Origin of the sequence: Agromyces sp. Root1464 (assembly GCF_001427265.1) — a bacterium.
Taxonomy (GTDB): Bacteria; Actinomycetota; Actinomycetes; order Actinomycetales; family Microbacteriaceae; genus Agromyces; species Agromyces fucosus.
Genome location: NZ_LMFU01000002.1, coordinates 740871 through 797964, shown reverse-complemented (window position 1 = coordinate 797964; position 57094 = coordinate 740871). Strand labels below are relative to the sequence as shown.

Below are 57094 nucleotides of genomic sequence, written 5' to 3'. Positions count from 1 at the left end.
CACCGTGCCGGTGCTCGAGAACGACTACCACCCCGATGCCGCGCCGCTCACGCTCGATTCCGAGCTCGTGGACGTCGGTGGGGCCGGCGGACTCGTCTTCACCGCCGACGACACCGTGCGCTATCAGGCGCCGAGTGAACCCGGCGTCTACACGGCCACCTACAAGATCTTCGACGACTACGAGCAGTCCGCCTCCGCCGTCGTGCGCTTCACGGTCGTCGGTCCCGACGCGAAGGGCAACCGCGCGCCGTTGCCGCTGCCACTGACCTCCCGCACGTTCGAGGGCACCGCGGTCAAGATCGACGTGCCGCTCGACGGCATCGATCCCGATGGCGACTCGGTGACGCTCGTCGGCATCACGACGCCGCCGTCGCTCGGCAAGATCGTCGACATCGGCAGCACCCACATCAGCTACGAGGCCTACGCGGGGTCGGCGGGCACCGAATCCTTCACGTACGAGGTGGCCGACACCGCCGGCAAGTCGGCGACGGGCACCATCCGCATCGGCGTGATCCCGCGGCCCACCGAGGCGCTTCCGCCCAACGCGGTCGACGACGTCGTCGAGCTGCGGCCGGGTCGCCGGGCCGCGATCGACGTGCTCGCGAACGACTCCGACCCGAGTGGCTACCCGATCAAGGTGCAGAAGAAGCTGCCCGAGGTGGGCGAAGGGCTCACGGCGAGCGTGAAGAACAACCGCGTGCTCGTCGAGGCACCCGACGCCGAGGGCGGCAACTCGGTGCGCTACGAGATCACGAACGGCCACGGCGGCGCCGATGGCGCATTCATCCAGGTGCTCGTGACCGAAGACGCGAAGATCGAGCCGCCGACCGCGCACGACCAGGTGATCGAGCCCAAGCAAGTGGCCGACAAGAGCACCGTGACGGTCGACCCGCTGAAGGACGCCCAGAACCCCGGTGGGCTCGTCGAGGACCTCGTGGTCACGGTCGAGGGGCCGAACTCCGAGAACGCCGAGGTCATGACCGACGGCACCGTCAAGGTCAAGCCGACCTCGAAGCGACAGGCGATCGCCTACCGGCTCACGAACGAGGTCGACGAGCTCACGGCGATGGCGTTCGTCATCGTGCCGCCGAGTACCGATCCCGACGATACGGAGAAGAAGGAGGAGGAAGAGACCTTCCCCCCGCCCTATCTCGCCGAGCTCGGTCCGCAGATCGTCCGGATGAACGGCACGATCTCGTGGAGCGTGGGCGACATCGTGATCGTGCCGTCGGGCAAGCCCGCACGCATCCTCTCCGCGACGTCGACGAACGGCGACGGCTCGTCGCCGATGACCGACGCCTCCACGCTGACCTACAAGCCGGCCAAGGACTTCCGCGGCCAATCCGCGGTGACCTTCGAGGTCACCGACGGCGAGAGCGCGAGCGATCCGAAGGGCCGCAAGGCGTTCCTGACGATCCCCGTCACCGTCGGCGACCCGAACTTCGAGGACGTGCCGCCGACCTTCACTCCTCGCACGATGAAGATCGAGGCAGGCGAGGCTCCCCAGGAGATCGACCTGCGGCAGTCGAGCGGGCACCCGAGTGACAAGGTGCTGCAGGAGCTCTCGTACAACGGGCTCAGCGGTCAGAGCGCTGACTTCTCCGCCGGCATCAGCGGTTCGATGCTCACAGTGAGCTCGCCGCTCGGCGTGCAGCCCGGCACGAAGACCACGTTGACCTTCACCGTCGACTACAAGGAGTTCTCGGTGCCCGGCTCGATCGACGTCGAGGTCGTGAGCTCCTCCCGGCCCAAGGCCGTGCCGCGGGACGACGGGCCGATCGAGATGCTGCGCAGCCAGTCGAAGACGATCGACGTGCTCGCCAACGACCTCAACCCCTTCGAGGCCGAGGGAACCCCGCTCCGAGTCATCGACGCGCAGATCGATCAGGCCTCGGTCGGCAGTTCGGCGAGCGTGACGTTCACCTCGACGGGCATCACTGCGAAGACCGGCCCGACGTTCACCGGCACGCTGAGTATCGTCTATCGCGTGCAGGACGGCACCAAGGACCCGGCTCGCGAGGTGCAGGGCCGCGTGACGGTGATCGTGCGCGCCGCGCCGGACGCGCCCGCCGCGCCGTCGGCATCCGCCGGGGATGCCTCAGCCGTGGTGACCTGGCGGGCTCCAGCGTCGAACAATTCCCCGATCACCGGGTACTTGGTGAAGTGGGCCGGGGGTGAGAAGCCCTTCGGCGCAGGCGCAGCAGGAACGCCCCAGACGATCACCGGCCTGACCAACGGCCAGGGATACGCCTTCACCGTGATCGCGACGAACGACATCGGCAGCACCTCGTCGGCACCGAGCCCGACCGTTACGCCCTACGGCACGCCGAGCGCGCCCAGGAACGTCACGATCCGAGCGGGCGGGGATGCACCGACGACCCTCTCGATCGACTGGAACGCACCATCCGTCACGGGCGGCGGCGCCATCCACTATGAATGGCGACTGAACAACGGCAACTGGCAGAACACGAACGCGACGTCTGCCTCGTCAGGCGGCGCCGGTGCCGGCACCTGGACCGTCGACGTGAGGGCGGTCAACAACGGCAGCGGCAAGCCCGGCCCGATCGCGAGCGATTCCGTGGTCGTGAACGACCCGCCGCCCCCGCAGCCCTCGGGCTCGATCGGCAAGGGTGCGAGCATGGGATGCCAGTCGGGCGGCGGCGGATGCGCCGAGGTGCGCATCACGTGGGCCAACATGGACCCGGGAACCTACAGGGTCTTCGCGACCATCAGCGGCGGTGCCTGCTGCGGCTACCAGCAGACCATCGACATCGGTGCGAGCGGCCGACTGCAGCTCCAGAACCACCTCGGCATCCGACAGGCAGGCGAGACGATCGCCGTGCGATTCGAGAACGTCAGCGGCGGCACGTCGCGAACGCTGGGCGGAATCAGCGGAAGCCAGTGGAACAACATCAGGTACGACACGTGGTGACCGCAAGCACCCGGCAGAGCCCGCAATCATCAGAGGAGCAGACATGGCAGTGACACAGGAACAGGCGGACTGGTTCTCCGACGCCTTCGCGAAGCTCGTCGACAACGTCGACCAGGCGATCCTCGGCAAGCGCGAGGTGATCAGGCTCGTCGTGACCGCGCTCCTCAGCGACGGCCACGTGCTGCTCGAAGACGTTCCGGGAACCGGTAAGACGGTGCTCGCCAAGGCGCTCGCGAACACGCTCGACGGCTCGAACTCGCGCATCCAGTTCACCCCCGACCTGCTGCCGTCGGATGTCACGGGCGTGACGATCTACGACCAGGGCAAGGGCGTCTTCGAGTTCCACAAGGGCCCGATCTTCGCCTCGATCGTGCTGGCCGACGAGATCAACCGTGCGAGCCCGAAGACGCAGTCCGCGCTCCTCGAGGTCATGGAGGAAGGCCGCGTCACCGTCGACGGCGTGAGCCACGACGTCGGTCGTCCGTTCATGGTCATCGCGACGCAGAACCCCGTCGAGCAGGCGGGCACTTACACTCTGCCTGAGGCGCAGCTCGACCGCTTCCTCATCAAGACGTCGCTCGGCTACCCCGACCACAACACCGCGGTCGCGCTGCTCCTCGACTCCTCGAACCGCGCCCGTGCGTCGAAGGTCTCGCCGATCATCGCCCCCGGCTCGGTGGCGGCGATGGCCCAGCTGGCCTCCGAGGTGTTCGTCGATGCATCCGTGCTCGCGTACCTCAACCACATCGTGACCGCGACCCGCTCGCACAAGGACTCGACCCTCGGCGTCAGCATGCGCGGTGCGCTCGCACTCGCGCGTGCCGTCAAGACGTGGGCGCTGTCGCAGGGCCGCACCTACGTGACGCCCGACGACGTGCGCGAGCTGGCCGTGCCGGTGCTCGCGCACCGCATCATCGTCGACCCCGAGTCGGACTTCGCCGGCGTCACCGCCGAAGACATCGTGAGCCGAGTGCTGGTCGACATCGAACCGCCCGCGTACCGCGCGGCATGACCAGGTCCACGGCACCCGAACGCCCGGCAGCGCCCTCGCGCGACGGCATGACGAGCACCGCCACGCCCGAACGCCCTGAGACCGCCCCGCGCGTGCCCTCGCAGACCGCCATCGCGCTGCGGGGCCTCTGGCGATCCATCGTGGGCGGCCTGAGGAACGCAGTGCGACTGTCGGGGCAGGCCCTCGGCCGCGTCTTCGGGTTCGCAGCGCCGGTGACGAGCGTCATCTCGCCGCTCGGCTGGATCGTGCTCGCGGGCGCGGTGGTGGCCTTCGCGCTGAGCCGCGTCTTCGGCTGGATCGAGTTCGGTTTCGTCGGCGCGACGCTCGCCGCCGCGCTCCTCGTGGCGCTCGCGTTCGTGTTCGGCCGGGCCAACTTCAGCGTGCACATCGAGCTGAACCCGCACCGCGTCGTAGCCGGTGAGCGCGCGCTCGGGCGCATGCTCGTGACGAACATCGCCGCGAAGTCGTCGATCCCGTCTCGCATGGAACTGCCGGTCGGCGGTGCCGTCGCGGAGTTCGTGGTTCCGGTGCTCACGCCTGGCGCCGAGCACGACGAGCTCTTCGCCGTCCCGACGCATCGACGCGCCGTCATCGTGGCAGGGCCCGCGATCACGGTCCGCGGCGACCAGCTCGGGCTGCTGCGCCGCACCGTGAAGTGGACCGATGAGGTCGAGCTCTTCGTGCATCCCGTGACGGCCCGACTGGCCCCGAGCGCGTCCGGCCTCGTGCGCGACCTCGAGGGCGAGGTCACGAAGACGATCACGAACGACGACATCTCCTTCCACGCCCTGCGCTCCTACGAGCCGGGCGACGCGCTCCGGAACGTGCACTGGCGCACGTCGGCGCGCACCGGCCAGCTCATGGTGCGCCAGTTCGAGGAGACCCGCCGTTCGCAGCTCACGATCGTGCACACGACCGACCGCGACGCCTACGCCTCCGAAGACGAGTTCGAGCTCGCCATCTCCATCACGGCCTCGATCGGCGTGCAGGTCGTGCGCGACGGCACGAGGATGAGCATCGTGAGCGAGCGGATGCCGCTCTCCACCGCCACTGCGACGTCGCTGCTCGACGACACCTCGCGCCTGGTCGAGACATCCGGCGATCACGCGAACCTGCGCGACTTCGCGAGGGACGCGACCAAGCGACTGCCTCCGCCGAGCGTCGTGATGATCGTCGGGGGATCGCAGGTGCCACTGGCGGACTTCCGCGCCGCCGAGACCGTCTTCGGCCTCGACACCCAGACCATCGGCTTCCGCGCCGAGTTCGGTGCGGCCTCGCGCATCGCGAAGGTGTCCGGCCTCACGGTCGTGACGATCGGTGCGATCGGCGACCTCCCACGTGTGATGCGGCGGGTGCGACCGTGACCGAGACCTCCACTCCGATGCAGCCCGTTCCCGCGGAACCCGCTGCCCCCTCCGCCTTCCGTCCCTTCCCTGCGCGGGCATGGCCCGACGTCGCGATCATCTCGGTGCTCTCGCTCCTCGGCGTGATCGGCTACGAGACCTCCTTCGGCGACTACAACTTCCTGGTCGCGGGCATCGGCGGCCTCGTCGTCGGCACCGGATTCGGCGTGCTCGGCTACGTGCTGCGGCTCGGCGTCGTCACGAACGTGCTCGCAGCGCTCCTCGGCTACTTCCTCTTCGGCAGCGCGCTCACGATGCCCGCCCAATCGATCTTCGGCGTGATTCCGAGCCTCGAGACGCTCGCAGGGCTCGCCCTCGGCGCCGTCTGGGGCTGGACCGACATCGTGACCCTCCAGACCCCGGTGGAGGCCCCGTACTACATCCCCGTGGTGCCCTATTTCGCAACGTGGCTGGTCGCGCTCGTCGGAACGATGCTCGCAAGCCGCTGGCTCGTCGTGCGCCGCTCGCCCCTGCGGTCGAGCGTGCTGCTCATCGGCCCGGTGCTGCTCTTCCTCTCCGGGATCCTGCTCGGCACCGACGAGACCTACTTCGCGGGCGTTCGCGGTGTCGCGTTCGCCGCGATCGCGCTCATCTGGCTCGGGTGGCGACGCAACGCCGCGCCCGCGGCGAGCGATTCGGGTGCGAGTCGGCTGCAGCGGCGCAAGCTCGCCGGCACGGGGATGCTGGTCACCGGCGCGGTCCTCGTGGGTGCGCTCGCGGGCACGGCGCTCGCTCCGACGCAGCCCGATCGCTTCGTGCTGCGCGAGGAGATCACGCCGCCGTTCGACCCGCTCGCGTTCCCGAGCCCGTTGGCCGGATTCCGCTCCTACACGAAGGACCTCTCCGAGACGACGCTCTTCACGGCGACCGGCCTGGAGCCGGGCGATGTGATCCGGCTCGCGAGCATGGACTCCTATGACGGGCGCCTCTGGAACGTCGCGGGCCCCGACGACATGGCGTCGTCCGACGGCGGCTTCGAACTCGTCGGCGAGACCTTGCCGCTGCCGGGCCTCATGCGCCCGGGCGGCGAGCGCACCGCGGAGATCGAGATCGCGGGATACGACGACGTCTGGCTTCCGGGCGTCGGGTACCCGACGCGGCTCCGCTTCGACGACGCAGAGAGCGTGGCGAGCGCGGGCGACCTGCGATACAACTCGTCGACCGGCACCGCCGTGCTGACGAGCGGTGTCGAAGAGGAGTACCGGTACACGATCGACGCGACCCTGCAGAAGGGCGTCGACGACGACGATCTCATCGACACCCCGGCGGCGCAGATCGACCTCGCTCCCGTGGAGAACACGCCAGACGTCGTCGTCGCGAAGGCGCAGGAGTTCGCCGGCGGCGCCGAGAGCCCCATCGAGCAGTTGCGCGCGATCGAGACGGCGCTGAAGACGCAGGGGTTCCTGAGTCACGGGCTCGCGTCCGATTCCGTCCCGTCGCGTGCCGGCCACGGCGCCGACCGCATGATCGAGTTGTTCACGCGGAGCCAGATGGTCGGCGACGAGGAGCAGTACGCCTCGGCGATGGCGCTCATGGCGAGGTACCTCGGATACCCGGCGCGAGTCGTCATGGGCTTCGCACCGGAGGTCGGGGAGGATGCCGACTCCGTCGAGGTCGTCGGCGACGACGTCACGGCATGGGTCGAGGTCGCCTTCGAGGACGTCGGCTGGGTCGCCTTCCACCCGACTCCGGATGAGACCGACATCCCCCAGGACCAGACCCCGAAGCCGAAGTCGGAGCCGCAGCCCCAGGTGCGCCAGCCGCCGCGCAGCGACAACGAGGACGAAGACCTGCTCACCGCGGTCGAGATCGACGACAGCGACGACGAGAAGAAGAACCAGCCGTTCGCCATCCCGCTGTGGGCATGGGTCACGGCGGGCGTGATCGGCATTCCGCTGCTCCTCGTCTTCGGAGCGATGCTCGTGGTCGCCGCGATCAAGGCGCGCCGCCGCAATCGGCGTCGGAACCGTGGATCCGGGGACCGCCGCGTCGCCGGGGCCTGGGACGAGATGACCGACGAGTTCGCAGAGCTCGGCTTCGACGTGCCGAGGGTCGGAAGTCGCCGTCAGGTGGCGGCGGTGATCGAACGGCAGCTGCATCAGCAGGGTCTCGGAGATGCCCGCGGAGGCCGCACGGACACCGGTCCGGTACGGATCGTCCGCGCCGACGGGCCGGCGAGCGGGATCCGTGTGATGCCGTTGGCCGATGCCACCGACCGGGCGGTCTTCGGCGGACAGGAGATCGAGCAGTCCGTCGTCGACGAGAGCTGGGACACGGCGCTCGAATCCGTCGGGCTCGCGCGCGCGGCATCCGGTCGACTTCGACGTCTCTTCAGCCGTTTCCGCATCCGTTCGAAGCGGGACTGGGGCCAGGTGGACATCTCCGGCGCCAAGTCGTCCAAGTCGGCGAAGCCCGCCAAGCCGGCGAAGCCCCCCAAGCCCTCCAGGCCGTCGAAACCGACCGAACCCGGCGGTGCCGAGGCCGCAGCCCCCGCAGCAGGATGACGCGGGGGCTGCGACCCCGTCGCAAGCTCGCCTAGAGTGGAGCCGTGGAGCACGAGGGGTTCATCGTTCCGCCTCCGGGGTTGATCCCAGACACCGTCGAGGCGCCGCCGCGGCCCGCGCCCGCCGTGGCGCCGGCCGCCTTCCCGACATTCACGCCGGTCACGGCTCCCTCCCCTCCACCGGCGCCGGTCGTGCCCGAGGCCGAGGCGGCGCCGCACGGACCCTGGATCCTCTCGCTCGATGACGGGCAGCGGTTCCAGGTCGGCGGGTCGCTCGTGATCGGCCGCGACCCCGCACCGGTGCCGGTTCGCCCGCACGCGGTGCTCGTGCCCGTCGTCGACGCTGCGAAGTCGGTGTCGAAGACCCACGCGATCATCGATCTCGAGGGCGCCGAACTCTCGATCACCGACCTGCACTCGACGAACGGCGTGCTCGTGACCGACGCGCAGGGCGCCGAGCACGACCTCGCTCCGGGCGAGCGCGTCGTGCTCTCGCCGGGCGACCGGGTCGAGCTCGGCACCTTCGCGATGCGCGTCGAGCGGGCCTGAACGCCCGGTGTCATCTGGCCGGGTCGACGTTTCCGAGGTGTTAGCCTGAAGTTGTGCGCGCACGACGACGTCTTCTCCTTCGTTGCCGCGGCGGGGCTTCGTTCTGAGGCCTTCCCCGCCGCGGAGTCTGTCGTCGGCTGACCCCTGGACCTGAGGAAGACGAACGCATGAACGCAACATCCACGAACGCCGCGCCCGCCGAAGACGCCGTCCCGGCGACTGAACGCCCGCGCACACTGGCCGAGAAGGTGTGGAACGCCCACCTGGTGGCGAAGGGCGAAGACGGCACTCCCGACCTGATCTACATCGACCTGCACCTCGTGCACGAGGTGACGAGTCCGCAGGCCTTCGACGGCCTTCGCATGGCAGGTCGCCCGGTGCGCCGGCCCGACCTGACGATCGCGACCGAAGACCACAACACGCCGACCCTCGACATCGACAAGCCCATCGCCGACCTGACGAGCCGCACGCAGATCGAGACGCTGCGTCGCAACGCCGCCGAGTTCGGCATCCGGTTGCACTCGCTCGGCGACAAGGAGCAGGGCATCGTGCACGTCGTCGGCCCGCAGCTCGGCCTGACGCAGCCCGGCATCACGGTGGTCTGCGGCGATTCGCACACCTCGACGCACGGCGCATTCGGCGCGATGGCCTTCGGCATCGGCACGAGCGAGGTCGAGCACGTGCTCGCCACGCAGACCCTGCCGCTGAAGCCCTTCAAGACCATGGCGATCAGCGTCGAGGGGACGCTCCGTCCCGGTGTCACCGCGAAGGACATCATCCTCGCGGTGATCGCGAAGATCGGCACCGGCGGTGGCCAGGGCTACGTGCTCGAGTACCGCGGCAGCGCGATCCGGGCCCTGTCGATGGACGGTCGCATGACGATCTGCAACATGTCCATCGAGGCCGGCGCACGCGCCGGCATGGTGGCACCGGATGCCACGACGTACGCCTACCTCGAGGGCCGCGACCACGCGCCATCCGGTGCCGACTGGGACGCCGCCGTCGCCTACTGGAAGACCCTCGCGACCGACGAGGGCGCCGAGTTCGACGCCGAGGTCTTCATCGACGCCGACACGCTCGAACCCTTCGTCACGTGGGGCACGAATCCGGGGCAGGGCGTCTCGCTCTCCGACACGGTGCCCGACCCCGCATCGATCGACGACCAGCACGAGCGCGCCGCGGCCGAGCGTGCGCTCGAGTACATGGCGCTCGAGCCCGGCACGCCGCTGAAGGACATCGCGGTCGACGCCGTCTTCATGGGCTCCTGCACCAACAGCCGCATCGAAGACCTGCGGGCCTTCGCTTCGATCATCAAGGGCAAGCAGAAGGCCGACGGCGTGCGCGTCATGGTCGTGCCGGGGTCGGCTCGAGTGCGGCTCGAGGCCGAGGCCGAGGGCCTCGACAAGGTCTTCACCGACTTCGGCGCCGAGTGGCGCTTCGCCGGCTGCTCGATGTGCCTCGGCATGAACCCCGACCAGCTGGCGCCGGGCGAGCGCTGCGCGTCGACCTCGAACCGCAACTTCGAGGGACGCCAGGGCAAGGGCGGCCGCACGCACCTCGTGTCACCGCTGGTGGCCGCCGCGACCGCGATCCGCGGCACGCTGTCGAGCCCGTGGGATCTGCAGGCCGAAGGGGAGGAGCGCTGACCATGGAGAAGATCACCACCGTCACGGGCACCGCGGCGCCGCTGCGCCGTTCGAACGTCGACACCGACCAGATCATCCCCGCCGTCTTCCTGAAGCGCGTCACGAAGACCGGATTCGACGACGCGCTCTTCTACGCCTGGCGCCAGGACCCCGACTTCGTCCTGAACCGCCCCGAGTACCAGGGCGTGAAGGTGCTGATCGCCGGACCCGATTTCGGCACCGGTTCGAGCCGTGAACACGCCGTCTGGGCGCTGCGCGACTTCGGCTTCGACGTCGTCATCAGCTCGCGCTTCGGCGACATCTTCCGCGGCAACTCGGGCAAGCAGGGACTCCTCGCAGCACAGGTCGCCTACGAAGACGTCGAGCGGCTCTGGGAGGTCGTCGAGGCCGACCCGGGAATAGCGGTGACGGTCGATCTGGTTGAGCGAACAGTGACCGTAGGGTCGCTGAAGGTGCCGTTCGAGATCGATGACTACACTCGGTGGAGGCTTCTGGAGGGACTCGATGACATCGGGCTCACCCTCAGAGATGAAGCAGCAATTGCCGAGTTCGAGTCTCATCGAGAGTCGTGGCGGCCGAAGACGCTCCCCATCAGGGAGCCGGCGGAATCAGGGAGTCTGTGAACACACTCGGGCAGGATGCCAAGAACCATGGAACGGCAGTCGGGTTGAACGTCGACAAGATCACGATCAACGGTGGCAAGCCGCTCCGCGGTCGCATCGAGTTGAAGGGCGCGAAGAACCTCGTCACGAAGGCGATGGTCGCGGCCATCCTCGGTGACACTCCGAGCGTGCTGAAGGACGTCCCGAACATCAGCGACGTCCGGATCGTCCGAGGCCTCCTCGAGGTGCACGGCGTGAGCGTGACGCAGGGCATCGAGGGCGAGCTCATCCTCGACCCGTCGGCGGTCGAGACGGCGCACATGGCCGACATCGACGCGCACGCGGGCTCCAGCCGGATCCCGATCCTCTTCTGCGGCCCGCTGCTGCACCGCCTCGGCGAGGCGTTCATCCCCGACCTCGGCGGCTGCCGCATCGGCGACCGTCCGATCGACTACCACCTCGAGGTGCTGCGCAACTTCGGTGCGATCGTCGAGAAGCTGCCGAGCGGCATCCGCATGTCGGCACCCGGCGGCCTGCACGGCGCGAAGGTGTCGCTGCCCTACCCGAGCGTCGGCGCCACCGAGCAGGTACTCCTGACGGCTGTGCTCGCCGACGGCATCACCGAGCTCTCGGGCGCGGCGATCGAGCCCGAGATCATGGATCTCATCAACATCCTGCAGAAGATGGGCGCCATCATCACGGTCGACACCGACCGGGTCATCCGCATCGAGGGCGTCGAGAAGCTCGACGGCTACACCCACCGGGCGCTCTTCGACCGCAACGAGGCCGCGAGCTGGGCCGCTGCGGCCCTCGCGACCGACGGCGACATCTTCGTCGGCGGAGCGCGCCAGGCCGAGATGCTCACGTTCCTCAACGTCTTCCGCAAGGTCGGCGGCGACTTCGAGATCCAGGAAGACGGCATCCGGTTCTTCCACCCGGGCGGCGAGCTCTCGCCCGTCATCATCGAGACCGACGTGCACCCCGGCTTCATGACCGACTGGCAGCAGCCGCTCGTGATCGCGCTCACGAAGGCGAAGGGCGTCTCGATCGTGCATGAGACGGTCTACGAGCAGCGCTTCGGGTTCGTCGACGCCCTCGTCGAGATGGGCGCGTCGATCGAGGTACACAAGGAGTGCCTCGGCGGTCGCGCGTGCCGGTTCGGCCAGCGCAACTTCAAGCACTCCGCGGTGATCTCGGGGCCCACGAAGCTCACGGGCGCCGACATCGAGGTTCCCGACCTGCGGGGCGGCTTCAGCCACCTCATCGCGGCGCTCTCGGCCGACGGCCGCTCGACCGTCTCGAACGTCGGCATCATCGCTCGCGGATACGAGAACTTCATCACGAAGCTGGAGCTCCTCGGGGCGGACTTCGAACTCGAAGGATAATGGGGGAGTGCCACACGACGACACACCCTCGACGAGCTCCATGAAGCCGCGTTCGGAGACCCGCCGACCGTCGTTCTTCTGGCTCCTCGCCGCCATCGCGCTTCCGCCGCTCGGCCTCGCGGTCCGCTACCGGTTCCACCATCGTGAGCGCATGCCCCAGGCGGGTGCCTTCGTGCTCGCGCCGAACCACTACAGCGAGATCGATCCGCTCGTGATCGGCGCGGCCGTGTGGAAGCTCGGTCGCGCCCCTCGATTCCTTGCGAAGGCCTCGCTCTTCAAGAACCCCGTGCTGGGGTGGCTGCTGCGCACCTCAGGCCAGATCCCGGTCGAGCGCGCGGGCAGCAAGAGCCACCGGGCGCTGCGCGCAGCGGAGGAGCTCGTCGAGAAGGGGCGCATGGTCGTCGTGTACCCCGAAGGGTCGCTGACCCGCGATCCCGACCTCTGGCCGATGCGGGGCAAGACGGGCGCCGTGCGCATCGCGCTCGAGCGGGACATCCCGATCATCCCCTCGGCGCACTGGGGCACGCAGGAGCTCATGCCGCGTTACGGCAAGAAGATCCACCCCTTCCCGCGCAAGACCATCGACGTCATCGTGGGCGAGCCGCTCGACCTCAGCGAGTATCGGGGCAAGCCGCTCACCCAGAGCAGCCTGCTCGAGGCGACCGATCAGCTCATGAAGGCGATCGCAGAGCTGCTCGCGGAACTGCGCGACGAGCCGGCACCGGCCGAGCGCTGGGACCCGACGCAGCACGGCCAGAAGGAGACGGGGCGCCTTGAAGACTAGAACCCCTGCCAAGAAGGGCCCGGGCAAGCGCGTCGCCGTGCTCGGCGCCGGCAGCTGGGGCACCACGTTCGCGAAGATCCTCGCCGACGGCGGCGCCGATGTCGTGCTGTGGGCCCGTCGCCCCGAGCTGGCCCGCGAGATCCAGGAGGCCAAGCGCAACAGCGACTACCTCCCGGGCGTGAACCTGCCGCTCGGCCTCAGGGCCACGAGCCGACTCGATCTCGCCCTCGCCGGCGCCGAGCAGGTCTACATCTCGGTGCCGAGCCAGTCGCTCCGCGACAATCTCGCGATCATCGCGCCGCACCTGCACGCACAGGCATCAGTGGTCTCGCTCATGAAGGGCGTCGAGAAGTCGACGGGCAAGCGCATGAGCGAGGTCATCGCCGAGGTGCTGCGCATCGACCCGGCGCAGATCGCCGTGATCTCCGGGCCGAACCTCGCGCTCGAGATCGCCAAGGAGCAGCCGACGGCCGCCGTCGTGTCGTCGACGAGCCTCGAGACGGCCCAGGCCGTGGCATCCGTCGCCCGCAACCGCTACTTCCGCTCGTTCGTGAACACCGACGTGATCGGCACCGAGTTCGGCGGCGTGCTGAAGAACCTCATCGCCGTGGCGATCGGCATCGTCGACGGCGTGGGCTACGGCGAGAACACGAAGGCCTCGATCATCACGCGCGGCCTCGTCGAGATGACCGACTTCGCGGTCGCCTACGGCGCGCATCCCGAGACCCTCGCCGGCCTCGCGGGGCTCGGCGACCTCATCGCGACGAGCCAGTCGCCCCTCTCGCGCAACAACACCGCGGGCCGGCTGCTCGGCCAGGGCTATCACCTGAACGACGTCGTCAATCAGATGCAGCAGACCACAGAGGGGCTCGCATCGGTCGGGCCGATCCTCGAACTGGCGCGAGCGATGGGCGTCGACATGCCTATCGTCGAACAGGTTCGGCAGGTGCTCGCGGGCACCCTCGATCCGAAGGACATCGCGCCCCACCTCACGACAGACGACGAGCCTCAGGGCGAAAGGACGATCGATGGACAAGCTCAGAGTGGTTCTGCTGTTCGGAGGGCGTTCCAGCGAGCATTCGATCAGCTGCGCAACGGCGGGCGGGGTGCTCCGGGCGATCGACCGTAGCCGCTACGAGGTGATCCCCGTCGGGATCACTCGCGACGGCGCGTTCGTGCTCGAGTCCGACGACGCCGACCGCTTCGCCCTCGACCCTGCGCACCTGCCCGAGGTCGTCGACAACGGCAGCCGGGTGCGCTGGCCCGAGAGCGCGTCGTCGCGCGAGCTTCGAGTCACGGATGCATCGGGCGAGCGCTCGCTCGGCGACGTCGACGTGGTCTTCCCGATCCTGCACGGCCGCTTCGGAGAAGACGGCACGATCCAGGGACTGCTCGAGCTCATCGGCCTGCCCTACGTCGGCAACGGCGTGCTCGCCTCGTCGATCGGCATGGACAAGCACTTCACGAAGACGGTGCTCGAGGGCGCCGGCATCGCCGTGGCACCGTGGGTGACCCTGACGCGAGCCTCGCTCGACGAGAACCGCGAGCTCTGGGAGCGCCGCACCAAGGCGCTCGGACTGCCGGTGTTCGTCAAGCCCGCGCGCGCGGGCTCCTCGGTCGGCGTCACGAGGGTCGCCGACTGGTCGGAGCTCGACGCGGCCCTCGACACCGCGTTCGCCGAAGACGGCAGCGTGCTCGTCGAGGCGGCGGTCACGGGCCGCGAGATCGAGTGCGGAGTGCTCGGCGGCGCCGGGTCATCCGTTCGCGTGAGCGTCGCCGGCGAGGTCGTCGTCACCGGCCGCGACTTCTACGACTTCGAGGCGAAGTACCTCGACGCCCCCGGCGTCGAGCTGATCTGCCCGGCCGATCTCGGCGACGGCGAACTCTTCGAGCTGCAGCGCGTCGCACGCCACGCGTTCGAGGCGATCGGCGGCGAGGGGCTCGCGCGTGTCGACGTGTTCCTGACCGACGAGGGCTTCGTCGTCAACGAGATCAACACGATGCCGGGCTTCACGCCCATCTCGATGTTCCCGACGTGCTGGCAGCAGTCGGGCCTCGCCTACCCCGACCTGATCGCCGAGCTCATCGACGGCGGGTACGCGCGCGGCAGTCGCTGACACGCCTGCGAGTTGAGCCTGCCTCTGTCGGTCGAGCCGGTCGAGACCGGGGTTCGGCAGGCTGAGGTCTCGGCAGGCTCAACCAGCAGGATGCTCAGCCCGACGTCTCGCCGAAGGACTCGTCGATCGTCGTGCAGCCGCCATCGGCGGGGATGACCGAGACCGCCGAGGAGAGTTCGCTGATGACGGTGGTGCCCGAGACGACGTCGTTGTCGACGAGCACCTCGACGGCGGGCGTGCGCCCGTATGTGGTGAAGAGGTAGTTCGGGGCTTCCGATTCGTCGATGACCCAGTCGACGCCGTTGACGCTGACGCAGCGATCGGTCGTCGGGCCGGGCGCCTCGGCCCCGCAGCGCAGGACCACGGATGCCGGTTCGCCCCATGCACCGGTGCCCTGCGCGTTGGTCTCGCGCTGCTGCTGCTCGGCCTCGGTGTCCTTCGCGAGCGCGTCGGGCAGGCGCACGACGACGGCCGCGCAGTCGGGATCGCTCGCGAGCGGCGCCGATTCGATCGGCACGGCCTGGCTGCAACCGGTGAGCACGAGCATGGCGGCGGCGACGACGGCGGTCACGGCGAACCGGCGGAGCGCGGTGCCGCGCGAAGGAGCTGAGGGGGATGATTCGGACATCCCGTTCAGGCTATCGCGAGCCGGGCGCGTCGAGCTGGGCGTCGGCTGCTCGGCTGCGCGGTTCCCTTCGCCGGCTGCGAGCGGGGGAGCGGGAGTGCAATCGGCGCCGCTGAATGTAATGATTGCTTACCAATGCACGCGGTGCCCCCGCCGTCGTACCCCGAGACGAGCATCGCTGCAAGCACCCGAGCGCTGATCGAGGCCGCTCACCGCCGAGCAATGGAGCACGATGAGTCGTCGAAGCGAACGCGAGCAGAGTCGGAAACGCCGTCGTCGGACGAGCTCGATCATCGCGGCCGCGATCGTCACGGCGGTGCTCGTCGGCAGTGCCGGTGCCGTCGGCACGGCCTGGGCGACGGGCGGTCTCGACGACTGGATCGACCCGGTTCCGGAGTGCACCGTGCCCGTCGAGTTGACGGTCGTCGCCGATCGGGCGATCGCGGCGACGGTGCAGGCCGTGGCGACCGAGTACGACGCCGGCGAGTCGGCGTGCTCGCACACCGAGGTGTTCGCCCAGGAGTCGGCGGACACGGCCGCAGTACTGGCCTCGGGCAACGCGACGGAGGTCGACGCCTGGATCCCCGACTCCCCGGTCTGGCTCGTGCGCATGTCGAGCATGGCGCGATCCCTCGGCCGCCCGGTGCCCGACATCGCCCTCGAACGCTCGATCGCGACGAGCCCGGTCGTCTTCGCGGCGCCCGTGAGCCGGGCCGAGGAGTTCGCCGGTCGTGAACTGAGCTGGAAGGGGCTGCTGGGTGCCGAGTTCCCCGCGCTGCTGCCCGACCCCGAAGCCTCCTCGGCCAGCCTGAACGCGCTCCAGTCGCTCGAGAGCCGCGTCGAGATCACCCAGCCGAGGCAGTTCCAGAACGCGATGGTCCGGTTGAACGGCGAGGTGCCGGCGAATGCGGATGCCGCGTTCGCCGCGCTCAGCGTGAGCGCCCCGGGCACCGTGGCGATCGCGAGCGAGCAGCAGCTGGCGCTGCACAACCGGAAGGCGGGCGCCGAGCCGCTGCTCGCCCTCTACCCGAGCGACGGCAGCCTCGCCCTCAGTTATCCGTTCCTGCGCCTGCTCGACGAGAGCGAGCTCGCGAAGCACCTGCGCGACGGCGAGCAGGCGGACGAGTCCGACCCCGAGGCGATCGAGCTCGCGCGTCGGGCCCACGAGCTCGACGCACTGAAGATCGCCCTCTGGAACGCGAAGGACCGCTTCGCCACCGACGGCTTCCGCGACGGCCGAGGCGGCGGCGAGCTCGAACAGGACGGCGTGGTCGAGGCGCCCGTCGAGGTGAGTTCTGCCGCGGCATCCGCTCAGGTCGCGATCCTGCGCACCTGGGGTCTCGTCAGCGTGCGCTCGCGCATCCTGACGGTGATCGACCTCTCGGGCTCCATGGAGGAGCCGACCGTGTCGGGGCAGCGGCGCATCGACGTGCTGCAGCAGGCCGCGGCGACGACGCTCGCGCAGTTCTCGGGCCAGGTCGACCTCGGCGTCTGGGGTTTCTCCACGCTGCGCGCCGGCGAGCAGGACTGGGAGTGGCTCGCACCGATCGACCGACTCTCGAACGATTCGCACAAGCAGCTCGTGACCGACGTGATCGGTTCGCTGCCTGTCCGTCTCGGCGGTGCCACCGGTCTCTACGACACCACGCTCGCGGCCGTGCAGAGCGTGCGCGAGCAGTACGACCCCGAGAAGGTCAACTCGGTGCTGCTGCTGACCGACGGCCGGAACGAGGATGAGAACGGCATCTCGGGAGAACAGTTGCTCGCCGAGCTCGCGGCGCTGGACGACCCGGCGCGGCCCGTGCCAGTGACGCTCGTCGGCATCGGGCCCGACACCGATCTCGACGCCATGCGGCGCATCGCGGAGGCGACGGGCGGTGCCGCCTATTCCGCGGCACGCCCCGAGGACCTGACCGTGGTGCTCACCGACGCACTGTCGCAGCGCGCCTGCCGACCCAACTGCTGACGACTCCGGGGCGCGGGCGGCTCCGGCCGGGTGGCCGCACACGCCGGCATGCGGCGCACGCTAGCGTGAAGGGCATGCACGAGCGCGCGGACCAAGCGGCCCAGCCCCGAACCGTCGGCGAGCTCGGCGAAGACGCCGCACTGGCGCGCATCCTGCCGCGGCTCCGGCCGGCCGATGCCGCGCTTCTCGGCCCCGGCGACGATGCCGCCGTGGTCGCCGCCGCCGACGGACGCTTCGTCGTGACCACCGACCTCATGGTGCACGGCCCCGACTTCCGCCTCGCCTGGTCGACGCCGTTCGAGCTCGGCTGGAAGGCGGCGGCGACGAACCTCACGGATGTCGCGGCGATGGGAGCCCGCCCGACGGCACTCGTCGTGGCGATCGCCGCGCCGCCGTCGCTCGACGCCTCGGTGCTCGAGGGCATCGCCGATGGACTCCGTGAATGCCTCGCTGCGCTCGCCCCCGGCGCAGGCGTGGTGGGCGGCGACCTCACGGCGTCATCGGTGCTGACGATCGCGGTGACGGCGTTCGGCGATCTCGAGGGCCGCCCGCCCGTGACCCGCAGCGGGGCACGCCCCGGCGACGTCGTCGCGCACGCCGGCGCTCGCGGGGACGCTGCCCGCGGCCTCGCCCTGCTCTTCGACGAGGCGACGGATGCCTCGGGCGAACCCGACTCCGCTGCCGCCGACGTGCTGCGCGACCGCCACCCCGACCTCATCGCCGCCCAGCTGGCGCCGTCACCGCCCGTCGGCGCCGGGGTCGCGGCTGCGGCGGGTGGCGCGACGTCGATGCTCGACGTCTCCGACGGCCTCGCTCGAGACGCACGCCGCGTCGCCCAGGCGAGTGGTGTCGGCATCGACTTCTCGGCCGCAGCGCTCGGCCCCGACGTGCGGCTCGCCCTGGCCGGCGGCGAGGACCACGGCCTGCTCGCGACGTTCCCGCCCGGCACGGCGCTGCCCGAGCCGTTCGAACCCATCGGCCTCGTGACGGACGCGCCAGGGCGGCTCTTCGTCGACGGCGTCGCGATCGACTCCGCCGGATGGGACCCCTACTCGGGCTGGGACGGCCGCGCAGGCTGAGCCGTGGTCGCCCACCAGAGCGTCGTCTCGCCGTAGTCGCGGCGACGTTCGGGCTCGATGCCCGCGGGCCATTCGGGTTCGGGGGAGCGGGAGCTGCGTTCGACCATCACGACGGCGTCGGGCGCCAGCAGGGGCGCGAGCAGCTCGAGGTCGCGCGCCAACGCTGCCTCGTCGAGCTCGTACGGCGGGTCGATGAAGGCGAGGTCGACGCCGGCGGCGGCGGTCTCGAGGTACGCGGCCACGGGACGCACGGCAACGCGGATGTGCGGCCGGGTGACGCCCTTCGCGGCCTTCAGCAGGGCATCGGCGTTGCTGCGGCACACCTCCGCCGCGGGCTTGGCTCGCTCGACGAGCACGACATCGGTGGCACCGCGGCTGGCCGCCTCGAGGCCCAGTGCGCCCGACCCCGCGTAGAGGTCGAGCACCCGGGCGCCCTCGAGGGCGTCTCGCGCCTCGAGGGCGGAGAAGATCGCCTCGCGCACGCGGTCGCTCGTGGGACGGGTGCCGGAGCGCGGCACTCGGAGGGTGAGGGAGCCGGCGAATCCGGCGATGATGCGGGTCATGCTCAGGCGAGCATAACGGGCGACCTCTCGCCGCTGCCATGAGGCGACCGAGCTGCTGCCATTATGGGAGTGTGGATGACTCGACCGACCAGGTGCCCGCCGAACCGTCCCGACACCGCGGCGCCGAACAGCAGATGATCGACCGACTCTGGGATTTCGGGAACCCGGCGGCGAGCGAGGAGCGATTCAGGGAGGCCGCTGACGACGACGGCAACTCCGCCCACCTCCGCGCCGTGATGACGACGCAGCTCGCCCGAGCTCTCGGAATCCAGGGCCGCGTCGAAGAGGCGCTCGCGGTGCTCGAGAGCGTCGCAGCAGACGTTCCCGCCGGCGACGGCGGGGCGGATGCCGCTGAGCTCCGGGCTCGGGTGGCGATCGAGCGAGGGCGGCTCGCGGCATCCGCTGGGCGCCCCGCCGACGCGGTGCCCGAACTGACCCGCGGCGTTCGCGAGGCCGCGCTCGCCGGGTCGACGTTCCTCGTGCTCGACGCCCTGCACATGCTGGCGCTGAACGACGCCGGCCACGAGGAGGAGTGGGCGGCCGAGGGGTTCGACGTGCTCGACGGAGTGCGCGACGCCCGTTTGCGTCGCTGGGGCGTCGCCCTGCACAACAACCTCGGATGGACCATGCACGACGCGGGCAGGGCCGAGGCGGCCCTCACGCACTTCGAGCAGGCGGTCGAGGCCGCCGACCGATACGGCACCGCCGAGCAGCGCCACGTCGCCCGATGGTCGGTCGCCCGGTGTCTGCGCAGCCTCGGTCGCACCGACGAGGCGCTCGCGTTGCAGCGGGAGCTCGCAGCGGCCCGACCCGAAGACCCGTACGTGCAGGCGGAGCTCGCCGCGCTGACGGAGGCGCCGCCTACGATCGAGCCATGACCGAGGGGCGCGACACCGAAGGGCGCGACGCGACGACGGCCGGCGAGATCGCGCCGGGCTCGTTCACCCTCGACTCCCGGCTGTCTGGGGCGCTCGGCGGGCGCACCGCGCAGGCGTTCGAGCGCGGGTTCGGGCATCGCACCGTCGGCGACCTGCTCGCGCACTACCCGCGGCGCTACGCCATGCGCGGCGAGCTGACGGCGCTCGCGACCCTGCCGCTCGACGAGAACATCACGATCATCGCCGAGGTGATCGAGGTCGGCGAGCGGTCGATGCGTGCTCGCCGCGGCTCGATCGTCGAGGCGAAGATCACCGACGGCACGGGCGTGCTGACCCTCACGTTCTTCAACCAGCGCTGGCGGGCCGCAGACCTGCGGCCCGGCCGGCGCGGCATCTTCGCCGGCAAGGTGAGCGACTACAAGGGGCAGCGCCAACTCGCGCACCCCGACTACGAGCTGTTCGACGACGCCGCGCCGCTCGAGGCCGGCGACGCGGCGGCCAAGCGCTGGGCCGAGGCGCCGATCCCGATCTACCCGGCGACGAGCACGCTCGCGAGCTGGCAGATCGCCAAGGCCGTCGAGCTCGTGCTCGACGGGCTCGCCCCGCTCGACGATCCGCTCCCGGCGTCGGTGCGCGCGGCGAAGTCGCTCCTCGGCCACCGCGAAGCGCTCGAGCTCGTGCACCGGCCTGAGCGCGACGGCGATTGGAAGCGCGCTCGCGGCACGCTGCGCTTCACCGAGGCGTTCGTGCTGCAGACGGCGCTCCTCGAACGTCGGGCCGAGCTGCGCACGCACACGACCGTCGCGCGCGAGCCCGTGCCCGGTGGGCTCCTCGAGCGGTTCGACGCGGCGCTGCCCTTCACGCTCACGGGCGACCAGCTCGAGGTCGGCGGCGAGATCGCGCACGACCTGGGCGAGCCCGTGCCGATGAACCGCCTCGTGCAGGGCGAGGTCGGCTCGGGCAAGACCGTCGTGGCGCTTCGCGCGATGCTCGCCGTCGCCGATTCGGGCGGCCAGTCGGCGCTCCTCGCGCCCACCGAGGTGCTCGCGGGCCAGCATCTGCGCTCGATCGCGAAGATGCTCGGCCCCGATCTCGCGGCCGAGCTCATGCCGACCCTGCTCACGGGCCAGCTTCCCGTCGCCGAGCGCAAGAAGGCGCTCCTGCGCGCCGCAGCGGGCCAGTCGCGCATCGTCGTCGGCACGCACGCCCTGCTCGGCGACAACGTCTCGTTCGCCGACCTCGGGCTCGTCGTCGTCGACGAGCAGCACCGCTTCGGCGTCGAGCAGCGCGAAGCACTGCGGCTGAAGGGGCAGAGCCCGCCGCACGTGCTCGTGCTCACGGCCACGCCGATTCCCCGCACGGTCGCGATGACGGTGTTCGGCGACCTCGACGTGTCGACGATCCGCGAACTCCCGGCCGGGCGTGCCGGCATCACGTCACAGGTCGTCCCGCTCGCGATCCGGCCGACCTGGCGTCCGCGCATCTGGGAACGCCTCGCCGAAGAGCTCGCGCTCGGCCGGCAGGCGTTCGTCGTCTGCCCCGCCATCGAGGCGAAGGTCGTCGAAGACGAGGGTCCCGCGGGCGCGGCCTCGGCCGCTGCGACCGACGGCGAGGGCCGAGCGGATGCCGCGGCCCCCGTGGCATCCGTCGTCGCCGTGCTGGCGGAGCTCCGCGCCCACCCGCGGTTCGCCGAGACGCGCATCACGCCCCTGCATGGCCGAATGTCGGCCGACGAGAAGGACGCGGCGATGCGCGCCTTCTCGGCCGGCGAGATCGACGTGCTCGTCGCGACCACCGTCATCGAGGTCGGCGTCGATGTGCCGAACGCGAGCGCCATGGTCGTCGTCGACGCCGATCGGTTCGGGGTCTCGCAACTGCACCAGCTGCGCGGCAGGGTCGGCCGCGGGTCCGTGCCCGGGCTCTGCCTGCTCGTCACGTCGGCGGTGCCCGGATCGCTCGCCCTGCAGCGGGTCGAGGCCGTCGCCGCGACGCTCGACGGCTTCGAGCTCGCGCAGGCCGACCTCGAGCTGCGGCAGGAGGGCGACGTACTGGGCGCGGTGCAATCGGGCGGGCGTTCGTCGCTCAAGCTGCTGAAGGTCGCGCGCGACGGCGACCTCATCGCCGAGGCGCGGGAGATGGCGCAGGAGGTGCTCGAGGCCGGCGGCGGACTCGCGTCGCACCCAGCCCTCGCGGCGGCGGTGCGCCGTCGCCTCGACGAGGAGACGAGCGGGTACCTGAGCAAGGGCTGAGACTCTCCACAGCCCCTCGCGCGCGGCCGCGCGGGCAGTACGCTGGTGCGTATGCAGCGGATCGCCGTCGTCCCAGGATCGTTCGACCCCGTCACGCTCGGTCACCTCGACGTCATCGAGCGGGCCGCGGGGCTGTACGACGAGTTGCATGTCGTCGTCGTGCACAACCCCGACAAGTCGGCGTTGCTGCCGATCGCCCAGCGGGTCTCGCTCATCGAGCGGTCGATCGCCGAGGCCGGCATCCGGGGCCGCATCGTCGTGGCGTCGTGGAGCATGGGGCTCCTCGTCGACTACTGCACCGATGTCGGCGCCTCGGTGCTCGTGAAGGGCGTGCGCTCGCAGCTCGACGTCGCCTACGAGACCCCCATGGCGATCGTCAACCGTCACCTCGCGGGCGTCGAGACGGTCTTCCTCCTTCCCGATCCGGCGAACGCGCACGTGTCGAGCTCCCTCGTGCGCCAGGTGTCGGCGCTCGGCGGCGACGTCGCCCCCTACGTGCCGACCGCGGTGTCCGAGTACCTCCAGGCGGCGATGACGCCATGACCGACCAGACGGCTGTCGCGGCGCAGATGGGCATCGACGAGGTCGGTGCGCGTGCGGCATCCATCGTGCAGAACGTCGAGGCGGTCATCGCCGGCAAGCGCGAGGCCGTCACGAGCGCGCTCACCGTGCTGCTCGCCGAGGGCCACCTCCTCATCGAAGACGTACCCGGCGTCGGCAAGACGATGCTCGCCAAGACGCTCGCCCGATCGGTCGACGCGACGGTCAGCCGCATCCAGTTCACCCCCGACCTGCTGCCGAGCGATGTCACCGGCGTCTCGGTGTTCGACCAGGCGAGTCGGCGTTTCGAGTTCAAGCACGGGCCGGTGTTCGCGAACATCGTGATCGGCGACGAGATCAACCGCGCGAGCCCGAAGACGCAGTCGGCGCTGCTCGAGTGCATGGAAGAGCGCCAGGTCACCGCTGACGGCACGACCTACCGGCTCGAGCCGCCGTTCACCGTTGTGGCCACGCAGAACCCTGTCGAGATGGAGGGTACGTACCCGTTGCCCGAGGCGCAGCGCGACCGCTTCATGGCGCGCATCTCCATGGGCTATCCCTCGTCGGCCGACGAGCTGGCGATGCTGTCGACGCGCGAGACGTCGAGCCCGCTCGATGCGCTCGAGCCGGTCGTGAGCCTCACCGAGCTGCGCGGCATGATCGAGGCCGTGCAGCACGTGTTCACGTCGCAGCCGGTCAAGGAGTACGCCGTCGACCTCGCCCGGGCGACGCGTGAAGACCGGCAACTGCGCCTCGGCGCGAGCCCGCGAGCCACGCTGCAGCTGATCCGGGCGGCGAAGGCGCACGCGGCGATGCACGGCCGAGACTTCGTCCTGCCCGACGACGTCGACGCACTCGCCGTGCCCGTGCTCGCGCATCGGCTCGTGCCCACGAGTCGTGCGGTCGGAGCGCACGACCGCGATAGCGGGCCGCTCATCGACGCCATCGTGCGCCGAATCGTGGGGGAGACGCCGATTCCGGTCGGCAGCGCGCGAAGGAACTGACATGTGGCACCCCCGTTCCGTTCGAGTCGCGACCTGGCCGCGACTCACGCGCCGGGGTGCCACGCTCGTCATCGTCGGGGTGCTGCTGCTCGCCGTGTCGCTCTGGTTCGACTCTCGCGACGTGCTCGTGCTCGCCTTCGTCGGCATCGCCATGCCGGCCGTGGCCGCGCTCTTCGTGGCCCTGCGCAAGCCGAGCCTCGCGGTCACGCGGAGGTTCGCCCCACCGGTCGCCGAGGCGGGCGGCTCGACTCTGGTGGCGCTCGTCATCAAGAACCGCTCCCGCCGCACCTTCGACGGGGCGCACTGGCGAGACGGGGTGCCGACGACGCTGACGGCAGCACCCGAAGCGATCCTGCCGGCGATGGGCCCCTACGAATCGATGCTGCCCTCGGGCGACGACACGGTGCGCGTCGAGTACCGGTTGCGGATGCCGCGGCGCGGCGTCTACCCCATCGGACCGCTGCGCGTCGGCATCGCCGACCCGTTCGGTCTCGCGAGGGTCGACCGTGACGTCGGCACCGCCCACGAGGTCGTGGTCACCCCGCGCGTGACTCCGCTCGACACGGCACTCGGCTCGGCAGCGAGCGTCGACGGCGTGCTCAACGGCCTGCAACTCCGCACGCATCCGAACTCCGACGAGCTCATCGCCCGCGAGTACCGCTACGGCGACCCGTTGCGGCGGGTGAACTGGGCGGCGACCGCCCGCCGCGGCGAGCTCATGGTGCGCGAGGAGGAGCAGCGGGGCGACCCCGAGGCTCGCATCATCCTCGACACCGCGCTCGCAGGGCGCGCGCGGCAGGCGGGTCATCGCCGTGACGCCGACGACAGCCCGCACTTCGGCTTCGAACTCGGCGTCGAGGTCGCGGCGTCGATCGGCATGCACCTGCTCGAACACGGATACCGGGTGCGCTGCGATCGCCTCGACGATCCCGAGCGGGGTCTCGCCTCGGGCGAGTCGGGTGCCGGCTACCGCCTGCCCGGCGGCGATCGACTGCTGCTCGAAGACCTCGCGCGGCTCGACGGCCCCGCCGGAGCGGCCGGCGCCCGCACGCAGTCGGCTGCCGGGACCCACTCAGCGGGCTCTCGCGGACGGGACGCCCGCATGCCGGGGTTCGCCGTGCTCGTCGACCCCGACGAGCACGACGCCCGCTCCCTCGTCGCGCTGCGATCGAGCATCGAGCCGGCCGTGGTCTTCGCGACCGAGGGGGTGGCAGGGGGCATCGTCGACCTGCTCGAGAAGGCCGATTGGCGAGTGGTGCGCGTGCGCCGCGCGGCCGAGATCGCGTCGGCGTGGTCGGGCACGACCCGACCCCAGCCCGTTGCGCCGAGTCGCCCGCCCGCCCGCCGCCCGGTGGCACCCGGAGTGCCCGATGCGTCCTGATCCCGCTCCCCTCTCACGAGCCCAGCGGCTCGCCCTCACCGCTGCATCCTTCCTGCTGCTCGCGACCGCCGCGATGGCCCTCGGCCCGCTCATCGCTGGCAGCGGATGGTGGTGGCTGTGCGCGTTCATCGCGGGCGGGGTGCTGTTCGCGGGCACGGGCCTGCGAGCCCTGCGAACGCCGGCCTCGCTCGTGCCGGTGCTCGAACTCGTCGTGCTCCTGCTGCTCCTGACACTCGTGTTCGGCGGAGCCACGAGCATCGCGCTCGTGATCCCGACGCAAGGCACCTTCGAGGCCTTCGGCGAGCTCATGTCGGGCGCGCAGCGCACGATCGAACAGCAGTCGGTGCCGGCCATCCCCGTGCCGCCGCTCCTGTTCGCGCTCGCGCTCGGCATCGGGCTGCTCGCGTTCGTCGTGGACGTGCTCGTCCAGACGCTCCGGGTGCCCGCGCTCGCGGCGGTGCCGGCGCTCGTGCCCGTCGTGGTGCCCGGCTTCATCATCGAGGCGGGTGCCGAGGCGCCGGCGCTCGTGCTCACGGCAGCGGCGTACCTGCTGCTGCTGAGGGTCGACGTGCGTGTGCGACGACGGGCGCGCCTCGCCGCCGGGGCCGAGGGCGAGGATGCCGCGACGATCGTGCCGCCGAACCGGGTGCCCATCGTGTCGACGCTCGGCGCCTCGCTCGGCCTCGCCGCGGTCGGCCTTCTGACCGCGTCGATCCTGGCGGCGTCGACGCCGAGCATCTCATCGAGCCTGCTGCTCGGGTCGCCGAGCCAGGGCACGCTGTTCGGGCGCGGGGTGAGCCCCTTCATCGACCTCGGACGGGATCTCCGTCGTCCCGAGCCGCGCCCGGCGTTCCACTACTTCGCGCGAGACGCCGACCGCCCGTACTTCTCCCTGCTCACCCTCGACGAGTTCGAGGGCGAGGTGTGGGGCGCCGGCAACGAGGCCGTCGACGGCGACAACACGGTCGATGCGATGCCGAGGCCCGACGGCCTCTCCGACGAGGTCGTGACCACGGAGCATCCGATCGAGGTGATCGTCGACGAGGTGCGTACGACGTGGCTCCCCGTGCCCTACCCGACCTCTCGCATCGAGGGCCTCAGCGGTTCCTGGTTCTGGGAGGCTGGCTCGCTGTCGGTGCGCAGCGTCGACACGAACACGGGCGGGCAGCGCTACCGGGCCACCCGCCTCGAGGTGGAGCCCACGGTCGCGCAGTTGCGCGACGCGAGCACCGACGTGCCGGCCGAAATCGAGCCGAACCTCGCGCTGCCCGAGGAGATGCCGCCGATCATCGCCGAGACGGCTGCGGCGGTCACCGCGGGCACCACCTCCCGCTACGACGCGGCGGTGGCGATCCAGTCCTACCTCCGTTCCTCCCAGTTCGACTACTCCACCGAAGCGCCGGTCGCCGAGGGGTACGACGGCGGCGGCTTCGATGTCATCGCGCAGTTCCTCGAGGCCAAGTCGGGGTACTGCGTCCACTTCGCCTCGACGATGGCGGTCCTCGCGCGGGAGATCGGAATCCCCTCGCGCATCTCGCTGGGCTACACGCAGGGTTCTCCGACGCAGGAGCGCGTCGACGGCGTGCAGCGGGTCGAGGTCGACTCGCACGACCTGCACTCGTGGCCCGAACTGTACTTCGAGGGTGTCGGGTGGGTGCCGTTCGAACCGACCCCGGGTCGAGGCACGGTGCCCGGGTACTCGAGGCCCGGCGCGGGCGACGGCACCGGCGCCGCCGCCCCGAGCACGGCGCCGGTGAGCCCGGGAGCGAGTGGCCGTCCCGAGCTCGATCCCGATCGGGGCCTCGCCGGGCAGGCCGGCGGTGCCTCGACGGCGAACACCTGGTGGCAGCGCGGGGTGCCGGTGATGCTCCTCGCCGTGCTCCTGCTGCTCCTCCCGGCGATGCTCCGCGTCGGACAGCGTTGGACGCGTCGCCGGCGCATCGCGAAGGGCGAGCGACCCGCGGATGCCGCGTGGGACGAGGTGATCGCGACCGCCCGCGATCTCGGCGCCGGTGGCGACGACGCCGAGACGGCCCGGGCCTTCGCGGCCACGGTCTCCGAGCGAGCGGCATTCCAGGGAGCCGAGGCGAGGGCAGCGCTGTTCGGGCTCCGTGACGCCGTCGAACGCGAGCGGTACGGACCCGACGATATCGTCGACGTCGCGGACCCGGTTCTGCACGGGCAGCTCGCCGATGTCCGGGCGGCACTCCTGGCCGACGCAGCACCGGTGGTGCGTGCGAGGGCGATGCTCGCGCCGCGATCGCTGTTCGACACCGCACGGCGGGCGTTCGGCGAACGCCCATCCGTCGGCGCGTAGACTCGTCGATCGTGGCCATCAAGTATTCCCCGTTCCGTGTGAACGTCCGCGACCTCGTCAACCGTCCCGGCGAGATGCGCGAGCACCCCTTCTCCGTCGCCGCAGGCGACCAGATGGGCGAGGGGCTGGTCGCCGTCCGCGCCGGTTCCGAGCTCGACATCGACGTTCGGCTCGAGTCGGTGCACGAGGGCATCCTCGTCACCGCAGAGGTCGACGCGGTGGCCGAAGGGGAGTGCGGCAGATGCCTCATCGACATCGCGCTGCCCGTCGAAGTCGAGTTCCAAGAACTCTTCGGGTATCATTCTGGGGAAGCCATCGAGTATGAGGTTCAAGACGACCACGTGGATCTTGAACCACTCATCCGAGATGCGGTAGTGCTGGCACTGCCGTTCCAGCCGGTGTGCCGACCGGATTGCCCGGGACTCGACCTCGAGACCGGGCTCCGACTGGCCGATCATCCGGAACTCGTCACCCCTGAGCACAGCGATCCACGATGGTCCGCGCTCGCAGGGTTCCAGGCTTCCGAAGACAGCGGCCCGGATGACGCATCCGGCGCCGACCAGCAGAGAGAAGAGAGATAGTCATGGCTGTTCCGAAGCGGAAGAAGTCACGCGCCCGAACCCACATGCGCCGCGCGCAGTGGAAGGCCGAGGTCCCCACCCTGGTCAAGACGGTCGAGAACGGCAAGGTCACCTACAGCCTTCCTCACCGTGCCAAGGTCGTCGAGGACTCGGCGGGCACCCCGCTCTTCCTCGAGTACAAGGGCCGCAAGGTCGCCGACGTCTAGTCGGCCCCCGATACCCGAACGACCGGTCGTGACGCGAACGGAGCTCAACGGGGCAGTGGATCAGACGATCGAGGAGCTGCAGCAACGCCTGCAGATCTCGATCGATCCCGCCCTGCTCCAGCTCGCGCTCACGCACCGGTCATTCGCGTACGAGAACGGCGGCATCCCGACCAACGAGCGTCTCGAGTTCCTCGGCGATTCGATCCTCGGGCAAGCCGTGACGGTCAAGCTGTTCCGCGACCACCCCGATCTCGATGAGGGGGAGCTCGCGAAGCGGCGGGCGAGCCTCGTCTCGAGCGTGGCGCTCGCAGAAGTCGGTCGCGCGATCGGCGTCGGTCGGTTCATCCGACTCGGCCGGGGCGAGACCATGACCGGTGGCGCAGACAAGCCGTCGATCCTCGCCGACACGGTCGAAGCCATCATCGGCGCCGTCTACCTCGACGCCGGCGGTGACACCGCCACGGCGCTCGTGCTGCGACTCGTCGCGCCGCTCATGAAAGACCCTGCACGTTTCGGTGCGGCCATGGATCCGAAGACCAGCCTGCAGGAGATCGCGGCTCGTCGCGGCGCGACGGCACCCGTCTACACGGTCGCCGAGAGTGGACCCGACCACAACAAGCACTTCGTCGCCACGGTGACCGTCGGCGACCTCGTCGAGGCGTCGGGCGAGGGTTCGAGCAAGAAGCAGGCCGAGATGGCTGCGGCACTCGAGGCCTGGACCAGGCTCGACTCGCGCTGACGTGCCCGAGCTGCCCGAGGTCGAAGTGGTGCGGGCCGGACTGGCACCAGCGGTCACCGGCGCGATCGTCTCGGCCGTCGAGGTGCTCGAGCCTCGTTCGCTGAAGCGGCACGACGCGGCATCCGGAGGTTTCGAGTCCCTGCTGACGGGCGCCCGCATCGACGCGGCCGTGCGCCGCGGCAAGTTCCTGTGGTTGCCCCTCTCCGCTGATGAACGTCGCGGCGACGAGCGGCGCGACGGCCGGGCCCTCGTCGGCCACCTCGGCATGAGCGGGCAGATGCTGCTGCGCACGCCCGACCATCCCGGCGACGACGCGCATGCCCGGGTGCGACTGCACCTGGAACACCCCGAGCACGGCGAGCTGCGCGTGGACTTCGTCGACCAGCGCATCTTCGGATCCCTCGCGATCGACCGGCTCGTGCCGACGGCCGACGGCGAGATCGCGGGCTTCTCCGACGGCGTCACGGGGGAGTGGGCGCGCCAGATGCCCGCCCAGGTCGTCCACATCGCGCGGGATCCCCTCGACCCGGCGTTCTCGGAGCGGGCCTTCTTCGCGGCGCTCGCCAAGCGCGGCACGGCGATCAAGCGCGTGCTGCTCGATCAGGGCGTCGTGAGCGGCATCGGCAACATCTACGCCGACGAGTCGCTGTGGGCGGTGCGGTTGCACGGCGAGCAGCCCGCGTCGTCGCTGTCGAGGCGGCGTGCCCGCGAACTCCTCGGCGCGGTGCGCGAGGTGCTCGGCAAGGCCCTCGCCGAGGGCGGCACGAGCTTCGATGCGCAATACGTGAACGTCAACGGGGCATCCGGCTACTTCGAGCATTCCCTGAACGCCTACGGGCGAGCGGGCAAGCCCTGCCCTCGCTGCGGCACGCCGATGGTGCGCGAGGCGTTCATGAACCGGGGTTCGCATTTCTGCCCGAGGTGCCAGCGGGTGCGATGAGTACGCCGTGATCGCCGCCCGGCGCGACGGTCAGCGGGTGTGGTAGCGCGCGTACATGAGCCCGTTGTCGAAGGCGCGCTCTTCGACCAGGTCGAGATCGAGTCGCACGCCGTCGGGGAAGAACCGGGTGCCGCCGCCGACGACGCTCGTGGTGATGAAGAGGTGGTACTCGTCCACGAGCCCCGCCGCGATCGCCTGGGCCGCGAGGTTCGGCCCGTCGACGCTGAGGTCGTGATCGGACTCGGCCTTGAGCTCGCGAACCGCGTCGGCGTCGAATGCGCGCTCGATGCGGGTCTTTTCGCTCGACACCGACTCCAGCGTCGTGGAGTACACGATCTTCTGCGCGGCCTTCCACTCGTCGGCGTACTCCAAGATGTACTTCGGCACGTCCGGCTGGGCGTCGACGGTCTCCCAGAAGACCATGGTCTCGTACATGCGCCGGCCGTAGAGGAAGGTGCCGACGTTGCGAAAGGCAATGCCGATGAACGTGTGCACCTCTTCGTCTTCGGCTCCGTTGCCGAGGTCGCCCTCGGCCGCTTCGGCGTACCCGTCGAGCGAGGTGATCATCGAATAGATGAGCTTGCCCATTGCAGCTCCTTTGCCTGAGGTGAGTCGATCGGCTCACCTTTGGCAAGCTAGCAACCCCCGAGTCATGAGTCAAGCGACTCACCTCTCTGGCATACTTGGCGCATGGCCCGTGAGCTCTCCGCATACCATCGTCAGATCGCCGCAGGCAACCGTGCGGCCATCATCGCCGCGGCCACCGCGCTGTTTCTCGAGCACGGGTACGACCGCACCTCGCTCACGCGCGTCGCCGAGGGCGCAGGGGTCTCCAAGGCCACCCTGTTCAAGCAGTTCCCGACGAAAGCCGAACTGTTCGAGGCGATGGTGCTCGCGGCCGGTGACGCGCCTGCTGGAGAGGTCGTCGACCCGCCGATCGGGGACTTCAGCGGGGGATTGACGGCGCTGGGCAACGCGTATGTGGAGTTGTTGAACCGCCCCCGCATGGAGCAGCTGCTCCGCATCCTGATCGGCGAGTCCCAGCGGTTTCCCGAGCTCCGCGAGCGAACCTTCGACTTCGGCACGTTGCCCGTCTTCGCGGCACTCGGGCGCTACCTGCGGGCCGAGGCCGCCGCGGGAACCGCGCACATGGATGACCCGGATGCCGTGGCAGCCCAGTTCCTCGGCATGATCGCGACCGTCGTCTTCTGGCCTCGCCTCATCCACGGCGGTTGGTCGCTCAGTGAGGACGAGACGCGCAACGTGGTGGACGAAGCCGTGCGAACCATCGTCGCGCGGTTCGGCGCAGGTCGGATCAGGCCCGCTGCCACTCCGCGCTCATCCCGCGAAGGGTGAAGCCGAGCGCGATGTTGATCGCGAGCATGTGGTCGTTCTCGTCGGCGTTCCACGTGTAGACGTCGGTGCGCTCCGGCGCGGTCTCGGCGAGGCGCACGAGGTTGCCGAGCTTCATCAGCATGCCGAGGCGATGGCCGCGGTGCGGCCCGAGCACGATCGTGTCCCACTGGAACACCGCCAGCGAGTCCGACGGCAGCGAGAGCTCGGTGTAGCCCGCCACCGATCCATCGGGCGCGATGGCGGCCTGCACGAGCGTCGTGCGACCGCCGGCGAGCGCCCGGGTCTCGCCGGCCCGCACCCGCGTGGCATCCCACACCTCCTCGTCGTACGAGATGCCGCCGGCGGGCGGATCCGTCGCCATCGAGGCGTGGGCCACGGCGAGGGAGTCGAGCAGCTCCTCGGGTGCCCGGTCGGTCCATGCCACGAGCCGATAGCCCGAAGCGTGGGCGTCGCGTTCGGCGAGGCGGTCGTCGAGCAGCGACCGGAACTCCGCCGATCTGCCCGTCACGGTGAGCCCGCTCATGCGTTCGAGCTGACCGAGGCGATATCCGTGACGGGACGCGAACGCCGCTCCGGGATCGGCTGCCGGGATCGAGCCGGTGCCGTCGGGCGCCTCGAGGCGGGGGCCGGCGAGTTCGAGGCCGACGAGCGCGACATCCGAGAACCCGGCGAACACCTGGCGGCCGATGGATCGCGCGTGGCTCTCGGCCCGGCGCAGCAGCTCGCTGCCGATGCTCTGCCGACGCAGGTCGGCGACGACGCCGACGGTGATCTCAGCTGCGCGCGCGCCCTCGCTGCGCTCCCATTGCAGTTCGGCACGGCCGACGCATCGCTCTCCGTCCCAGGCGGCGAACGCCCGGCGCCCGGTGTACCGGTCGTCGAGGAACTCGGGCAGCAGTTCCGGTGCGTCGTAGGAGAACCGCCGGTGCCCCCAGACCGACTCGTCGATCTGCGCCGTCAGCTCGACGTACGCCTCGAACTCCGCGGCCGCGGGAGTGCCGAGTCGCTCGGGGACCGCGACCGGTCGAACGTCGATCGTCATGGATGAGCCTCCTCGCCGCCCCGCGGGCAGCCGATCAGGATATCGGCAGGGCCCCGCGGCGACAAGATCGGATCGCTCGGCGGACGGCGCGCGTGCGCGGCGGGCGGCCCAACCTCGGATACCGTAGACCCCAGCGTTCTCGCGACCAGGAGAGGGTGGGACGTGTACCTGAAGAGCCTGACGCTCAAGGGCTTCAAGTCCTTCGCACAGCCGACGACGTTCGCGTTCGAACCGGGCGTCACCTGCATCGTCGGTCCCAATGGGTCCGGCAAGTCCAACGTCGTCGACGCCCTGGCCTGGGTGATGGGCGAACAGGGCGCCAAGACCCTCCGCGGCGGAAAGATGGAGGACGTCATCTTCGCGGGCACCTCGACCCGCGGGCCGCTCGGCCGGGCCGAGGTGAGCCTCACGATCGACAACAGCGACGGGGCGCTGCCGATCGAGTACACCGAGGTGACGATCTCCCGCACGCTCTTCCGCAACGGCGCGAGCGAGTATGCGATCAACGGCGACAACTGCCGACTGCTCGACGTGCAGGAGCTGCTCAGCGATTCGGGCCTCGGCCGTGAGATGCACGTCATCGTCGGCCAGGGCCAGCTCGACCAGGTGCTGCGGGCGACTCCCGAAGACCGCCGCGGCTTCATCGAGGAGGCCGCCGGCATCCTGAAGCACCGTCGCCGGAAAGAGAAGACGCTTCGCAAGCTCGACGCCATGCAGGCGAACCTCACCCGTCTCTCCGACCTCGCGGGCGAGATCCGGCGGCAGTTGAAGCCGCTCGGCCGCCAGGCCGAGGTCGCTCGCGAGGCCGCGACGATCGCCGCCGTCGTGCGCGACGCCAAGGCGCGACTGCTTGCCGACGAGGTCGTCGGCCTCCGCCGCGCCCTCGACGAGCACGGCAAGAGCGAACACGAGCGCCACGCCGAACGGCTCGTCCTCCAAGACCAGTTGGAACAGCACCAGGCGAAGGTGACCCGCCTCGAGCAGGCGCAGGTCGGCGATGCCGTCGACCGTGCGCGATCGACGACCTTCGCGCTCGAACAGGCGCAGGGGAGCCTCCGCTCGCTCGACTCGCTCGCCCGACAGCGCATCGCCCTGCTCGGCAGTGCAGCAGAGCAGACGGATGTCTCGCCGAGCGTGACCCGCGCGATGATCGACGAGGCGGTGACGGAGCTCACCGGCATCCGAGACAGCGTCGGCACCGCGGCATCCGCTCTCGACGACGCGCACGAGGCGACCATGCGCCGCCGCGCCGAGCTCGACACCGTCGACGAGGGCATCGCCCGCCAGAGCGCCCTCGTCTCGGCCTACGACCTCGAACTCTCCAAGCTCACGGGGCAGGCCGACTCGGCGGCGTCGAAACTCGCCGCCGTGCGCGGTGAGGTGCTGCGCCACGAGAACGCCCTCGAGGCGTCGGCCGAGCGCCGCGCCTCGGCGGCCACCGCGCTCGCCGCAGCCGAGGCGGAGGCCGACAACGGCGAGACCGCCGAGACCGACCTCGACGAGGCCTACGAACTCGCCCAGGGCGCGGTCTTCGAGGCCGAGGCCGAGATCGAGCGCATCCGCGAGGAGCTGCACGGCCGTGAGCGCGAACACGGCGCCCTCGGCGCCCGCACCCAGGCACTCTCCCTCGCCCTCGACCAGAAGGACGGCTCGGCGGCGCTCGCGAAGGCCGGCGTCAGCGGCGTGCGCGGCCTCCTCGCCGAAGCGCTGCAGGTCGAGCCCGGGTACGAACCGGCGATCGCCGCGGCTCTCGGTTCGCTGAGCGACGCGGTGCTCGTCGACGACCGGGCCGCCGCCTTCCGAGCCCTCGAGCACGCCGAGCGCGGCGAACTCGGCCGCGTCGCCCTGGCACTCGCCGATGCCGGCACGCCGCCCGCCGCAGCGGCACCGGTCGCGGGGCTCACCGCGGCATCCGAGGTCGTCACCGCCCCCGCCGGCGTGCTCGGCCTCCTCGCCGAGGTGCTCATCGCCGATGACCTCGCAGCCGCTCGTGACGCCGAGGCTGCGCTCGCGAAGCGTGCGACCCCGGCCACGGTCATCACGAAGGACGGCACCGTCGTCGGCCGCTACGTGCTGCGCGGCGGCTCCGGTCGCAAGCAGAGCCGAATCGAGCTCATCGCCGAACGCGATCGCGCCGCCGCCCGACTCGAGGAGGTGCGCTCCGAGATCGAGCGCGCCCGGTTCGAGCTCACGGAGCAGCGCCAGATCGTCGAGCAGTCGAAGGAGCAGTCGAAGCGCGCGCTAACGGCGCTCCGCGAGTTCGACGCGCAGCTCGCGCAGCGCACTGAGCGACTGAACCGCGCGCGCGTGCAGGCCGAGGCCGCCGACGCCGACTCCGAGCGACTGCGGCAGGCCGCCGCGCTCGCCGAGGAACGCGTCGCCGAGGCCGAGCAGCTCGCGACCGCCGCGAAGGCCGCTCTAGAGGCCGCGCGTGCCGAGCCGCGGCCCGTGCTCGAGACGGCCGCCCGCGACGGCGCGCTCGCCGCGCTCGAGGCGGCTCGCGAGGCCGAGGTCGAGGCGAAGCTGCGGCTCGAGACGGCGAAGGAGCGCGTGCGCGCCGAAGAGGCCCGCATCCGCGCCATGGAGGCCCAGTTCGAGGCGGAGCGACAGGCCGCAGCGGATGCCGCGCGGCGCGCCGTGATCCGTCGCGCGCAGCTCGAGGCGGCCACGCGGGTCGCCGACGTGCTGCCCGAGGCACTCGCGTCGGTCGATGCATCCGTCTCCGAGGCTCGCGTGGCGCTCGGGCGCGCCGAAGCCGAACGCGCGAGCCGCAACGAGGAGCTGCAGGCGGTGCGCCGCGAAGAGGCCGCCGTGCGCGAACGGCTGCAGTCGGTCACCGAAGACGTGCACGGCCTCGAGCTCCGCATCTACGAGAAGAAGCTCCACGTCGGCGGACTCGTCGAGCGTGCCGAGTCGGAACTCGGCCTCACGGAAGACGTGCTCGTCGACGAGTACGGCCCCGACCAGCTCATTCCCGCCGAAGACGAGGAGGGCGAGCCCCGGCCCTTCCGCCGCGAGGAGCAGCAGCGCAGGCTCGCGCAGGCGGAGCGCAAGTTCGCGCAGCTCGGCCGCGTGAACCCGCTCGCACTCGAGGAGTTCGCGGCGCTCGAGCAGCGTCACCTCTTCCTCACCGAGCAGCTCACCGACCTCGCCAACACGCGCAAGGACCTGCTGACGATCATCGAGGAGATCGACGGCAAGATGGAGTCGATCTTCCGCAGCGCCTTCGATGACACGCAGGCGGCGTTCGCCGAGGTCTTCCCGGTCCTCTTCCCGGGCGGCGTCGGCAGCATCACCCTCACCGACCCCGAGAACATGCTCACGACCGGCATCGAGGTCAGCGTGAAGCCCGCGGGCAAGAAGATCGAGCGGCTCTCGCTGCTCTCGGGCGGTGAGCGTTCTCTCGCCGCGGTCGCCCTGCTCATCGCGATCTTCAAGGCCCGCCCCAGCCCGTTCTACATCATGGACGAGGTCGAGGCGGCGCTCGACGACGCGAACCTCGGGCGTCTGCTCACGACCATGGAGTCCCTGCGCGACGACTCCCAGCTCATCGTGATCACCCACCAGAAGCGCACGATGGAGATCGCCGATGCGCTCTACGGCGTCTCGATGCGGCAGGACGGCGTGTCCGCGGTCGTCGGGCAGCGCGTCCGCGAGGAGCGCGAGGCGAAGGCGAGCTGACGGCTGGTCCGTGGTCCGAACCGAACGGATGCCGCGGCATCCGCTTCGCGTGATGTCGCCCGTCTCAGGTGAGGCGACGGTCGTCCGGTTCGACGATGCGGAACCAGCGGTACCCGTAGGCATCGAGGTGCACGTCGATGCGCCCGCGCTCGTCGAGCTCGAACGTGTCGACGGCGAACAGGTCGGAGAGCACCGAATCGGGTGACACCGGTCCGAGCTCGAGCGAGACGACCGTCGGCCTCGGCGCGAAGTTGTGCACCGCCACGAACCGCCCGACATCCGCGGTGATGCGATGCGCGAGCACCGCGTCCTGCCCGCTCGGCAGCACCTCAGGGCGGCCCCAGCCGATCTCGGGGGAGCTGCGGAAGCGCACGGCGAAGCTGCGGATGACACTGAGCAGCGAGTCGGGGTCGTGCATCTGCGCCTCGACGTTCACGTGCTCGGGCGCGTAGCCATCCGTGGGCGGCGCAGCAGCGAGTCGGCGCGGAGCAGCGCGCGAGAAGCCGCCGTTCTTCTCGTCGGTCCACTGCATCGGCGTGCGCACGGTCATCCGGCCGCGCTCGTCACGGTTCTCGCCCATGCCGATCTCCTCGCCGTAGAAGAGCACGGGCGTGCCCGGGAGCGAGAAGAGCAGGCTGTAGACCATGCGGATGCGACGCGGGTCGCCGTCAAGCATGGGCGGGAGCCGGCGCGCGATGCCCCGGTCGTACACTCGCATCCACTCCTCGGGCGCGAACGCGTCGAAGACCTCCTGGCGCTCGGCGTCGCTCAACTTGTCGAGGGTGAGCTCGTCGTGGTTGCGCACGAAGTTCGCCCACTGCGCCTCTGGCTCGAGCACGGGCCGCTTCGCGAGCGACTCCGCGAGGGGGCGCGCGTCCTCGCGCGCGAGTGACAGGTACAGCGCCTGCATGCCGAGGAAGTCGAACTGCATCGTCAGTTCGGGTGGGTCACCGGGTCGGCCGAAGAACTCGAGCTGCTGGTCGTACGGCAGGTTCACCTCGCCCAGGAGGACGGCGTCGCTGGAACGGCGCTGCAGGAAGCGGCGGATGTCGCGGAGGAACTCGTGCGGGTCGCCGATGTCGACGCCCTCCGGCGGCTCGATGAGGAACGGCACGGCATCGACCCGGAACCCCGAGATCCCGAGCTCGAGCCAGTATCCGAGGGTCTTCGCGATCTCGTCGCGCACGGCGCCGTTGGCGATGTTCAGATCGGGCTGGTGCCGGTAGAAGCTGTGCAGGTAGTACTGGCCGGTGCGCTCGTCGAGTTCCCAGACACTGTCCTCCTCGCCGGGGAACACGGTCGCGGCCTGCTTCGCGGGCGGTTCGTCACGCCACACGTAGTAGTCGCGATAGGGGGAGTTGCGGCTGCGTCGTGCCGCGGTGAACCACGGATGCCGGTCGGAGGTGTGGTTCATGACGAAGTCGATGATGACGCGCATGCCGCGGTCCCGGGCCGTACGGGTGAATTCGCCGACATCGCCGAGCGCGCCGAGCCGAGGATCGACGCCGGTGAAGTCCGTGATGTCGTACCCGTCGTCCCGGTCGGGAGTCGGCTGGAAGGGCATGAGCCAGATGCACGTGACGCCGAGCTCGGCGAGGTGGTCGAGGCGGTGCGCGAGGCCCTCGAAGTCGCCGAAGCCGTCGTCGTTCCAGTCCATGTAGGTCTCGACGTCGAGGCAGTACACGACCGCGGTCTTCCACCACAGGTCGCTCCGATCGGTGATCCTCATCGTTCGACCTCCTTGAGCGCGGGCAGCACGTGCTCGCCGAACGCGTCGATGAAGGCGGCCTGCTCGGTGCCGACGTGGTGGAGGTAGATGCGGTCGACCCCGAGTTCGGCGATGGCGACCAGGTGCTCGAGATGCCGGCCCGGGTCGGCGAAGACCGGCAGGGTCTCGGCGACCTGCTCTGCCGAGACCTCCGCGGTGCGCTCGTCGAAGGCCTCCGGCGTGTCGAGCTCCCAGGCGAGGTGCGCGGGAACGAGGCTCTGTCGCCATTGCTCGTGTGCGATCGCCAGCGCCTCATCCTCGGTCGGCGCCCAGCTGAGATGGACCTGCACCGAGACGGGTCCGCGCCCGCCGGCATCGCGATACGCGTCGATGAACGCTCGCAGCTCATCGGGCGACTGGTCGACCGTGATGACGCCGTCGGCCCATGCGGCCGCCTCGCGCGCCGTCTCGATGCTCACCGCAGCTGCGAACAGGGGAGCGCGCGACTCGGGCAGGCTCCAGATGCGCGCTCGGTCGACCCGGATGCGCCCGTCGGCGGAAACCTGTTCGCCCGCGAGCAGTCGACGCATGACGTCGACGGTCTCGACGAGCCGTGCATCGCGCTCGTCCTTCTCGGGCCACCGGTCGCCCGTGATGTGCTCGTTGATCGCCTCGCCGCTGCCGATCGCCGCCCAGAACCGTCCCGGGTACATCTCGGCGAGGGTCGCGATCTTCTGCGCAGCGACCGCCGGGTGGTAGCGCTGACCCGGTGCCGTGACGACGCCGAGCGAGAACCGGGTGGCCTCGAGCGCCGCGGCGAGCCAGCTCCACGCGTAGCCGGAGTGGCCCTGCCGGACGCTCCAGGGTTCGAAGTGGTCGCTGCACATGGCGGCATCGAAGCCCGCCTGCTCGGCGAGCCGGACCGCCTCGAGCAGGCGGCTCGGCGGGAGTTGTTCGTGCGAGGCGTGGAATCCCACGGTCGTCATCCGCACTCCTTCCGTTTCTCCGAGGCTCGCGTTCCCGCTCGCCACGGACAACCCCTTGCGGGGCCCGGCTGGATCGGTGTAGTCGCCTCGCGCTCTAGGCTGGAGGCATGGCAGAACGCGCATCCTGGTCGCTCGGCGCGGCCCTCCGCGGGGTCTTCGGCGCGAAGACGATCGACGAGGACACGTGGGACGACCTCGAGTCCGCACTGATCCGGGCCGACTTCGGACCTTCCGTCACCGAGGAGATCGTCGGGCAGATCCGTGCGCAGGTCGAGCGGTTCAAGACCACCGACCCGAAAGACGTGCAGCGGATGCTCCGCGAGATCGTCGAGGAGCGGCTCTCGAAGTACGACCCCACGTTGAAGCTCACCGAGCGGCCGGCCGTCGTGCTGGTCGTCGGCGTGAACGGCGTCGGCAAGACGACCACCATCGGCAAGTTCGCACGGTTCCTGCGCACCTTCGACCGCACCGTCGTGGTCGGCGCCGCCGACACCTTCCGTGCGGCAGCGGTCGACCAGCTCGCGACGTGGGCCGAACGCGCCGGCGTCGGCATCGTGCGCCCCGAGCGCGAGGGCCAGGACCCGGCGTCCGTCGCCTTCCAGACCGTCGAGCAGGCCAAGCGCGACGGCACCGAGATCGTCATCATCGACACGGCCGGCCGCCTGCACACCAAGGGCGGGCTCATGGACGAGCTCGGCAAGATCAAGCGCGTCGTCGAGAAGCAGGCGCCGATCAGCGAAGTGCTGCTCGTGCTCGACGCGACCACGGGCCAGAACGGCCTCGCGCAGGCCGAGGCCTTCATCGAGCACGGCGGGGTCACCGGCCTCGTGCTCACGAAGCTCGACGGCAGCGCCAAGGGCGGATTCGTGCTCGCGGTGCAGGAGAGGACCGGCCTGCCCATCAAGCTCATCGGTCAGGGCGAGGGCATCGGCGACCTCACGGGATTCACGCCGCACGTCTTCGCGCAGAAGCTCGTCGGCTGAGAAGGAGAACGACATGGCGATCGAACACGACTACTTCGGCCTCATCGGCGACTACTGGTCCGAGCGCAAGGAATACGGCGACCAAGACGTCGAGGTCGTGCTCGACGCCGACTCCGACGACGTCTCGACCGCATCGCTCGACGCGGCGGCGACGATGGTCGGCGAACTCGAGCTCATCGACGACGAGCTGCGCGGCGTCTTCGTCGGTCAGCTCGACTCGGGCTCGAGCCCGGTCTCGCTGTTCCTCCGCTCCGTGCTGAACGGCGACGAGGCGGATGCCGCGGCCGACGCGATCACCCGCGACTCGGGTGACCGCGACATCGATGCCCTGCGCTCACTGAGTCTCGTGCGCGTCGACCTGCGGCCCGACGCCGACGGCGACGGCGAGACGTTCGCCGAATTCGAGTTCGGGCTCGCCCCCGAAGACATCGACTCGCGGCTCGTGGCGTCGATCGACATCCAGCGCGACATGGTGGACCTCCGCTTCGACGCCTGAGCACGCGGAGCCGGTTGACGCGCGACCGGCGAGCTTGCGGCAGAGGCGGCATCCGACCTCAATTAGACTTGGCGAACCATGGCTACCTTCGGAAACCTGTCTGACCGCCTCGCCGAGACCTTCAAGAGTCTCCGCACCAAGGGCAAGCTCTCCGCGTCCGACGTCGACGGCACCGTTCGCGAGATCCGTCGCGCGCTGCTCGACGCCGACGTCTCGCTCGACGTCGTCAAGGAGTTCACGGCGCACGTGCGCGAACGCGCGCTCGGCGACGAGGTCAACAAGGCGCTGAACCCGGCGCAGCAGGTCGTGCAGATCGTCAACGAGGAGCTCGTCCGCATCCTCGGCGGCGAGCAGCGTCGCCTGCAGTTCGCGAAGAACCCGCCGACGGTCATCATGCTCGCGGGCCTCCAGGGCGCCGGTAAGACCACCCTCGCGGGCAAGCTCGCGAAGTGGCTCGCGAAGGAGGGGCACACGCCCCTCCTCGTCGCGGCCGACCTCCAGCGCCCCAACGCCGTGAACCAGCTGCAGGTCGTGGGAGGCCAGGCCGGTGTGCCGGTCTTCGCCCCCGAGCCCGGCAACGGCTCCGGCGACCCCGTCAAGGTCGCGAAGGACGCCGTGAAGCACGCCGAGCGCGCGCTGCACGACGTCGTGATCATCGACACGGCCGGCCGACTCGGCGTCGACGCCGAGCTCATGAAGCAGGCGTCGAACATCCGCAAGGCGACGAACCCCGACGAGGTGCTCTTCGTCATCGACGCGATGATCGGTCAAGACGCCGTCAACACCGCGAAGGCCTTCCAGGAGGGCGTCGACTTCACGGGCGTCGTGCTCACCAAGCTCGACGGCGACGCACGCGGTGGTGCTGCGCTCAGCGTGGCATCCGTCACGGGTCGCCCCATCATCTTCGCGTCGACCGGTGAGGGCCTCGACGACTTCGAGCCGTTCCACCCCGACCGCATGGCGAGCCGCATCCTCGACCTCGGTGACATCCTCACCCTGATCGAGCAGGCGCAGTCGGCGTTCGACGAGGAAGAGGCGATGAAGGTCGCCGAGAAGTTCGCGACCGACACGTTCACGCTGAACGACTTCCTCGGCCAGATGCAGCAGCTCCGCGGTGCAGGCTCGATCAAGAAGATGCTCGGCATGCTGCCGGGCGCGGGCGGCATGAAGCAGCAGCTCGAGAACTTCGACGAGCGCGAGATCGTGCGCACCGAGGCGATCATCCAGTCGATGACGCCCGCCGAGCGCGAGAACACGAAGCTCCTGAACGGCTCGCGGCGCCTCCGGATCGCCAAGGGCTCGGGCATGACCGTCACCGACGTGAACCAGCTCGTCGCCCGGTTCGAGCAGGCCGCGAAGATGATGAAGACCGTCGCTCGCGGCGGCGTGCCGCAGATCCCCGGCATGGGTCCGCTGCCCGGCGGCGGCAGCCACGGCGGCGGCAAGCGCCAGGGCGGCAAGGGCAAGAAGTCGAACTCGTCGCGGTCGGGCAACCCCGCGAAGCGCGCCGCCGAGAACGCGGCGATCGCCTCGGGCGCGACGCCCGGCGCTGCGCCGGCGCCGACCGGCTCGGGCTTCGGCCTGGGCGGCGGCGGGGCCAAGGCCGCACCGAGCGAGGAAGAGCTCGCGGCCCTGCAGAAGATGCTCCGCCGCTAGCTCGGCGCGGTGGTTCAGGAGAAGCGCTTCCCCGAGCGGCAGCGCTGCAGGAAGTGCGCGCAGAAGCTCGGTGGACCCGGCGTACCGGTGTACCAAGGGCTCTATTGCACGCCGCGGTGCGCCGGCATGGCAGAGCTGGTGCTCGATGCCGCGAACGCGCCCCGGGAGTGCAAGACCGAGCGAGGCGGCCGATGGGAGTTCAAGCGCCGGTATCGGAGCGAGCTCGAGATCCCGGGCAAGCTCCGCGACGACCCGTCGACGAGCTGGTACACCTGCCAGCACTGCGGCCATCTCCACATCGGCCACAGCCGCATCGACCTCGCCACCGAGACGCATCGGGTCCTCGGCGACCGGGCGGCGCTCGCGGACTTCCTCGTCAAGAGCCGTGGCAACGCGACGCACAAGCAGGTGGCCGAGGTCGCGAAGATCCGTCCGATCCGGCTGAAGGAGCTCGAGGATCCGACCTCTGAGAAGGTCGACCTGAACGCGTTCTTCGCGGTGCTCGCGGTCTACCGGATCAAGCTCGCGGCCGTGCTCCGCGAGGAGCGGTCGAGGCGCCCATCCCGCTGACCGTGCGAATGCGGGCGTTCCGGTGCGTCGCGTGTGCCGAGCGTCGCGTGTGCCTAGCGGGGGTCGTGACGCACGGTTCCCGCGAGCTCTTCGAGGGCAGGGCCGTCGACGACGGTCGCTCCGGTGGCCATCGAGAGCGGGTCGGTCGAGAGCCACTGCGCGACCGATTCGGGGTCGAGCGGATGCCGCGACGCCACGATGATCGTGTTGCCCGCCGCAACCCGGCGGAGCACCGCCTCGGAGCCGATCACGAGCACCTCGGGCAGCAGCTCGAGCACGGCCGCGAGCGTGTCGCCCGTCACCTGCGGCTCGGCTCCGTTCAGGCAGTTGACGATGAGCACGCCGCCCGGCGACAGGAGCGACACGAGTTCCGTGAAGAACTCGATGGTCGTGACGTGGCGGGGCACGGCGCCGCCCGAGAAGACGTCGACGAGCACGAGGTCCCACTGGTCGTCGCCGTCACCGGCAAGGCGCTGCACCTCGGCGCGGGCATCGCCGATCGCGAGCTCGATCGGAGCGTCGGGGGGCAGCGGCACGTGCGTCGTCACGAACGCCAGCAGCTCGGGATACAGCTCGACGACGCGCTGACGGCTCGCCGGGTGCAGCGCGTGCATGTACCGGGGGAGCGTGAGGGCGCCCGCGCCGAGGTGCAGCACCGCAGGCGACTCGCCCGGAAGCGTCGCGAGCACCGCGGCGATGCGGCGCACGTACGGCAGTTGCAGGTCGCGCGGGTCGTCGGGGTTGACGTGCGATTGGGTGACGTCGTCGATGACGAGGGAGTAGCCGCCGTTGGTGCCTCGATCGGGCTGGAGCTCAGCTCGAAAGGCGGCGGTCTCGAGGATCGGCGGAGTCTCCATTCCTCGACCCTAGGCGATTCGGCCACTCCGCCCTGGCGAGCGGGCGATGCGCTCGCATGCGTTGCTTACAGCCGTGTAAGCGCAGGGCGATACAGTGAGATCGCGGCGCACTCGCGGCGGAGAATGGAGCACAGGACGATGGCCATCGGCACCCCCGACTACCGAGACAGCGGGCTCGAATTCGGCGAGGACTTCCTGTTCGGTTCCGCCACGGCTTCGTATCAGATCGAGGGAGCCGTGCACGAAGACGGCCGGGGCCCGTCGATCTGGGACACCTTCAGCCACACGCCGGGCAAGGTCTGGAACGGCGACACGGGTGACCGGGCCTGCGACCACTACCACCGCCTCGACGAGGACCTCGATCTCATGGTCGAGCTCGGTCTCGACGCGTACCGGTTCTCGATCGCGTGGCCGCGCATCCAGCCGACCGGCAGGGGAGCGGCCAACGAGGCGGGCCTGGCATTCTACGAACGCCTCGTCGACGGGCTCCTCGCCCGCGGCATCCGCCCGATCGCGACGCTCTACCACTGGGACCTGCCGCAGGCGCTCGAAGACGAGGGCGGGTGGGCGAACCGCGCCACGGCGTACGCCTTCGCCGACTACGCCCGCATCGTCGGCGAGCGGCTCGGCGACCGGGTGGCGGTGTGGACGACGCTCAACGAGCCGTGGTGCAGCGCGTACCTCGGCTACGGTTCGGGTGCGCACGCTCCGGGGCTCATGGACGGCGCGAAGGCACTCGCCGCGGTGCACCACCTGAACCTCGCGCACGGGCTCGCGGTCGCCGCGCTCCGCGGCGTCGTCACGAACGACCCCGGGTATTCGATCACCCTGAACCTCCACGTGATCCGGCCGTCGGGAGACGGCGGCGCCGAAGCCGCCCGCCGCATCGACGGACTCGCGAACCGGGTGTTCCTCGAACCGCTGCTGGGTGGGGGGTACCCCGCCGACGTGATCGCCGACACCGCGTCGGTCACCGACTGGTCGTTCGTGCTGCCGGGCGACACCGAGCTCATCGCCCAGCCCCTCGACCTGCTCGGAGTGAACTACTACTCCACGGTCACGGTCGACATGTGGGACGGCGTCTCGCCGCGCGTGAACGCCGACGGCCATAAGGACATGGGCGGTACGCCGTGGCCGGGATCCGAGCACGTCGAGTTCCTCGTGCAGCCGGGCCCGTACACCGACATGGGCTGGAACATCGACCCCTCCGGCCTCGAAGACCTGCTCGTCTCGCTCAGCGAGCGCTACCCCGAGCTGCCGCTCATGGTGACCGAGAACGGCGCGGCCTTCCCCGATGTCGTCGTCGAGGGCCCCGACGGTCCCGCCGTGCACGACACCGATCGCATCGACTACCTGCGGCGGCACTTCACCGCGGCGCACCGCGCCATGGAGCGTGGCGTCGACCTGCGCGGCTACCAGGTCTGGTCGCTCATGGACAACTTCGAGTGGGGGTACGGCTACTCCAAGCGCTTCGGCATCGTGCGCGTCGACTACGACACCTTCGAGCGGCTGCCGAAGGACAGCGCGCTCTGGTACGCGGAGCTGATCCGCACCCGGCGACTGCCCGGCTAGTCGACGTCGGGTGAGGCGGATGCCGCGGGCGACTGGGTCTCGATGCCGTTGCGCAGCTCGCGGGCGAGGTGGGCGACCACGGCCTTGAGGTCGCCGCCGGCCGCCTCGGCGACCCGCAACTGCCGGGCGTAGCTCGCCCCGGAGTCGAGCATGGCGCGCACCTGCTGCAACTCGACGCCGCAGCCGAGGCGGTCGGCGATCGGCGCCAGGGTCGTCAGCAGCTCGCGCAGGTCGTCGGCGACGGGGCGCTCGGTGCCCGCGACATCCGTGATCACCTCGGCCTCGAGGCCGTAGCGCGCCGCTCGCCACTTGTTCTCGCGCACGTACCAGGGTTGCAGCACCGTGAGGGTGTCGCCCTCGTCGAGCCGTGTACTCATCCACTCCACGAGGCACTGCACGAGAGCGCCGATCGCGGCGATCTCCGCGGCGGACGAGAGGCCGTCGCAGACGCGTACCTCGACCGTTCCCCACTTCGGCGACGGCCGGATGTCCCAGCGCACCTCGCTGTGGTCCTCGATGACGCCCGTGCGCACGAGGTCGTCGACATAGCGCTCGTAGGCGGGCCAGTCGGCGAGCGGGTAGGGGAGTCCGGCCGTCGGCAGTTGCTGGAACATGAGCGCACGGTTCGAGGCGTAGCCGGTGTCGACGCCCGCCCAGAACGGGCTCGATGCCGAGAGCGCCTGCAGGTGCGGGAGGTAGGCGAGGAGGCCGTCGAGGATCGGCAGCGCCTTGTCGCGGTCGTCGATGCCGACGTGCACGTGCACGCCCCAGATCATCATGTTGCGACCCCACCAGCGCGTGCGCTCGATGAGCTTGTGGTACCTCGGCTTGTCGGTGAGGTGCTGGTCGTACCACTGGCTGAACGGGTGGGACCCGGCGCAGATCAGGTCGTACTCGCCGATGTCGTCGATGACGGTGCGGACCTCGCCCAGTTGGTGCTCGAGGTCGGCGACGGCGCCGGCGACCGTCTCGTGCACACCGCTGACGAGCTCGACGGTGTTCGTCAGGAGCTCGGAGGTGATGAAGGGATGATGCTCGCCCTCGCTGCCCGCGTCGAGCGCGTCGAGCACCTGGCCGGCGACCGACGCGAGTTCGCCCGTCGCGCGATCGACGATCGCGATCTCCCACTCGAGTCCGACGGTGGACCGCGCCGATCGTGCGAACTCGATCGCCATGCGAGCACCCCCGTTCCGCGCCGGCCGGCGCAGGGACATCATGCCACGAGGGGGCGCGTGCGCCGTGGCGCGCGGGTCACGGAGCGCCATCTCGGAGGGCGCCCGCGACTACGCTGTGGTGCATGACGTACCAGGAGAGCCGCCATGACTGACTCGACGCTGCTCGCGCAGGTCGTGAGCCTGCGCGAGCAGGTGGAGCGCGCCATGTCGTCGCGCATCGTCGCCGGCGAGTACGAGCCAGGCGCGGTGCTCACCGTTCCCACGATGGCCGCCGAATTCGGCGTCAGCGCGACGCCCGTGCGCGAAGCGATGCTGAACCTCGCCCGCCGCGGATTCCTCGCCCCGATGCGCAACCGGGGGTTCCGGGTGACCGAGGTGTCGCTCGAGGAGCTTCGGCAGCTCCGCGAGGTGCGACTGCTGCTCGAGGTCCCGCCGATGCGACAGCTCGCCGGGCAGGTGTCCGAGGAGGCGGCCGTGCGGCTCCGCGAACTCGCCGCCGAGATCGTGCGCGCCGGCGATGAGGGCAGGTTCCAGGACTACCTCGAGGCGGACACGAGCTTCCACCTGACGCTGCTCGGGCTGACCGGCAATCAGTTCCTGGTGTCGCTCGTCGGCGAGCTGCGTCAGCAGACGCGGTTGACGGGGCTCGTCGAGCTCGCGGAGCAGGGCGCCCTGACCGAATCGGCGCTCGAGCACGCCGAACTCGTGCAGCTCCTCCTCGACGGAGAGGCCGAGGCGGCGACCGCCCTGATGCGTCGCCACATCGGCCACGTCGGCGGCATCTGGAGCGGCGAGCACGAGGACTGACGGCGGCCTTCGGGCGGCGTGACGGCGCGACATCCGCGGTGGTGGGCGCCGGCCCTTCGTCGTGCTCCCGCGCCGTTCGTCGTCCGCGACTTGCGCGATGCCTTCGCGGCAGTAATATGTCACATATCGCCATCCGGCGATGAGGCACTGTCGTACTCGAAGGAGAGTCACATGCAGTTCGGATCTCGGCGCCCCAAGCGCCTCCTCCACGTCGCCGCAGCAGCCGGCGTGCTCGCGCTGACCGCGGGGTGCTCGAGCGGCCTCGCCGGCGGAGGATCGGAAGAGGCCGCTGACGGCCCCATCAAGATCGGCATGCTCGCGCCCTTCTCGGGCAGCGAGTCGGCGTTCGGCGAGTACATGCAGAACGGCGCGCAGCTCGCCGTGAACGAGATCAACGCCGACGGCGGCGTGCTCGGACGCGACCTCGAACTGCTCGTCGAAGACGACGCGTGCGATGCCACGACGGCGGTCTCGGGCGCCAACAAGCTCGTCACCGACGGCATCGTCGCGTCGGTCGGCGGCTACTGCTCGGGCGCCACGCTCCCGACGCTGCCGATCTTCGACGAGGCCGGCATCCCCATGGTGATTCCGGCGGCGAACTCGAACGAACTCGTCGACCAGGGCCTGCCCGGCGTCTTCCTCATCAACGGCACCGGCGACCAGCAGGCCGAGGCGGCGGTGACGTATGCGAAGCAGATCGGCGCGACCAACGTCGCGGTCGTCGACGACGCGACGAGCTACTCGGCCGACCTCGCGGGCGCGTTCACCGAGCAGGCGACCGCCGCCGGGCTCGACGTCGCGGTGAGCGAGACCATCACCCCGGGTGAGAACGACTACTCCGCAGTCGCGACGACGCTCGCGACCGAGCAGCCCGCGCTCGTCTACTGGACCGGCTACTACCAGGAGGGCGGTCTCATCGCCCGTCAGGCGCAGGATGCCGGATTCGACGGCGTGTTCCTCGTCGCCGACGGATCGGTCGACGCGAAGTTCGCGGAGATCGCGGGCGAGGGGTACACCGAGAACGTCGTCGGCACCTTCACGCAGACGCCCGACATGATCGAGGGCGCCGACCAGTGGATCGCCGACTACGAGGAGCTCGCCGGAGACCCGCCCGGACCGTACTCGACCCAGGCGTACGACGCGGTCCGCGTGATGGCGCAGGCCATCGAAGACGCCGGCGACACGGAGTTCGACAACGTCGTGGCCGGTCTCGAGGGTCTCAAGGACTTCGACACCTTCGCCGGGCCCCTCACGTTCACCGACACCCACACCCTGTCGGGCGGCGGCTTCGTGATCGTCTCCATCGACCCCGCGACCGGCGCGTTCGTCCTCAAGGACGACCTGCAGGGTTGACGCAGCGGGGCGGGGCTCCGGCCCCGCCCCGACTCGTCGGAAGGATTCCTCTGCAATGATGCAGCTCATCTGGAACGGTCTCATCGTCGGATCGTTCTACGCCCTCGTCGCGCTCGGCTACAGCATGGTCTACGGGATCATCAAGCTGCTGAACTTCGCGCACGGCGACATCTACATGCTCGGCGCGTTCGTCGGGTTCTTCACGCTCTCGGCGTTCGGCATCTCGAACGAGACCTCGATCCCGCTCCTGCTCGTCGTGCTCCTGCTCTCGATGGTGACCACCGGCCTCATCGGCGTGGGCATCGAGCGCATCGCCTATCGGCCGCTGCGCCGGAGCCCTCGGCTCGCCGTGCTGATCACGGCGATCGGCGTCTCGTTCACCCTCGAGTACGGCGTGCGCCAGATCTTCGGCCCGAACCCCGAGGCGTTCCCCATCCGCCTGGAGTCGAGCGGCTTCGACGTGCTCGGCATGCGCGTCACCGCGTCGCAGATCGTGCTCGTCGTCATCGCCGCCGTGCTCATGCTCGTGCTCGCCCACATCGTGGAGCGCACGCGGCAGGGGCGGGCCATGCGCGCGATCGCCCTCGATCCGACCGGCGCGCAGCTCATGGGCGTCAACGTCGACCGCGTCATCGCGATGGTGTTCTTCATCGGCTCCGCGCTCGCAGGCGCTGCCGGCGTCATGGCCGGCGCCTACTACGGGTCCATCGACTTCCTCATGGGCTTCATCATCGGACTGAAGGCGTTCACCGCCGCCGTCATCGGCGGCATCGGCAACCTGTACGGCGCGATGCTCGGCGGCGTGCTGCTCGGGATGCTCGAGTCGTTCGGCTCGGCCTGGTTCGGCGGCGAATGGCGGGACGTGTTCGCCTTCGGGTTCCTCATCCTGTTCCTGACGCTGAAACCGACGGGCCTGCTCGGCGCCCGTGTCGTGGAGAGGATGTGACATGGCGCGCGATCTGGATCACGCCCTGAAGCACGTGCCCTTGCGTGCCCCTGCGCCCCTCTACGAGCGGCCGCAGCCGCCGAAGGGCGTCTTCACCTCGCAGCGCGGCTTCATGCGCGCGCTCGGCCTCGTCGCCGTCCTCCTCGTGGCGGTGCTGCCGTTCATGGATGCCTCCCGCTACACGATGTCGATCGCCACGAGTGCGCTCATCTACGTGATGCTCTGCATGGGCCTGAACGTCGTGGTCGGCTACGCCGGCCTCCTCGACCTCGGCTACATCGCATTCTTCGCCGTCGGCGCCTACATCTCGGGCATCTTCACGACCGTGCTGGGCTGGCCCATGTGGGCCGCGCTCATCGCGACGATCGTCGCGTGCATCACGGCGGGCATCATCATCGGTGCGCCGACCCTGCGCCTGCGCAGCGACTACCTGGCGATCGTGACCCTCGGGTTCGGCGAGATCATCCGCATCACGGCCAACAACCTGAAGATCACGGGCGGCCCGTCGGGCATCCACGGCATCCCCACCTGGAGCTTCGGCCCCTGGAGCTTCGACGACGGGTTCAACCTGTTCGGCATCGACTTCCCCGAGCGCGTGGTGTTCTACTACTTCGTCGCGGCCGTGGTGATCGTCGTGGGCGTGATCGGTGCCGGGCGGCTCGCGAAGGGGCGGCTCGGGCGTGCCTGGAAGGCCGTTCGCGACGACGAGGACGCCGCGGAGGCGATGGGCATCAACACCTACATCGCCAAGATCTCGGCGTACATCATCGGTGCCGTCTGGGCCGGCATGGCCGGGCAGCTCATGGCGACCCACCTCTCGGCGATCAGCCCCAACAGCTTCCAGTTCCTGTACTCGGCGCTCATCCTCATGGCCGTGGTGCTCGGCGGCATGGGGTCGACGCCGGGTGTCATCATCGGCGCGCTGTTCGTCTCGCTCGCACCCGAGCTGCTGCGCGACTTCGCCGAGTGGCGCTACCTCATCTTCGGTGTGCTGCTCGTCGTCGTGATGCTGTTCCGCCCGTCGGGACTCTGGCCTGCCACCGCGGTGTTGCCGTGGCTCCGGCGCACGCGTCCCACCCCGCCGGCGTTCACCGAGGCGACGGCGGTCCCGGCGAGCGTCATGGAGTCGGTCGACGGCACGCCGACGACCGAGGCACACGAAGGAGACCGCGCATGAGCGCCCTGCTCGAGGTCAGCGACCTCCGGCTGCAGTTCGGCGGCGTGACCGCCGTCGACGGCCTCAGCTTCGAGGTGCGGGAGGGCGAGATCCTCGCCGTCATCGGGCCGAACGGCGCCGGCAAGACGAGTGCGTTCAACTGCATCTCGGGCTTCTACCTGCCGACCGCGGGTTCGGTCGTCTTCGACGGCAAGGCGATCGTGCGGGCGGTGCCCGCGATCTGGCGCCGGCTCGGGCTCGTGAACCTCCTGCAGAGCTTCGGCTTCTACCGGGTGCTGCCGTCCCGGGTGACGAAGTGGGGGATGGCGCGGACCTTCCAGAACCTGCGGTTGTTCCGCGAGCTCTCGGTGCTCGAGAACGTCACCACGGCGATGCACGCGAACCTCCGCGAGGGGTTCTGGTCGACACTGCTGCATACGCCCGGCTACCGCCGCGCCGAAGCGGCGTGCGTCCGCGAGGCGCGGGGATGGCTCGACTTCGTCGGCTTCGAGGACGACGAGCAGCTCTACGTCACCCAGCTGCCGTACGGCGAGCAGCGCAGGGTCGAGATCGCGAGGGCGCTCGCCACGAGCCCGAAGCTCCTGCTGCTCGACGAACCCGCCGCGGGCCTGAACTTCAACGAGAAGCAGACGCTCATGCGGCTCATCCGCAAGATCAGGGGGCTCGGCGTCGCCGTGGTGCTCATCGAACACGACATGGGGCTCGTCATGGAACTCGCCGAGCGCATCGTGGTGCTGAACTACGGCAAGGAGATCGCCGACGGCGCTCCGGAGGACGTGAAGCGGAACCCCGCCGTGATCGAGGCCTACCTCGGTGTCGACGAGAGCGAGGACGCATCATGACGCTGCTCGAGGTGAAGGACGCCGATGTCGTCTACGGCAGGGTGCACGCACTCCGCGAGTTGAGCTTCACGGTCGGCGAGGGCGAGATCGTGTGCCTGCTCGGCAACAACGGCGCGGGCAAGTCGACGACCATGAACATGCTCTCGGGGCTCGTCCGTCCCCGTTCCGGCTCGGTGACCTGGCAGGGGATGGACCTCACGACCGCCAAGCCGTGGGACATCGTCGCGGCGGGCCTCATCCACGTGCCCGAAGGCAGACGCATCTTCTCGACCATGACGGTGCACGAGAACCTGCTCCTCGGCGGCTACACGGTGCGCGACCAGAAGGCGATCGCGACGCGTCTCGACGAGGTGTACGGCATGATGCCCCGCCTCGCGGAACGGCGGGGCCAGCAGGGCGGCACGCTCTCGGGCGGCGAGCAGCAGATGGTCGCGATCGGCCGGGCGCTGATCGGCGGGCCGAAGCTGCTCCTGCTCGACGAGCCCTCGATGGGGCTCGCGCCCCTCGTCGTGAAGCAGGTGATGGAGATCGTGGCGGCGGTGAATGCGGCGGGCACGACCGTGCTGCTCGTCGAGCAGAACGCCCGCGCCGCGTTGAAGATCGCCGATCGCGCGTACGTCGTTGAGACCGGCAGCGCGACGCTCGAGGGCCCCGCCGCCGATCTGGCGAAGGATCCGCGCATCATCGAGGCGTACCTCGGTGGTTGACTTGCGACGAGGAGGTGCATCGTGCGCGTCGCGGTGATCGGTTCAGGCATCGTGGGTGCCGCGTGCGCGCTCGCGCTGGTCGAGGGCGGCGCCGAGGTCGTCGTGATCGACCGGGTCGGCGTCGCAGGCGAGACATCCAGTCGCTGCGAGGGCAACCTGCTCGTCAGCGACAAGGCGCCGGGCGCCGAGGCCGACCTCGCGGTCGCCTCGAACGCCATGTGGCGTGTGCTCGCCGCGCGGCTCGACGCCGAGCGGCCCTCGAGCCAGCCGCTGACGGAGTTCGAGGCGAAGGGCGGCATCGTCGTCGCGTTCGACGGCGGGGAGCCGGCACTCGAGCGGTTCGCCGAGGCGCAGCGCGCCACCGGCATCCGCGCCGAGGCGATGGATGTCGCGGCGCTCGCCGCGGCCGAGCCGTTCCTGTCCCGCGAGGTCGTGCACGCCGTCCACTACCCCGACGACGCCCAGATCCAGCCGTCGACGGCGACGCAGGCGCTGCTCGATACCGCGGTCCGCGCCGGCGCGCGGCTCGTGATCGGCGAGGTGACCGGCGCGCTCGGCCGGGCGGGTCGGCCCGGCCGCCTCTCCGGCGTGATGACGACTGCCGGGCCGATCGAGGCCGACGTGGTCGTGAACTGCGCGGGGCCGTGGGCCGGCGAGGTCGCGGCACGTCTCGGTGCCCGGCTCGACATCCGGCCGCGACGCGGAGTGATCCTCGTCACGACCCCGATGCCGCAGCGCGTCTTCCACAAGGTGTACGACAGCGACTACGTGGGTGCCGTGGGCTCCGGCGACGCCGCCCTGCAGACCTCCACGGTCGTCGAGTCGACCCCGGGCGGAACCGTCCTGATCGGGTCGAGCCGGGAGCGCGTCGGCTTCGACGATCGCCCCGGGGTCGCCCCGGCGGCGGCGATCGCGGCGAAGGCGGTGCGCCTGTTCCCGTTCCTCGAGGAGACGTTGCTGCTCCGGAGCTACTTCGGGTTCCGTCCGTACGCGCCCGACCACCTGCCCGTCATCGGCGCCGACCCCGAGATCGTGGGGCTCGTGCACGCGACCGGGCACGAGGGGGCCGGCATCGGACTCGCACCCGCCACCGCCGAGCTCGTCGTGCACGCCGTGCTCGGCGCACCCACCGCCCTCGACCCGACCCCGTTCCTGCCGGGCCGGGCCAGTCTGCAGGAGACCGCATGATCCGCATCACCGTCGGCGACGAGGCGATCGAAGGGCGTGACGGCCAGACCATCGCCGGCGTGCTCATCGGCGCCGGCCGCACGGCGTGGCGCACCGCGCAAACCGGTGACCGCGGCGTGTTCTGCGGCATCGGCGTCTGCCACGACTGCCTCGTGACCGTGAACGACGTCGAAGGGGTGCGCGCCTGCCAGCGCGAGGCCGTCGACGGCGATCGGGTGGAGCGCGAGGTGCGAGCATGACGGCCGCGACCGGCACGGCCGCCACGACCGGCACGACGGGTGCGACGCGCGTCGCGATCCTCGGCGGCGGCCCCGCCGGGCTCGCCGCGGCGCAGGCCGCCCTCGCCGCCGGGGCCGCGGTCACGCTGCTCGACGAGGGCGGGCGGCTCGGCGGCCAGTACTGGCGGCATCACGAGGGCCTGACCGATCGCCGCCTCCAGCACGGGTGGGCGCGGTTCGAACGACTCAGGGGAGTGCTCGACCGCGCCGAGGTGCACACCGGTGCGAGCGTCTGGTCGGCCGAGGCATCCGACGGCGTCGTGCGCCTGCGGGCCGTCGTCGGCGCAGCGGATGCCGCGGGGCGCGTCGCGCTCGACATCGAGGCCGATGCCGTGGTCGTCGCGACGGGCGCCCACGATCTCGCCCTGCCCGTTCCCGGCTGGACGATGCCGGGCGTCACGACCGCAGGCGCCGCCCAGGCGCTCGCGAAGCGCGACGGCGTCACGGTCGGCCGGCGCACGGTCGTGAGCGGCGCCGGACCCTTCCTGCTGCCGGTCGCGCAGTCGCTGGCCGTCGCGGGCTCCGAGGTGGTCGGCGTGCACGAGGCATCCCGGCTCGGCGGGCTCGCCGCGGGCTGGTTGCCGCGGCCGTGGCAGCTCGTCGGCAAGGCCGGCGAACTCGTCGAGTACGTGGGCGCGCTCGCCCGCCATCGCATCCCGTATCGGATCGGCAGCGGCGTGGTTCGGGTGCTCGGCACCGACCGGGTCGAGGGCGTCGTCATCGCCGCGCTCGACGCGGACTGGCGGCCGATTCCCGGAACCGAGCGCGAGGTCGCGTGCGACTCCGTTGCGCTCGGGCACGGGTTCACGCCGCGGCTCGAGGTGGCGATCGCCCTCGGCGCGGTGATCGAGGGCGACCGCCGCGGGCGGTTCGTCGTCGTCGACGAGTCCCAGCGCACGAGCGTCGACGGCGTCTTCGCGGCCGGCGAGGTCACGGGCATCGGCGGTGCGGATGCCGCGCTCGCCGAGGGAGTCGTGGCGGGCTTCATGGCCGCAGGCGGTGCGCTCGACGACGACCGCATGCGCGGCCCGCTCGCGGTACGACGACGCATGCGCGCCTTCGCGGCACGGCTCGAGCGCGCCCACGGTATCCAGCCCGGCTGGACCTCGTGGCTCTCCGACGACACGGTCGTCTGCCGCTGCGAGAACGTCACGCGCCGCACGATCGCGGACCGGGCCGATGCACCCCTGCGGGCGATGAAGCTCGCGACGCGGGCCGGGCTCGGCGCATGCCAGGGTCGGACGTGCGGGCGCGCGGTGGAGGCGATCGTCGCGGACGCCGGCGGTGCGCCCGAGGGATTCGACCGCCGACCGGTGCTCGCACCGGTGCGGCTCGGCGAGGTGGCAGCGGTTGCCACCGGGGGACCAGAGCAGTAATATGTCACATATTACCGATCCGTCGAAGACGGACCAGAGAACGGAAGATCAGATGACCAGCACCATGGACCTCGGCGGCGTCGTCGTCGCCACGACGCTCGCCTTCACCGAAGACGACTCGGCGCCCGCCGGGCTCGCGGTGGACTACGACAAGTTCGCCGAGCACGTCGACTTCCTGATGAGCAACGGATGCCGCGGCGTGGGCCCCAACGGCTCGCTCGGCGAATACTCCTCGCTCACCGACGAGGAGCGGCGCAAGGTGATCCAGGTCGCCGTCGAGGCCGTCGACGGCCGCGGCATCGTCATCGCCGGCGCCCACGGCGTCGGCAGCCACCAGGCTCGCAAGTGGGCCGAGTGGGCTCGCGAAGACGGTGCCGACGGCGTGCTGCTGCTGCCGCCCACGCTCTATCGCGCGAACGAGGGCGAAGTCATCGCGCACTACGAGGAGGTCGCCAAGGTCGGGCTGCCGATCATGGCCTACAACAACCCGTTCGACACGAAGGTCGACCTGGTGCCGTCGCTCGTCGCGAAGCTGGCCGAGATCCCCGAGGTCGTCGCCATCAAGGAGTTCTCGGGCGACGTGCGCCGGGTCTACGAGATCAAGGAGCGCTGCGACATCGACATCATCGCCGGTGCCGACGACGTGCTCTTCGAGCTCATGGTCAACGGCGCCGTCGGCTGGTTCGCCGGCTACCCCAACGCCTTCCCGAAGGAGGCCGTCGAGCTGTACAACCTGCTCGTCGAGGGCAAGTGGCTCGAGGCGCGAGAGCTCTACACGCAGCTCGTCGCCGTCTTCCGCTGGGACTCGCGCACCGAGTTCGTGCAGGCGATCAAGCTCTCGATGGACATCTGCGGCAACTCCTACGGCGGCCCGACGCGCCCGCCGCGCGGTGCGCTGAGCGATGAGCAGCGCGCCCAGGTCACCGCCGACACCGAGCGGGCACTCGCAGCGCTGGCGGCTCGGTCGGCGGCGGTCGCCTGATGCGCGCGCGCCGGGTGCTCTCGGCCGTCGACTCGCACACCGAGGGCATGCCGACCCGCGTCGTCACCGGCGGCGTCGGCCGGATCCCCGGCGCCACCATGAACGACCGGCGCCTCTACGCGATGGAGCACCTCGACGGGCTGCGCGGACTCCTCATGAACGAGCCGCGCGGCCACGCCTCGATGTCCGGAGCGCTCCTGCAGCCGCCGGCGCGCGACGACGCCGACTGGGGCGTCGTCTTCATCGAGGCGAGCGGATTCCTGCCGATGTGCGGTCACGGCACGATCGGCGTCGCGACGGTGCTCGTCGAGACGGGCATGGTCGAGGTGACTGAGCCCGTGACCGAGATCCGCCTCGACGTGCCCGCCGGGCTCGTCATCGCGCGCGTCGCGGTCGAGGGCGGTCGCGCCGTGCACGTCACGATCGAGAACGTGCCGAGCTTCGTGGAGCGCCTGGATGCCTCGATCGAGGTGCCCGGCTACGGCGCCGTGCCCTACTCCGTCGCCTTCGGCGGCAACTTCTACGCGCTCGTCGAGCTCGACGACGTCGGGCTGCCGTTCGATCGCGCCAGGAAGGACGACATCGTCGCCGCAGGGCTCGCGATCATGGAGGCGATCAACACCGAGGCCCCGCCGCGGCATCCCGAGCTCGACGGCGCCAACCACGTGCATCACGTCGAGTTCATCGCTCCCGGCTCCGACGCCGTGCGCTCCCGGCACGCGATGGCGATCCATCCGGGGTGGTTCGACCGCTCGCCGTGCGGCACCGGCACCTCGGCGCGCATGGCCGAGCTGCACGCGCGCGGTCAGCTCGCCCTCGACACCGACTTCGTCAACGAGTCGTTCATCGGCACCGAGTTCACTGGGCGACTCCTCCGCGAGACCACCGTGGGCGGCGTGCCCGCCGTGGTTCCCACCATCACCGGGCGGGCATGGGTGACCGGGCTCGGCCAGTACTTCCTCGACGACGACGACCCGTTCCCCGAGGGCTTCGTCTTCTGACCACCGTGACCGACCCACAGCACAGAGCGGATCGACCCATGACGACCTCCACCGACCCCGACCTCGACCGCGTCGCCGAACGGGCCGCCGCGGTCGCGCGCGCCTTCGCCGCGACCGAACCTCGCGCTCGAGCTGCAGCGCTGGTCGCCGTGGCCGACGCCCTCGATCGCAACGCCGCCGAGCTCATCGCGATCGCGATGCGCGAGACCGGGCTCGCGGCGCCCCGCCTCATCGGGGAGGTGCGCCGCACCTCGAACCAGCTCCGGCTGTTCGCCGAGGCGATCGTCGACGGCGCCTACCTCGACGCGCGCATCGACGCCGCCGATGCCGAGTACGTCATCGGCCCGCGGCCCG

General features: G+C 70.4%; 50 protein-coding genes (2 of these 50 only partly in view). 42 read left to right on the top strand and 8 right to left on the bottom strand.

Translation table 11 applies throughout. From position 1 onward, the window contains the following. The 11 genes from ASD23_RS09520 to ASD23_RS09470 form a co-directional block, all read left to right on the top strand. Positions 1 to 2932, top strand: the 3' portion of a protein-coding gene (locus ASD23_RS09520) for an Ig-like domain-containing protein (RefSeq protein ID WP_056009748.1). 2321 nt of this gene lie to the left of the window's left edge; the window shows 2932 of its 5253 coding nt (coding positions 2322–5253); its start codon lies beyond the left edge, outside the window; it ends in the stop codon at positions 2930 to 2932. A 43-nt stretch (positions 2933 to 2975) separates the two neighbouring features. Further along, positions 2976 to 3944 (top strand): AAA family ATPase, encoded by a 969-nt coding sequence (locus ASD23_RS09515; RefSeq protein ID WP_199470554.1) that lies wholly within the window; start codon positions 2976 to 2978, stop codon positions 3942 to 3944. After that, complete coding sequence (locus ASD23_RS09510) at positions 3941 to 5308, top strand: DUF58 domain-containing protein (RefSeq protein WP_056009746.1); 1368 nt, start codon at positions 3941 to 3943, stop codon at positions 5306 to 5308. Before ASD23_RS09515 ends, ASD23_RS09510 begins: the two co-directional genes overlap by 4 nt. Beyond that, positions 5305 to 7851, top strand: a complete 2547-nt coding sequence (locus ASD23_RS09505; protein ID WP_157377051.1) for a transglutaminase family protein — start codon at positions 5305 to 5307, stop codon at positions 7849 to 7851. The genes ASD23_RS09510 and ASD23_RS09505 overlap by 4 nt, the downstream gene beginning before the upstream one ends. Positions 7852 to 7895: 44 nt before the next feature. Next, positions 7896 to 8399 carry an FHA domain-containing protein gene (locus tag ASD23_RS09500; protein ID WP_056009741.1) on the top strand — a complete coding sequence of 168 codons (504 nt, stop codon included), beginning with the start codon at positions 7896 to 7898 and terminating at the stop codon, positions 8397 to 8399. A gap of 167 nt (positions 8400 to 8566) precedes the next feature. Continuing rightward, positions 8567 to 10045, top strand: a complete 1479-nt coding sequence (leuC, locus tag ASD23_RS09495) for a 3-isopropylmalate dehydratase large subunit (RefSeq protein WP_056009739.1) — start codon at positions 8567 to 8569, stop codon at positions 10043 to 10045. 2 nt (positions 10046 to 10047) lie between these two features. Then, entirely contained in the window at positions 10048 to 10668 is a 621-nt protein-coding gene (gene leuD, locus ASD23_RS09490; RefSeq protein WP_056009737.1) for a 3-isopropylmalate dehydratase small subunit, read from the top strand. After that, positions 10665 to 12032, top strand: a complete 1368-nt coding sequence (gene murA / locus ASD23_RS09485; RefSeq protein WP_056009735.1) for a UDP-N-acetylglucosamine 1-carboxyvinyltransferase — start codon at positions 10665 to 10667, stop codon at positions 12030 to 12032. The genes leuD and murA overlap by 4 nt, the downstream gene beginning before the upstream one ends. Positions 12033 to 12072: 40 nt before the next feature. Beyond that, the gene (locus ASD23_RS09480; RefSeq protein ID WP_056009734.1) at positions 12073 to 12816 is read left to right on the top strand and encodes a lysophospholipid acyltransferase family protein; all 744 of its coding nucleotides are present in this window, start codon (positions 12073 to 12075) and stop codon (positions 12814 to 12816) included. Next, the gene (locus ASD23_RS09475; RefSeq protein ID WP_056009733.1) at positions 12806 to 13945 is read left to right on the top strand and encodes an NAD(P)H-dependent glycerol-3-phosphate dehydrogenase; all 1140 of its coding nucleotides are present in this window, start codon (positions 12806 to 12808) and stop codon (positions 13943 to 13945) included. The genes ASD23_RS09480 and ASD23_RS09475 overlap by 11 nt, the downstream gene beginning before the upstream one ends. Next, positions 13845 to 14933 (top strand): D-alanine--D-alanine ligase family protein, encoded by a 1089-nt coding sequence (locus ASD23_RS09470; RefSeq protein ID WP_082571333.1) that lies wholly within the window; start codon positions 13845 to 13847, stop codon positions 14931 to 14933. Before ASD23_RS09475 ends, ASD23_RS09470 begins: the two co-directional genes overlap by 101 nt. A 94-nt stretch (positions 14934 to 15027) precedes the next feature. On the opposite strand, the gene ASD23_RS09465 is transcribed toward ASD23_RS09470, so the two are convergent. Further along, positions 15028 to 15561: a DUF3515 domain-containing protein gene (locus ASD23_RS09465; RefSeq protein ID WP_056009728.1), complete on the bottom strand. Its 534-nt coding sequence runs from the start codon at positions 15559 to 15561 to the stop codon at positions 15028 to 15030. Positions 15562 to 15790: 229 nt separating this feature from the next. Here ASD23_RS09465 and ASD23_RS09460 point away from each other — a divergent pair, with 229 nt between their 5' ends. Both ASD23_RS09460 and thiL read left to right on the top strand, forming a co-directional pair. Beyond that, positions 15791 to 17524, top strand: a complete 1734-nt coding sequence (locus ASD23_RS09460) for a substrate-binding domain-containing protein (protein ID WP_056009726.1) — start codon at positions 15791 to 15793, stop codon at positions 17522 to 17524. A 74-nt stretch (positions 17525 to 17598) separates the two neighbouring features. Further along, on the top strand, positions 17599 to 18603 hold the full coding sequence (gene thiL, locus ASD23_RS09455) for a thiamine-phosphate kinase (protein WP_056012850.1): 1005 nt from the start codon (positions 17599 to 17601) through the stop codon (positions 18601 to 18603). Here thiL and ASD23_RS09450 read toward each other — a convergent pair. Next, positions 18573 to 19166, bottom strand: a complete 594-nt coding sequence (locus tag ASD23_RS09450) for an RsmD family RNA methyltransferase (RefSeq protein WP_056009724.1) — start codon at positions 19164 to 19166, stop codon at positions 18573 to 18575. The two genes, thiL and ASD23_RS09450, sit on opposite strands and share 31 nt — an antisense overlap. Before the next feature lie 71 nt (positions 19167 to 19237). Here ASD23_RS09450 and ASD23_RS09445 point away from each other — a divergent pair, with 71 nt between their 5' ends. The 10 genes from ASD23_RS09445 (at position 19238) to mutM (ending at position 30001) form a co-directional block, all read left to right on the top strand. Next, positions 19238 to 20044, top strand: coding sequence for a tetratricopeptide repeat protein (locus ASD23_RS09445; protein WP_056009722.1), 807 nt, complete (start codon positions 19238 to 19240; stop codon positions 20042 to 20044). Continuing rightward, positions 20041 to 22293: an ATP-dependent DNA helicase RecG gene (locus ASD23_RS09440; RefSeq protein ID WP_082571332.1), complete on the top strand. Its 2253-nt coding sequence runs from the start codon at positions 20041 to 20043 to the stop codon at positions 22291 to 22293. Before ASD23_RS09445 ends, ASD23_RS09440 begins: the two co-directional genes overlap by 4 nt. A 51-nt stretch (positions 22294 to 22344) precedes the next feature. After that, the gene (gene coaD, locus ASD23_RS09435) at positions 22345 to 22836 is read left to right on the top strand and encodes a pantetheine-phosphate adenylyltransferase (RefSeq protein WP_056009720.1); all 492 of its coding nucleotides are present in this window, start codon (positions 22345 to 22347) and stop codon (positions 22834 to 22836) included. After that, a complete protein-coding gene (locus ASD23_RS09430) occupies positions 22833 to 23837 on the top strand; it encodes an AAA family ATPase (protein ID WP_056009717.1) in 1005 nt (334 codons plus the stop codon). The genes coaD and ASD23_RS09430 overlap by 4 nt, the downstream gene beginning before the upstream one ends. 1 nt (position 23838) lies before the next feature. Next, entirely contained in the window at positions 23839 to 25218 is a 1380-nt protein-coding gene (locus ASD23_RS09425; protein WP_056009715.1) for a DUF58 domain-containing protein, read from the top strand. Then, positions 25208 to 27535 (top strand): transglutaminase family protein, encoded by a 2328-nt coding sequence (locus tag ASD23_RS09420; protein ID WP_056009713.1) that lies wholly within the window; start codon positions 25208 to 25210, stop codon positions 27533 to 27535. Before ASD23_RS09425 ends, ASD23_RS09420 begins: the two co-directional genes overlap by 11 nt. Before the next feature lie 74 nt (positions 27536 to 27609). Beyond that, complete coding sequence (locus ASD23_RS09415; protein ID WP_082571531.1) at positions 27610 to 28116, top strand: YceD family protein; 507 nt, start codon at positions 27610 to 27612, stop codon at positions 28114 to 28116. A 2-nt stretch (positions 28117 to 28118) separates the two neighbouring features. Next, the gene (gene rpmF, locus ASD23_RS09410) at positions 28119 to 28322 is read left to right on the top strand and encodes a 50S ribosomal protein L32 (protein ID WP_022891802.1); all 204 of its coding nucleotides are present in this window, start codon (positions 28119 to 28121) and stop codon (positions 28320 to 28322) included. Positions 28323 to 28377: 55 nt separating this feature from the next. Further along, positions 28378 to 29061 (top strand): ribonuclease III, encoded by a 684-nt coding sequence (gene rnc / locus ASD23_RS09405; protein ID WP_115957560.1) that lies wholly within the window; start codon positions 28378 to 28380, stop codon positions 29059 to 29061. Between the two features lies 1 nt (position 29062). Next, positions 29063 to 30001 carry a bifunctional DNA-formamidopyrimidine glycosylase/DNA-(apurinic or apyrimidinic site) lyase gene (mutM, locus tag ASD23_RS09400; RefSeq protein ID WP_056009707.1) on the top strand — a complete coding sequence of 313 codons (939 nt, stop codon included), beginning with the start codon at positions 29063 to 29065 and terminating at the stop codon, positions 29999 to 30001. A gap of 30 nt (positions 30002 to 30031) precedes the next feature. On the opposite strand, the gene ASD23_RS09395 is transcribed toward mutM, so the two are convergent. Continuing rightward, the gene (locus ASD23_RS09395; RefSeq protein ID WP_056009706.1) at positions 30032 to 30589 is read right to left on the bottom strand and encodes a dihydrofolate reductase family protein; all 558 of its coding nucleotides are present in this window, start codon (positions 30587 to 30589) and stop codon (positions 30032 to 30034) included. 102 nt (positions 30590 to 30691) lie between these two features. Between ASD23_RS09395 and ASD23_RS09390 the strand changes: the two genes are divergently transcribed. Continuing rightward, positions 30692 to 31357: a TetR/AcrR family transcriptional regulator gene (locus tag ASD23_RS09390; protein WP_056009703.1), complete on the top strand. Its 666-nt coding sequence runs from the start codon at positions 30692 to 30694 to the stop codon at positions 31355 to 31357. Here ASD23_RS09390 and ASD23_RS09385 read toward each other — a convergent pair. Beyond that, positions 31317 to 32399: a GNAT family N-acetyltransferase gene (locus tag ASD23_RS09385; protein ID WP_056009701.1), complete on the bottom strand. Its 1083-nt coding sequence runs from the start codon at positions 32397 to 32399 to the stop codon at positions 31317 to 31319. The genes ASD23_RS09390 and ASD23_RS09385 overlap by 41 nt on opposite strands. A gap of 162 nt (positions 32400 to 32561) precedes the next feature. On the opposite strand from ASD23_RS09385, the gene smc reads away from it, so the two are divergent. Continuing rightward, positions 32562 to 36080 (top strand): chromosome segregation protein SMC, encoded by a 3519-nt coding sequence (gene smc, locus ASD23_RS09380; RefSeq protein ID WP_056009698.1) that lies wholly within the window; start codon positions 32562 to 32564, stop codon positions 36078 to 36080. 64 nt (positions 36081 to 36144) lie between these two features. Here smc and ASD23_RS09375 read toward each other — a convergent pair whose 3' ends face one another. Together ASD23_RS09375 and ASD23_RS09370 are read right to left on the bottom strand one after the other, a co-directional pair. Next, the gene (locus ASD23_RS09375) at positions 36145 to 37809 is read right to left on the bottom strand and encodes an alpha-amylase family protein (protein ID WP_056009695.1); all 1665 of its coding nucleotides are present in this window, start codon (positions 37807 to 37809) and stop codon (positions 36145 to 36147) included. Beyond that, a complete protein-coding gene (locus ASD23_RS09370) occupies positions 37806 to 38774 on the bottom strand; it encodes a TIGR03885 family FMN-dependent LLM class oxidoreductase (RefSeq protein ID WP_056009692.1) in 969 nt (322 codons plus the stop codon). Before ASD23_RS09370 ends, ASD23_RS09375 begins: the two co-directional genes overlap by 4 nt. Before the next feature lie 107 nt (positions 38775 to 38881). On the opposite strand from ASD23_RS09370, the gene ftsY reads away from it, so the two are divergent. The 4 genes from ftsY (at position 38882) to ASD23_RS09350 (ending at position 42479) form a co-directional block, all read left to right on the top strand. Next, complete coding sequence (ftsY, locus tag ASD23_RS09365; protein WP_056009689.1) at positions 38882 to 39757, top strand: signal recognition particle-docking protein FtsY; 876 nt, start codon at positions 38882 to 38884, stop codon at positions 39755 to 39757. Between the two features lie 13 nt (positions 39758 to 39770). Then, positions 39771 to 40253 (top strand): hypothetical protein, encoded by a 483-nt coding sequence (locus tag ASD23_RS09360; RefSeq protein ID WP_056009686.1) that lies wholly within the window; start codon positions 39771 to 39773, stop codon positions 40251 to 40253. Between the two features lie 78 nt (positions 40254 to 40331). Next, positions 40332 to 41909, top strand: coding sequence for a signal recognition particle protein (gene ffh, locus ASD23_RS09355; RefSeq protein ID WP_056009682.1), 1578 nt, complete (start codon positions 40332 to 40334; stop codon positions 41907 to 41909). Between the two features lie 126 nt (positions 41910 to 42035). Continuing rightward, entirely contained in the window at positions 42036 to 42479 is a 444-nt protein-coding gene (locus ASD23_RS09350; RefSeq protein ID WP_056009679.1) for a hypothetical protein, read from the top strand. Between the two features lie 53 nt (positions 42480 to 42532). Here ASD23_RS09350 and ASD23_RS09345 read toward each other — a convergent pair whose 3' ends face one another. Continuing rightward, positions 42533 to 43336, bottom strand: coding sequence for a spermidine synthase (locus ASD23_RS09345; protein WP_056009676.1), 804 nt, complete (start codon positions 43334 to 43336; stop codon positions 42533 to 42535). A 138-nt stretch (positions 43337 to 43474) separates the two neighbouring features. On the opposite strand from ASD23_RS09345, the gene ASD23_RS09340 reads away from it, so the two are divergent. Beyond that, positions 43475 to 44908 carry a GH1 family beta-glucosidase gene (locus tag ASD23_RS09340; protein ID WP_056009673.1) on the top strand — a complete coding sequence of 478 codons (1434 nt, stop codon included), beginning with the start codon at positions 43475 to 43477 and terminating at the stop codon, positions 44906 to 44908. Here ASD23_RS09340 and ASD23_RS09335 read toward each other — a convergent pair. Beyond that, on the bottom strand, positions 44905 to 46083 hold the full coding sequence (locus tag ASD23_RS09335) for a glutamate--cysteine ligase (RefSeq protein ID WP_056009670.1): 1179 nt from the start codon (positions 46081 to 46083) through the stop codon (positions 44905 to 44907). The genes ASD23_RS09340 and ASD23_RS09335 overlap by 4 nt on opposite strands. 144 nt (positions 46084 to 46227) lie before the next feature. Here ASD23_RS09335 and ASD23_RS09330 point away from each other — a divergent pair, with 144 nt between their 5' ends. The 12 genes from ASD23_RS09330 to ASD23_RS09275 all read left to right on the top strand — a co-directional run. After that, complete coding sequence (locus ASD23_RS09330; protein WP_056009666.1) at positions 46228 to 46890, top strand: GntR family transcriptional regulator; 663 nt, start codon at positions 46228 to 46230, stop codon at positions 46888 to 46890. Positions 46891 to 47061: 171 nt separating this feature from the next. Next, entirely contained in the window at positions 47062 to 48243 is a 1182-nt protein-coding gene (locus ASD23_RS09325; protein ID WP_056009663.1) for a branched-chain amino acid ABC transporter substrate-binding protein, read from the top strand. Between the two features lie 55 nt (positions 48244 to 48298). Continuing rightward, positions 48299 to 49189: a branched-chain amino acid ABC transporter permease gene (locus tag ASD23_RS09320; protein WP_056009660.1), complete on the top strand. Its 891-nt coding sequence runs from the start codon at positions 48299 to 48301 to the stop codon at positions 49187 to 49189. Between the two features lies 1 nt (position 49190). Further along, the gene (locus tag ASD23_RS09315) at positions 49191 to 50366 is read left to right on the top strand and encodes a branched-chain amino acid ABC transporter permease (protein ID WP_082571330.1); all 1176 of its coding nucleotides are present in this window, start codon (positions 49191 to 49193) and stop codon (positions 50364 to 50366) included. After that, positions 50363 to 51208, top strand: a complete 846-nt coding sequence (locus ASD23_RS09310; protein ID WP_056009657.1) for an ABC transporter ATP-binding protein — start codon at positions 50363 to 50365, stop codon at positions 51206 to 51208. Before ASD23_RS09315 ends, ASD23_RS09310 begins: the two co-directional genes overlap by 4 nt. Further along, positions 51205 to 51915: an ABC transporter ATP-binding protein gene (locus ASD23_RS09305; RefSeq protein ID WP_056009654.1), complete on the top strand. Its 711-nt coding sequence runs from the start codon at positions 51205 to 51207 to the stop codon at positions 51913 to 51915. The genes ASD23_RS09310 and ASD23_RS09305 overlap by 4 nt, the downstream gene beginning before the upstream one ends. 21 nt (positions 51916 to 51936) lie before the next feature. Next, positions 51937 to 53103 (top strand): NAD(P)/FAD-dependent oxidoreductase, encoded by a 1167-nt coding sequence (locus ASD23_RS09300; protein WP_235507695.1) that lies wholly within the window; start codon positions 51937 to 51939, stop codon positions 53101 to 53103. Continuing rightward, positions 53100 to 53342 (top strand): (2Fe-2S)-binding protein, encoded by a 243-nt coding sequence (locus ASD23_RS09295; protein WP_056009648.1) that lies wholly within the window; start codon positions 53100 to 53102, stop codon positions 53340 to 53342. Before ASD23_RS09300 ends, ASD23_RS09295 begins: the two co-directional genes overlap by 4 nt. Further along, complete coding sequence (locus tag ASD23_RS09290; protein WP_056009645.1) at positions 53339 to 54757, top strand: NAD(P)/FAD-dependent oxidoreductase; 1419 nt, start codon at positions 53339 to 53341, stop codon at positions 54755 to 54757. Before ASD23_RS09295 ends, ASD23_RS09290 begins: the two co-directional genes overlap by 4 nt. Positions 54758 to 54809: 52 nt before the next feature. After that, positions 54810 to 55739 carry a dihydrodipicolinate synthase family protein gene (locus ASD23_RS09285; RefSeq protein WP_056009643.1) on the top strand — a complete coding sequence of 310 codons (930 nt, stop codon included), beginning with the start codon at positions 54810 to 54812 and terminating at the stop codon, positions 55737 to 55739. Continuing rightward, a complete protein-coding gene (locus ASD23_RS09280; protein WP_056009639.1) occupies positions 55739 to 56740 on the top strand; it encodes a proline racemase family protein in 1002 nt (333 codons plus the stop codon). Before ASD23_RS09285 ends, ASD23_RS09280 begins: the two co-directional genes overlap by 1 nt. A gap of 38 nt (positions 56741 to 56778) precedes the next feature. Continuing rightward, a protein-coding gene (locus tag ASD23_RS09275) for an aldehyde dehydrogenase (NADP(+)) (RefSeq protein WP_056009636.1) crosses the window boundary here: on the top strand, positions 56779 to 57094 show its 5' end (the start). 1178 nt of this gene lie beyond the right edge of the window; 316 of the gene's 1494 nt are visible here — the first part of the coding sequence; the start codon lies at positions 56779 to 56781; its stop codon lies beyond the right edge, outside the window.

Bases quoted from the DNA above. Each gene is read 5' to 3' on its own strand.
- ASD23_RS09460 (WP_056009726.1), top strand. From the start codon at position 15,791: ATGAGTCGTCGAAGCGAACGCGAGCAGAGTCGGAAACGCCGTCGTCGG.
- ASD23_RS09295 (WP_056009648.1), top strand. From the start codon at position 53,100: ATGATCCGCATCACCGTCGGCGACGAGGCGATCGAAGGGCGTGACGGC.
- ASD23_RS09465 (WP_056009728.1), bottom strand. From the start codon at position 15,561: ATGTCCGAATCATCCCCCTCAGCTCCTTCGCGCGGCACCGCGCTCCGC.
- ASD23_RS09415 (WP_082571531.1), top strand. From the start codon at position 27,610: ATGCGCGAGCACCCCTTCTCCGTCGCCGCAGGCGACCAGATGGGCGAG.
- ASD23_RS09345 (WP_056009676.1), bottom strand. From the start codon at position 43,336: ATGGAGACTCCGCCGATCCTCGAGACCGCCGCCTTTCGAGCTGAGCTC.
- ASD23_RS09480 (WP_056009734.1), top strand. From the start codon at position 12,073: ATGAAGCCGCGTTCGGAGACCCGCCGACCGTCGTTCTTCTGGCTCCTC.
- ASD23_RS09370 (WP_056009692.1), bottom strand. From the start codon at position 38,774: ATGACGACCGTGGGATTCCACGCCTCGCACGAACAACTCCCGCCGAGC.
- ASD23_RS09335 (WP_056009670.1), bottom strand. From the start codon at position 46,083: ATGGCGATCGAGTTCGCACGATCGGCGCGGTCCACCGTCGGACTCGAG.
- ffh (WP_056009682.1), top strand. From the start codon at position 40,332: ATGGCTACCTTCGGAAACCTGTCTGACCGCCTCGCCGAGACCTTCAAG.
- ftsY (WP_056009689.1), top strand. From the start codon at position 38,882: ATGGCAGAACGCGCATCCTGGTCGCTCGGCGCGGCCCTCCGCGGGGTC.
- leuC (WP_056009739.1), top strand. From the start codon at position 8,567: ATGAACGCAACATCCACGAACGCCGCGCCCGCCGAAGACGCCGTCCCG.
- ASD23_RS09385 (WP_056009701.1), bottom strand. From the start codon at position 32,399: ATGACGATCGACGTTCGACCGGTCGCGGTCCCCGAGCGACTCGGCACT.
- ASD23_RS09515 (WP_199470554.1), top strand. From the start codon at position 2,976: ATGGCAGTGACACAGGAACAGGCGGACTGGTTCTCCGACGCCTTCGCG.
- thiL (WP_056012850.1), top strand. From the start codon at position 17,599: ATGCACGAGCGCGCGGACCAAGCGGCCCAGCCCCGAACCGTCGGCGAG.
- leuD (WP_056009737.1), top strand. From the start codon at position 10,048: ATGGAGAAGATCACCACCGTCACGGGCACCGCGGCGCCGCTGCGCCGT.
- ASD23_RS09310 (WP_056009657.1), top strand. From the start codon at position 50,363: ATGAGCGCCCTGCTCGAGGTCAGCGACCTCCGGCTGCAGTTCGGCGGC.
- ASD23_RS09325 (WP_056009663.1), top strand. From the start codon at position 47,062: ATGCAGTTCGGATCTCGGCGCCCCAAGCGCCTCCTCCACGTCGCCGCA.
- ASD23_RS09290 (WP_056009645.1), top strand. From the start codon at position 53,339: ATGACGGCCGCGACCGGCACGGCCGCCACGACCGGCACGACGGGTGCG.
- ASD23_RS09280 (WP_056009639.1), top strand. From the start codon at position 55,739: ATGCGCGCGCGCCGGGTGCTCTCGGCCGTCGACTCGCACACCGAGGGC.
- rpmF (WP_022891802.1), top strand. From the start codon at position 28,119: ATGGCTGTTCCGAAGCGGAAGAAGTCACGCGCCCGAACCCACATGCGC.
- ASD23_RS09395 (WP_056009706.1), bottom strand. From the start codon at position 30,589: ATGGGCAAGCTCATCTATTCGATGATCACCTCGCTCGACGGGTACGCC.
- ASD23_RS09440 (WP_082571332.1), top strand. From the start codon at position 20,041: ATGACCGAGGGGCGCGACACCGAAGGGCGCGACGCGACGACGGCCGGC.
- ASD23_RS09315 (WP_082571330.1), top strand. From the start codon at position 49,191: ATGGCGCGCGATCTGGATCACGCCCTGAAGCACGTGCCCTTGCGTGCC.
- ASD23_RS09430 (WP_056009717.1), top strand. From the start codon at position 22,833: ATGACCGACCAGACGGCTGTCGCGGCGCAGATGGGCATCGACGAGGTC.
- ASD23_RS09305 (WP_056009654.1), top strand. From the start codon at position 51,205: ATGACGCTGCTCGAGGTGAAGGACGCCGATGTCGTCTACGGCAGGGTG.
- ASD23_RS09330 (WP_056009666.1), top strand. From the start codon at position 46,228: ATGACTGACTCGACGCTGCTCGCGCAGGTCGTGAGCCTGCGCGAGCAG.
- ASD23_RS09320 (WP_056009660.1), top strand. From the start codon at position 48,299: ATGATGCAGCTCATCTGGAACGGTCTCATCGTCGGATCGTTCTACGCC.
- ASD23_RS09360 (WP_056009686.1), top strand. From the start codon at position 39,771: ATGGCGATCGAACACGACTACTTCGGCCTCATCGGCGACTACTGGTCC.
- ASD23_RS09285 (WP_056009643.1), top strand. From the start codon at position 54,810: ATGACCAGCACCATGGACCTCGGCGGCGTCGTCGTCGCCACGACGCTC.
- ASD23_RS09420 (WP_056009713.1), top strand. From the start codon at position 25,208: ATGCGTCCTGATCCCGCTCCCCTCTCACGAGCCCAGCGGCTCGCCCTC.
- ASD23_RS09350 (WP_056009679.1), top strand. From the start codon at position 42,036: ATGGCAGAGCTGGTGCTCGATGCCGCGAACGCGCCCCGGGAGTGCAAG.
- ASD23_RS09450 (WP_056009724.1), bottom strand. From the start codon at position 19,166: ATGACCCGCATCATCGCCGGATTCGCCGGCTCCCTCACCCTCCGAGTG.
- ASD23_RS09375 (WP_056009695.1), bottom strand. From the start codon at position 37,809: ATGAGGATCACCGATCGGAGCGACCTGTGGTGGAAGACCGCGGTCGTG.
- ASD23_RS09425 (WP_056009715.1), top strand. From the start codon at position 23,839: ATGTGGCACCCCCGTTCCGTTCGAGTCGCGACCTGGCCGCGACTCACG.
- coaD (WP_056009720.1), top strand. From the start codon at position 22,345: ATGCAGCGGATCGCCGTCGTCCCAGGATCGTTCGACCCCGTCACGCTC.
- ASD23_RS09340 (WP_056009673.1), top strand. From the start codon at position 43,475: ATGGCCATCGGCACCCCCGACTACCGAGACAGCGGGCTCGAATTCGGC.
- ASD23_RS09390 (WP_056009703.1), top strand. From the start codon at position 30,692: ATGGCCCGTGAGCTCTCCGCATACCATCGTCAGATCGCCGCAGGCAAC.
- ASD23_RS09470 (WP_082571333.1), top strand. From the start codon at position 13,845: ATGGACAAGCTCAGAGTGGTTCTGCTGTTCGGAGGGCGTTCCAGCGAG.
- ASD23_RS09510 (WP_056009746.1), top strand. From the start codon at position 3,941: ATGACCAGGTCCACGGCACCCGAACGCCCGGCAGCGCCCTCGCGCGAC.